This window comes from Acidocella sp., from assembly GCF_050253495.1.
Taxonomy (GTDB): domain Bacteria; phylum Pseudomonadota; class Alphaproteobacteria; order Acetobacterales; family Acetobacteraceae; genus Acidocella.
The window spans coordinates 171448-227938 of sequence record NZ_JBFWIX010000001.1; the positions used below are offsets into that span (position 1 = coordinate 171448).

Below are 56491 nucleotides of genomic sequence, written 5' to 3' on the forward strand. Positions count from 1 at the left end.
GTGGAGACGACATGGCTGACGATCCCGAAGGCCGGCAGGATCATGATGTACACTTCCGGATGCCCGAAGAACCAGAACAGATGCTGGAACAGCACCGGATCCCCGCCGCCGGAAGGCTCGAAGAAGGAGGTGGCGAAATTGCGGTCCATGATCAGCATGGTCACCGCCCCGGCCAGCACCGGAATCGCCAGCAGCAACAGGAAGGCCGTCACCAGAATCGCCCAGCAGAACAGCGGCATCTTATGCAGCGTCATGCCCGGGGCGCGCATGTTCAGGATCGTGGCGATGAAGTTGATCGCCCCCAGCAGCGAGGAGATCCCCGCCAAATGCAGCGAGAAGAGTGAGAAATCCGTCGCCACGCCCGGCGAATAGCGGGCATTGTCCAAGGGCGGGTAAAGTGTCCAACCCGCCCCCGTGCCCGTGCCCAGGAACAGCCCCAGCAGCACGAACACGAACCCCGCCACCAGGAACCAGAAGCTCATATTGTTGAGCCGCGGAAACGCCATGTCCGGCGCGCCGATCATGATGGGGATGAACCAGTTGCCCATGCCGCCGATCAGGGCGGGCATCACGAACCAGAAGATCATGATCAGCCCATGAGCGGTAATGATGGCGTTCCAGGCCGTGCCGCTGGTGACGATGTCGTTATGCGGCAGCATCAGCTGCGCGCGCATGACGATGGAGAGCACGCCGCCGAAACAGCCGCCGATAAAGGCCATCACGATATAAAGCGTGCCGATATCCTTGTGGTTGGTGCTCATCAGCCAGCGCGAGACAAACCCCTGCCGGTGATGGCCATGGGCGCGTAAAGCGGGGTCGTCGGCGGTGATGGACATTCTCCAGCTCCTCAGCGCGTGGCGGCGGCCAAAAGATTACGGGGCATCGGCGACGAGACGGGCCGGCTCACGCCATCGCTCGCATATTTAGCCAGCGCCGTCTTCGTCCAGGCGAGATAGTCTTGCAAGGGCACGGCCTTGATTTCGATGGGCATGGCGTCATGCCAAAGGCCGCAAATCTGGTTGCACTGGCCATAATAGGTGCCGGGCTTTCTGATGATCGTCCAGCTCGTCAGGCTGGTGCCCGGAATCGCGTATTTCTGCACCCCGAGCGAGGGCAGGTAGAAACCATGCAGCACATCGGCGCTGGTGATCACGAAGCGGATCTTCTCCCCCACCGGCAGCACCAGCGGATGATCGACCGAAAGCCGGCGGATCTCACCGGGGCGGATCCGCGCGTCGGGGATCATATAGCTTGAATAATCCAGCCCCGGCACGGCGTTATAGCTATATTCCCAGTACCATTGATGACCGGTGACGGTCACCGTCATATAGGGGTTGGCGTCGTCCGCCTCGTAATAGATCAGATCGACCGACGGCACGATGATCGCCACCAGGATCAGGCAGGGCACGGCGATCCAGACGATCTCGATGACGGTATTATGGGTCGTCCGGCTGGGCACGGGGTTCCGCCCGGCGCGGAAGCGGATCATCACATACCCCATCAGGATGGTCACAAACGCCACCACCCCCGCCATGATCCAGAGCACATATTTCATCAGCCAGTCGATCCTGGCCTGCATCGGGCTGCCCGCCTCGGGAAACCATATCTGCCAGTCATGCGGCGCATCCACATAACCATTGGCGGCGGCGGTCGGGTCCGGCGCCGCGCCCTGGGCAAGCGCGGCGTGTCCCAGCATCGCCATTCCCGCCGCCAGGGCCAGCATGCAAGCCAGCTCCACGGCAGCCACACCCCTCCGCCTCATCGCGCTGAGTCCCGCTTTGTTATCATGGCCGTTTCCAAGCCGTCTTTATGCCCCAGAAATATAAGCCGGGCCGGCCAAGATCAAGCGAAATACCAGTATATGCCGTTTCGCGCCGCTCAGTCCGGCGCGGAAGCGCCGTTCGGGGGCGCGCCCGCCCCGTCCGGCGCTGGGGGCGTGCCCGCCTCGGCGGCATCGCTCCGCCGCCTGCTCCAGGCCAGAAACGCCTTCAACGGCACGGCCTTGATCTCGATCGGCATGGGCGGGTGGTTATTGCCGCAAATCGAACTGCTATGGCCGAAATAGCTTCCCGGCTTCTTGATGATGGTCCAGCCGGTCAGCAACGCCCCCGGCACGGCATAAATCTCCACCCCCAGCGGCGGCACGAAAAACCCGTGCAGCACATCCCCGCTGCTGACGATAAACCGGATCTTCTTGCCCACCGGCAGCACCAGCGGATGATCGACCGCCCCGCCCGGCGCCTGGCCGGGCTGCAACTGGCTGTCCGGAATCACATGGCTGTCGAAGCCGACACCCGGCACGGACACATAATCATACTGCCAGTACCATTCATGGGCGGTGACGCTCACCGTCACATAAGGCTCCTCGTCGCTATGATAAAGCAGCTCGGCGGCGGGCACCATGATCGTGGCCAGAATCACCAGCGGCACGCCGATCCAGCCGATCGCCGTGATGGTCTCGGCGCTGAACCGCCCCGCGCCCCCGGCAAAGGAACGGCGCACCCCGCGCTGCAACAGAATATAACCCAGCGCCAGCACCGCCAGCCCGCCCGCCACGGCCACCAGCCAGCCCGCGCCTTGCAGCAACAGCCCCAGCTCCGAACGCATGAAGCTTCCGGCACCGCCAGCCCCCGCCGCCGCGGTCTGGGCAAGGGCCGCCTGACCGCGCAGCGCCAGCGCGCCGGCCAGCCCGGTCATGAAGAATATCCTCGGTTTCATCGCTCCGCGTCCCGCCTCCCGGTCAGAGCGCTGATAGCGGAGCCGCCCGGCACATGCCAGGGGCGGGGCTCATCCCCGGGGGGCGCGCTCACACGGCTCCATCCGCCCCTGCCGCAGGGCGGCGGCGCTCTCGCTGATCGCGCGCTCCATCGCCGCGCTCATCGCCTTGCGGTTGGCAAAGGTGCCGGGGGGCAAGGGGTCGCCGAACAGAATGCTCGCCCGGACCCCGCCCCGCCGCGCCAGCCCGGTGAGATGCGGCGCCAGATCCATGTCCCCATACCAGGCGATCCCCGGCCGGTCGCACCGCCGCACGGGCTGCCCCTCCAGCTCGTCATACACGATCGTCACCGGCTGCACCCAGGGCCGCGCCGGCCCAAAGGCCAGGGTGAAAAAGGCCGAGGCAAAGGGCAGCACCCGGTTGCCGTCGGAGGTCGTGCCCTCCGGGAACAGGATGATATTGTCGCGCCGCTCCAGCCGCCGTTCCAGCACATGCTGCTCGCGCGCCACCGTTGCCCTGCTGCGGGAGACGAACACCGTCCGCCCCAGCCTGGCGATGAGGCCGATGCCCGGCCACCCCGCCACCTGCGCCTTGGCGACGAAACAACCCGGCAGCACCGCCCCCAGAGCGGCAATGTCCAGCCAGGAGCAATGATTGGCGATGAACAAGGTCGGCCGGTGTTGGCTCCGCCGGCCGATCAGCCGCAGCTTCACCCCCAGAATCCGCGCCACGCCGCGCCAATAGACCCGCGCGAACCACGCCTTGCCCCAGCCCGGCAGCACCAGCAGCACCGCCTGCACGCAAGCCGCCGCCAGGGTCCAGACCGCCACGAGGGCGAGGCGGACCGCGAGCCTGATCAGGGCGCCTTGCCCTTCATCATCAGGCGCAGCTCCTGGCGGATCGGTTCCGGATCGGCCCCCATCTCCTCGCGCACGACCTGCGCCCAGTCGCCCACATCGCGCACCCCACTCGGATTGTCGCGCAGCAATTCCCGCTTGATGAACGGAAAGCCCGACAGCAGCAATTGCCGCCAGAGATCGGAGGTCGGGTTCAACGCCACGCGCTGGGCCAGCCCCTCACGGATGCGCAGCAGCTGCAATTTGCGTGTCTCCTGCACCGGGTCGCCCTTCCCCGGGCCGTTTTCCTCCTCCGCGAGCAACCGCCCCAGCTCCTCGCGGTCCGCCAGGGCGGTCAGGGCCTCATAGCTCCACAAGGCCGCGCAGCTCAGCCCGGCCTTCACCATCGCCTGGGTCACGCCGACCTCGTAGGTCTTGACGATATAGGACTTCACCGGCACCGGGCGCACCCCGGCCCAAAAGGCCCGGAACCCTTCCGCGCGCAGCGCCTTCGGCCCGAAAGCGAGAAAAAAGGACTGCAAATGGTAGCGGACCTGCCAGCTTTCCGTCAGCCCCCAAATATCGGCCTTGGCATAATCGAGCCGGCGCAGCATGTTGCCCAGCGGCAAAAGCGGGCCGAACACGCTGTCATTGGCCATGATCACCTCCTCGGTGTCCGGCCCCGGCAACCCCAGATGCTCCAGCGCATCCGCCCAGGCCCCGAAATCATAGCCGATATTGCGCCGCACCAGCACGGCGGCGCATAGCCCACGCAGCGCCTCCATCGCCTCCGGCCGCAGCCCGCCGGAATTGGTGACGAACACCACCGCCCGGCCACTCTCCTTGAACGCTTGGATATAATCGAGCACCTGCCGGCGCACCGCGCCGCGCCCGTCGAAATGCATGAACAGCACCACCCGGGGCCCCAGACCGGGCAGGCTCGAAGGCCAGGCATGCACAACCTGCCGCCGGCCGCGCACACGCCCCACCGCCACCGCCAGCGGCACCACGGTCCACCATTTGACGCGCGAGCCCGCGGCATAGAGCCAGCCCTTCAGCCGCCGGTTCATCGATCAGGCCTCATGCGCCGCATCCCGCATCTGCGCGCGCAAATCCTCAGGCGCTCCGGGATAGGCCGGCAGATAGGTCGCCAGCAGCATCCGCGCCTCCTCGCCTCGCTTCAGCTTGTGCAGCGCCAGCACCTCCCCGCGCAAGGCGGGCCAGAATAACGGATCCGGCGCCTCCCCCGGCTGTGCCTGCCCGGCCAGCGCCTCGCGCAACCGCATGAAGCTGGCGGCGGCGCGTGGCCATCTCTTCTTCTCCCGCAGGAACAAAATCCCCGCCGCGAACAACGCGTCGCGCTCCGCCGGGGCATAAGGCGCCGTCAGGGGCAGCAGCAACGGGTCCAGCTCCTTCAGCATCGCCCCGGCCGCCTCGTAGGCCTCGCCATTCACCAGCGCCGCGAAGGCCGGCAGAATACAGGCCCTGGCCTGCGCCTCATCCAGCCCGGCGCCGAGCGCGGCGGCCAGCCGGGCGGGCACCTGCGTCACCTCCCCCATGGGACTCAGCGCCAGGAACAACCCCGCGATCAACGCATCGCGCCGCAGCCCGGCGGGCAGATCCCCGCCCGGCGCTCCCCCGGGCAGCCCCGCGCGCAACGCCCCCGCCTGCTCATGGGCCCCGCTATTCACCAACGCCACGAAACCGCGCCAGCCCGCCACCTCGTCCTTCGACTCCAGCAGCGCCGCCGCCACGCCGTCCCGTCCCGCCTCGGCGTCGCACAGCAGCAATTCCAGCGCCGCCACCTCGCCAATGGAGACAGACAGCCTGTCCCGCCCCAGCGAGCGCTGGTCCAGCGCCGCCTGCAAGGCCTCGATCGCCTCCAGCGCCAGCGCCAGCAGCGGGCGCACCGCCTGCCTGTCCGTTCCCGCCGCCAGCAATTGCATCGCCCGGCTGAACAAAATCATGCCCAGCCCCAGCGGCATTTTCCGGGCCAGCCCTTCCAGGCTGTCGCGCGCCGCGCCGGGCGGCAGGCCGGTCAGCGTCTCCAGCCGCCAGCCAAACCGCGCCAGACAGGCCTGGTCCAGCAACGCCCACGCCGCCGCCGCGCCGTCCTTGTCCTGGTCGTTCACCGAATCGAACAAGGCCCGCCCGGCAAAGCCGATTCGCAAATCGCTCTCCGGCGCCGCCTGGCGCGCGCGCGTCAGCAGATAATGCCGGTAGAGCGCCCGGCGCGGCGCATACGCCTCCTCCAGCCCAAAGGCCGATGGCGAGGCATGAGCCACCAGGCTGGCCCCGTCGGCCCTCACCCGCGCATGCGTGAAGCCCGCCTCCGTCAATGCCAGCCGCAAGCTCTCCGCCGTCTGCAACACCACATGCGCGCCCGGCGCCAGCAGCGCATAAAGCTCGCCATCCGGCAGGGCGGGGGTAATCCAGTCCGCGTTCGGCGTGGTCAGCAGCAACAGCCCGTCCGGCGCCACCGCTTGGCGCATCAGCCGCAGAAACGCCGGCGGATCCTCCAGATGCTCGATCACCTCGGTCGAGATGATCACATCCCAGGGGCCGTCCTTCAGCGTCTCCTCGGTGAAATAACCCTGGCGTATATCGAGCCCCAGCTCCGCCGCGCCGATCCGCGCCAGCGGCGAAGGGTCATACCCGGTCCCGCGCCAGCCCTTGGCCCGCACGCCGAAATCCAGCCCGAACCCATAAGCCCCGCCGATTTCCAGCGCCTTCGCCCCCGCCGGTTTGCCAATCCGCGTCAGCGGATCGGAAATCGGCCAGATCCCAGCCCCCATCTGCGCGTAATAAGCGGGCCAGCCGATCTCCACTAGCTCGTCCCCGGCATAATCCATGCCCGGCGCGGCATCGGTAAAGCGCACACCGCAATGGCCGCAGCGCAGCAGGGTATAATGTCCCGCACTGCCGAGCAGATCGTAATCCAGGGCCGCCAGCCTCGCCGCCGGGCCGGCATGGCCGCAATTCGGGCAGACCATGCCATCCGCCTCTCCCGTCAGCCATGCCAGGTCGCAATGGCTGGTAAGGTGGCGTTTCTCCTCCCCGGCCATCAGACGAACAGCTCCGGCACGCGCGCCCGCAACGCCTCGTTCAATTCGGCCCGGCGCTCCCATAATCCACGGTACCATTGCGCCCGCGCCGCCACCTGATAAGCCAGCATGCGCTCCCGCGCGACATAAGCCCGCGCCCCGTCGGCCAGGCGCCGCGTCGCCTCGGGGTAGGCCAGCAGCCGCAGCAGCGCCGCGCGCAGTTCCGCCGGGCCGGTGAACAGCGCGCCGGTCTTGCCATCCTGGATGGCGCCCGCATAAACCACCCGGCTCGCCAGGGCGCACACGCGCGAGGCCCCGGCCTCGATGAATTTCAAATCCGACTTGGCGCGGTTGAAGGGAGTATCCTCCAGCGGCATGAAGCTTATATCCGCCGCCCCCAGCTCGCGCACATAGCCGGCATAATCGACCAGCGTGGGTTCGAAGCTCTTATGCGGCGTCTCTAGCGCCTCGTAAAAACCCTGGTCGTACAGCACCCGGAAGCGCAGCCTGTCGCCCACCGCGCGCGCCACCTCGTTCAGAACCGGCATCAGCGGCATCCAATCCTTCTCCCGGTTCAACGCCCCGAAAAACAGGCTCAGATGCTCCATGTCCTGGAAATTATGCACCGGCGGCAGCTCGAACACGCCGTTCGGGAATACCGCCACCTCGGGGTTCTCCGCCAGCAGCGCCTCGGCCAGGACCGGCGTGCTGGTCTGCACCGCATGCACGCCGCGGAAGGTGAGCAACTCGTCCAGATTCACCCCGCGCTCCTCCATGAACATCGGATGATCGTCGAACTCGCTGACAACGACATAATCCTTCTCCAGCAGCGCGCGGACGCGCCGCAGCCCGGCCTCGCCCAGCAGCAAGGGGCGGTGCAGAATGGCGATGCGCGGCGTGTCCTCCAGGCGCGGCTGCAACGCCGCTTCGGAGACGATATTGCCATAAAGCGAGCTATCCGTGCGCAGGGCGCGCAGCGGCTCGATCACCCGCACATCCGACACACCGCCCTGCGGCGCCAGCATGGTCGCCGTCAGCTCCAGGCGCGCCGGCGCGGCCTTGCGCGCCCGCCAGATGACCTGCAACGGCGCCGCGCGGTTGAAATAATCCTGCTGGTCCACCCCCAGCGCCTCCAGCACCGGCGCCATGACGGCGCAAAACTGCTCGGCCTGGTCGGTGGCGATCGGCCTCGGCATCGCATCGGAAAGCTCCAGCCCGGCCTCGCCCAGCGCCCGCGCCATGGTCCGCGGGGTGAACCAGCGCAGATGCGTGCGGTCGAACAGCCCCTGATCCTCATAATCGAACTTGCCGGTCAGCAGCCGCGCCACAAAGCTCCAATGCTCGATATTGGGCATGCAGACCAGCACGGTGCCCTGCGGGGAGAGATGGCGCGCATGCGCCTTCAGCACCGCCCAGGGGTCGACCAGATGCTCCAGCACATCGCCGTAGATGATGCAATCGATCCCGTCCGGCGCCTCGAAGGGCATCGGCGTCTCTTCCACATCGCCGGTGAACACCTCCGTGAGGCGCTGGCGGGCCTGGGCGGCGGCGGCCTCGTCGCGTTCGATGCCCAGCACCCGGCAGGACGGGTTGCGGCGCAGATAATCCGCCCCCAGCGCCCCTCCGGCACAGCCCACATCCAAAATGGTCCTGGCGGTCAGCGGAATTTTCTCAAGCAACTCGGGATTGGCGAAACCCGGATACTGCGCATGCACGGCGTTCAAGCGGTCAATCCTCGCGGCTTGGGGTTCAGAAGCGTCGGGGCGGCGTCACGGCGTGGCGCGGCCAATGCCGGTATAGCTGAAGCCGGCGGCGCGCAGCGGCCCCGGGTCGTACACATTGCGCAAATCGACCACGACATCGCCACGCATCAATTCCCGCAGCCGCGCGGGCGCCAGCACACGAAACTCGTTCCACTCGGTAATCAGAACAAGCGCGTCCGCCCCGGTCAAGGCCCCGTCGGCGGTCTCGGCCAGGATCACCGCCTCGGGCAGCAGCGGGCGGGCCGTTGCCATCGCCTCCGGATCGTAGGCCCGCACGGTCGCGCCGCGCGAGACCAGGCCGCGAATCAACGCCAGCGCCGGGGACTCGCGCATATCGTCGGTTTCCGGTTTGAAGGCGAGGCCGAGCACCGCGACCACCTTGCCCTGCAAATCCCCGCCGCACGCCGCCGCCACGCGGGAAGCCAACCCCTCCTTGCGGGCATCGTTCACCGCCACCACGGACTGGATCAGCCGCGAGGGCGCGCCCGCCTCCTCGGCGATCCGCATCAGCGCCAGCGTGTCCTTGGGAAAACAGGAGCCGCCAAATCCCGGCCCGGCATGCAGGAATTTCTTGCCGATCCGCCCATCCAGCCCGATGCCGCGCGCCACGTCGGTCACGTCCGCGCCCACTTTCTCGCACAGATCGGCCATCTCGTTGATGAAGGTGATCTTCATCGCCAAAAACCCGTTGGCGGCATATTTGATCAGCTCCGCCGTCTCCAGCCCGGTGAAGATGATCGGCCTTTCCAGCCGATAAAGCGGCCGGTAGAGCTGGCGCAGCACATCGCGCGCGCGCTCGCTCTCGGCCCCCACCACCACGCGGTCCGGCCGCATGAAATCCGGGATGGCGCTGCCCTCGCGCAAAAATTCAGGGTTGGAGGCCACCTCCACCGCCAGATCCGGGCGCAGCTGGCGCGCCATCTCCAGAATTTTCCGCCCCGTGCCCACCGGCACGGTGGATTTGGTGACGATCACGGCCGGATGATCCAGCGTCGCCAGCACCTGCTCCACCGCCGCGAACACATAGGTCAGATCGGCATGCCCGTCGCCACGCCGCGTGGGCGTGCCAACCGCGATGAACACCGCCTCCGCGCCGGCGATCGCCTCGCCCAGCGTGTCCGGAAATGTCAGCCGCCCGGCGGCGACATTATTCTCCACCAGCTTGTCCAACCCTGGTTCATAAATGGGAATCCGCCCCGCCAGCAGCATGTCGCGCTTGGCCGGATCCGCCTCCGCCACCGCCACCGCCACACCGAACTCCGCGAAACAGGCACCCGAGACGAGCCCGACATAACCGCCGCCGATAATCGCGATCCTCACCTCAAAGCCTCCGCCCGGTTTGACCCGCTTGCTTCTGACGCGCGCGCGAAAGCACCGCAAGCCCCGCCCAGGTGAAATCCGGGCATCTTCAAATTTGCGTGCGTTTCCGCCATGGTCCGCGCCGCATGACCCTGACCATCCTTTCCGATCTCGCATTGCCGCGCCACCTGGCCCTGATGGCCGGACTCGCCATCTTTTCGGGCATCCTTGTCCGCATCATGATCTCCATCGGCGTGCCCGACCGGCCCGATGCCCGCAAGGCCCACACGCAGGTCACGCCCAAATCCGGCGGGGTGGGGATTGTCTGCGCCTTTCTGCTCGGCGTGCTGCTGCTGTACCGCTACGGCCACGTCTCACGGCTGGCGGAGCCTTATTTCATCGGCGTCATCGCGGCGGCGGTCCTGATCGCGGCGGTCTCCATGCTGGATGACGTGGTGAACATGCCCTACACCGTGAAGCTCGGCGGCCAGTTTCTCGCCGCGGCGGCGGTGCTTGTCTCGGGGCTCTGGATTCACGTCGTTGCCCTGCCCTTCATCGGCTATGCCGATCTGGGCTGGGTCGGCCTCCCCGTGACCATGCTGTTCCTGCTCTACATCACCAACGCGATGAATTTCATCGACGGGTTGAACGGCCTGGCGGCCGGCGTCACGCTCATCGCCTGCCTGTTCCTGGCGGGCATCGCCGGGGTGCTGGGCGGTTTCTTCATCTACACCGCCTCGCTGCTGCTGGCCGGCGGGGTGCTGGGGTTCCTGCCTTTCAACTTCCCCCGGGGGCGGATCTTCATGGGCGATGTCGGCAGCCAGTTCTGCGGCTTCATGCTGGCCTTGTTCGGCGTGGCGGCCGCGCGCTTCGAGCAGGTGCAGATGTCCTTCCTGCTGGTGCCCTTCCTGCTCTCGGGCGTCTTGTACGATGTCACCTTCACCCTGGTCCGGCGCACGCTGGCGGGCGAGAATATCGCCCGCGCCCATAACGGGCATCTTTACCAGGTCGCGCACCGCGCGGGAATGGACGCCAAGCTCGTGACCATCATTCACTGGCTGTTCGCGGTGCTGGGCGGCCTCACCGCCATCGCCTTCATCAGCACCCCCTCCCTCCCGCGGCTATGGATCGGGCTGGTGCCGCTGGTGGTGCAGATCGTCTGGACCTTTTATGTCGCCGCGCGCGCCCGCCGGGCGGGCATCGGGCGCTGGTCCACATAAACACAAACAAAGGGCCGGGGAGGCTCCCCGGCCCTTCCCGCTCAAACCCGCGCCAGCGCCTGGGTCAGATCCTCGATCAGATCCCGCGCATCCTCCAGCCCCACGGACAGGCGCACACACCCATCGGTGATGCCAAGGCGCGCGCGCTCCTGCGCGCCGATCTTCATATGCGTGGTCGTGGCCGGATGCGTGGCCAGCGATTTCGTGTCGCCCAGGTTATTCGAGATCGTGATAACCCGGAACGCGTTCATCATGCGGAACGCCTCTTCCTTGCCCCCCTTCAGCTCGAAGGCCACCAGCGTGCCGCCGCCGCTCATCTGGCTCATCGCCAGTTCGCGCTGCTTGAAGGAGGCCAGCGTGGGATAGAGCGCGCGCGCGACCTTCGGATGGCCTTCCAGGAATTGCGCCACCTTCTCCGCGTTATCGCCCTGCGCCTTCACGCGCAGCTGCATGGTCTCCAGCCCCTTCAGGATCACCCAGGCATTGAACGGCGACAGCGAAGGCCCGGTATTACGGAAAAAGGGCTGAAACACCTCCTCGATCCATTGCCGGGAGGACAGCACCGCCCCGCCCAGCACGCGGCCCTGGCCGTCCATATGCTTGGTGGCGGAATACACCACCACGTCGGCGCCCAGCTCCAACGGCTTTTGCAGCAGCGGGGTGGCGAAGACATTATCCACCACCACCACCGCGCCAGCCGCGTGGGCAAGGCGGGAAACCGTCCGCAGATCCACGATCTCCAGCATCGGGTTGGAGGGGCTTTCCAGCAGCACCAGCGCGGTGGGCTGGCTCAGCGCCTGCGTCCAGGCCTCCAGATCGGCGCCATCCACGAACACACTCTCAATGCCGAATTGCGGCAGCAGGGTGGAGACGATCCAGTGGCAGGAACCAAACAAGGCACGGGCGGCGACAACGCGCTGCCCGGCCTTCAGCCCGCACATCACCGCCGCGTGCACCGCCGCCATGCCGGTGGCCGTGGCGCGGCAGGCCTCGGCCCCCTCGATCCGCGCCAGACGGTCCTGGAGCATCGTCACGGTCGGGTTGGCGAAACGGGAATATTGAAAATGCTCGATCTGATTGGCGAACACGGCCTCGGCCATATCGGCGCTTTCATAGGTGAAGCCGGAAGTCAGGAAGAGCGCCTCGCCATTTTCATCCAGATCGGTGCGGATACGCCCGGCATGGATCAAATCCGTGGCAAGGTGGGTTTTCAGCGGTTCAGACATCGGTGCGCGGCCTATCTTTGCAAACAAGATTCGTCCGGCCACGGGAAGACCAGGGCGCAACGCGCCCGGAGCCTCTTTAGCGCGCTTGTTTCACTCCTTCCCCGGCGGGGGAAGCCTCGCCGCAATCCGGCCGGACAAATCACGAGGTCAAACCGCCCTACGCCCGCCCGCTTGCGCGGTCAATGCCAAACGACTATGTACGCCCCACGGCGCGGGTATGATGTAATGGTAGCCTGCTAGCTTCCCAAGCTCGACGCGCGGGTTCGATTCCCGCTACCCGCTCCAGTTTCCCCTCAGCGCCTTTCCCCTCGCACACGCCGCCGCGCCCGCCCGCGCGCGACAGACCCGGAAACAAATTTTCGTCAAAATCAAAACATGCTGGCTCCTTCACGAAAAAAGCGTTTTGCACAAAAAAAGCGTTTTGATTTTATAATTATTTCTTAACCAGATGTAATAATGATGCCCCCATGGGGCATGCCGGATCCATAGCCCTGGGTCCAACGCTCCCCTTGGGATCCCAACCGATAATCGTCGATAAACGATGGAGGCCGAAGATGACATTCAGAGCCACCCCGCTCACCACCCCGCCACCGGCGCGGCAGCAACATCTGACGCAGCAGCGCAAGGTCGAAACGGGCAGCTACCTGGCGCAACGCACCATCCTGAGGACTTCAGACCATCCGCGCCAGCATAAATGCCGCATCACGGATTGTTCGCTCGCGGGGTACAGCGCCGTGATTCTCTCCCCCTTTCCAGACGCGGCCCGGCATTTCGAAATCGGTCAGGAGCTGCATCTGGAACATGCCGATGGCTGGGAACGTATCGTCACCGTGCATGCGACGGAGGGCAACAAGCTCGAATTGCGTATTCTCAACCCCGTCACGAAGGTCATCCTGCCCAATGGCGAGACAGGCATACCCAATTGCCATGAATGCGCCCTGCTGGGCACCCATGGGGAGCTTTACCGTGTCACCTTCGAGGAAGAGCCGGAATTGTTCGGCGCCTTCCAGCTTGAACTGCCGACCGGCGAAACCGTGAAGGTCCAGGTGCGCTGGGCCCGGCATGGGGAAATCTGCCTGCAACCCGTCACCCCTTACCGCCGGCTGTGAACCACCCGGAGGCGGATGACATAAGATGGATTTACGCGGCAAACCCATCCGCAAACCCATCTTATGTCCAATCTTATGTCCAAATCCGTCCCCCCCTGGCTCCACCGCCCCTTACTCCCAGGGCCGCTCCGGCCAGTCATGCTTGGGATAGCGCCCGCGCATGTCGCGCCGCGCATCTGCCCAGCCACCGCGCCAGAACCCGGCCAGATCCGCCGTGATGGCAATGGGGCGTTGCGCCGGGGAAAGCAGCGCCAGTTGCAGCGGAATTTTACCGCCCGCCAGGCCCGGCGTGGAATCCGTGCCATAAAACACATGGGCGCGAGCCGAGGCCACGGGCACCGGGCCTGAATAATCCACCCTCACCCGCCCGCCCTTGAGATGCAGCTCGGCGGGCAGCTCCTTATCCAGCCGCGCGGCTTGCTCGCGGGAGAGGCGCGCGCGGAGAAGCTGGCAAAGATCCAGGCTTTTCGCCTCTTTCAGGCTGGTCATTCCCGCGAGATAGGGGGCCAGCCAATCCTGCACGCTGGCGGCGAGGGCGATGCGGGAACAATCCGGATAATCCGCGTCCAGCCCCCGCATCACCGCCACGCGGGCACAGAGATTATCCGCCGCTTCGGTCCAATCGAGCTGGTCCAGGCGGGTGGAAAGCGCCTGGGCCAGGGCGGCCTGGATTTCCTCGGGCGCCGGAGCGGCGGAACGGTCCGCCAATACCAGATTGCCCAGCCGCACACGCTCGCGCACCGAGACAACCCCACTCACCGGCTCAAACCCGGTCTCGCGCGTGGTTTTGCAGCGGGCGGCCAGAAAATCCGGCAAGTCATTCACATCCAGCGCGGCGCCAAGGCGGATCCTGGCGCCGCGCCCATCCAGCGCCGCCACGGCGATGAGCTTGGAGCGCGCCAGCGGGTCCGAAGCCGGCAGATTGCCCGAACCGCCCCCCGCGAGACGGTAAGACCCCGCCTCCCCGCGCGCCTGGCCGATCCGGTCCGGGAATCCCGCCGCCACGATGGGCCCGGGCGGGCCAAAACCGGGAATTGTCCCCACCCCCAGCCGGTTGCGGTAAATCCTGGCGGCCTGGCGCACACGGGAGAGGATGGCCCTGTCCCCCTCGCCGCGCCCGGCCAGAGCCTCCAGCCGCGAGGCCAGATCCGCCGACGCGGCTTGGGGGAGACAATCGCGCTCCTCCAGAATCGCGGCGATGTCGGCGGCCAGGGCGCGGGTGGGTTTGTCCGGCGCGGCCAGCATCATCGCGGCCAGGCGCGGCTCGGCCCGCAGGCGGGCCATCTCGCGGCCCAGGGGGGTGATCCTGCCCGTCTCGTCCAACGCACCCAGGCCTTGCAGCAAGGCGTGCGCGGCTTTCAACGCCCCTTCCGGCGGCGCGTCCGGGAAGGGCAGATCGGCCGGGGCGTCCCCCCAGGCGGCGCAGGCCAAGGCGAGGCCCGACAGTTCGGCGGCGAAAATCTCCGGCCGGTCGAATGGCGCCAGGCCGCGATTCAGCGCCTCGCTCCAGAGCCGGATGGCCACGCCGGGCCCCAGGCGCCCCGCGCGCCCGGCACGCTGCGCGGCGGCGGCGCGGGAGATGCGCTGGGTGGTCAGTCTTGTCAGGCCCGAAGCCGTATCCAGCACCGGAGCACGGCGGTAACCGCCATCGATGACGATGCGCACACCCGGCACGGTGAGCGAGGTTTCCGCGATGGAGGTGGACAGCACCACCCGGCGTTCCGGATGCTCCCGCAGGGCCTTGTCCTGCGCCTCGCGCGAGAGATCGCCGTGCAAGGGCAACACCAAGGCCGGGCAGCGGGCCAGCGCCTGCTCGGCCCGGCGGATTTCGGCCATGCCGGGCAAAAAGACCAGAATATCCCCCGGATGCGCCACCAACGCCTCGCCCACCGCCTTGGCGGCGGCGTCGGGCAGATCGCGCGGGGACATGAGATCCCGCTTGGCGTGGATCACCTCCACCGGAAATAATTTACCGTCGCTGACGACGATGGGCGCATCCAGCAGGGCGGAAAATTTTTCCGCCTCGGCGGTGGCGGACATAGCGAGGATCCGCAATTCCGGGCGCAATGTGCGTTGCAGGTCACGCACCAGGGCCAAGGCCAGATCGGCCTCCAGGCTGCGCTCATGCACCTCGTCGAAGATCACCAGATTCACGCCGGAGAGTCCGGGGTCGGACAGCAGGCGGGAGGTGAGCAGCCCTTCGGTGATGACCTCGATCCGGGTTTTGGGGCCCACGGCGCTGTCCAGCCGGGTGCGGAAGCCCACCTGCTCGCCAGCGACCTCGCCCAGCAGCTCGGCCATGCGCATCGCCGCCGCGCGGGCGGCCAGGCGGCGCGGTTCCAGCAACAGGATTTTGCCCAGCCCCGCCTCAAGGGCGGCCAGCGGCACCTTGGTGGTTTTGCCCGCCCCAGGCGGCGCCACCAGCACGGCATTGCCACCCTCGGGCTTCAGGACATGCAGCAAATCCGGCAGAACTTCTGTAACGGGAAGGTAAATCATGCCGTGCCCTGGTATCAGAGCCCGCGCGTTCATGCGATATTCCCGCCCATGCGTTTTCTGCTTCCGCTTGCCTTGCTGCTGCTGCCACATCTGGCGCTGGCGGCCTCCAGCCCCTCTTATCATTCGTCCCGCGACGAGGTCCGGCTGATCTCCGCCGCCAACCAGGCGGACAACGGGCAAGTGACACTGGCGCTGGATTTCAAGCTGAAACCGGGCTGGCATATTTATTGGCGCGACCCGGGCGATGCCGGCTTCCCCCCCAGCGTGAGCGCGGACGCGCCGACGGCCCTGGGGCCGATCGCCTTTCCACCCCCGGAATTTTTTTCACAGGCCGGAATTGGGGCCTATGTGCTCTCCGGCCATGTGGTGCTGCCCTTCACCGCCAGCCATGTGAGCGGCGATCAGGTCAGCGTGCAAGCACATTGGCTGGTCTGCTCCGACCAGTGCGTGCCGGAACATGCCGATTTCACCCTGCCCCTGACGGGGGGCGCCTCGGCCGAGGCCGGGTTGTTTCCCGCCGGGCCTTCCATCGTGCCCTCGCCCTATCCGGCGCATCTGAGCGCCGATGGCACGCTCTGCCTCACGGGGGTGAGCGCGTCCCAGGTGAAAACCGCCCGATTCTTCCCCGATTCCGCCAGCGTTCTCGTGAATGACGCGCCGCAGCCCTTGTCGTTCGACACAGGCGGGCTGGCCCTGCGGCTGAAACTGGCGGGCCCGCCCCCCGCCAAACTCTCCGGCGTGGTGGAGCTTACCGACCCGAGCGGGCAGACCCAGGCGCTGAGCCTGACGGCCACGCCGGCACCGCCGGCCTCGCACGCGCCCTGGTGGCTGCTGGCGCTGGCGGGCGGGTTGATCCTGAACCTGATGCCTTGCGTGTTTCCGGTGCTAGCGATGAAGGCCGCCGCCTTCGCCAGGATGGGGGGCGCGGCGCATGGGCATATCAGGCGCGAGGCGCTGGGGTATACGGCGGGCATTTTGCTGTCCATGGCGGTACTGGGTGGGGTGCTGTTGGGCTTGCGGGCCGCCGGAATCGGCGCGTTTTGGGGGTTTCAGTTTCAATCCCCCATTTTCGTGGCGCTGGCGGCCTGGGTGATTCTGGCGGCGGGGCTGAGCCTGGCCGGGCTGTTTCATCTCTCCATGCCCGGCTTTATCGGGCGGATTCCCGCACAACATAGTTTTTTCACCGGGCTGCTGGCCGTGCTGGTGGCCACACCCTGCACCGCCCCTTTCATGGGGGCCGCCATTGCCGCCGCGCTGGCGATGGCGCCCTTGCCCGCCATGGGGCTGTTCCTGGCGCTGGGGCTGGGGCTGGCCTTGCCGATTCTGGTTCTGGCGGCGGTGCCGCATCTGGCCGCCGCCCTGCCCCGCCCCGGACGCTGGATGATGGTGGCGCAGAAAATCCTGGCGGTGCCGATGTTCGCCACCTTTTTGTGGCTGGGCTGGGTTTTGTTCCGGCAGGCGGGCCTGCCCGGTCTGGCGCTGCTGGGGCTGGGCGCGCTGGCACTGGGGCTGGCCTTGCCGCGCCGCCCGGTTTTCGCGCTGCTGGTCCTGGTGTTGCTGCCGTTTTTCCACGCGGCGCCCGCCGCAGACGCCTTGAGCCTGCCCGACGCCAAACCCTATAGCGCGGCGGCGCTGGCCGCCTTGCGGGCGGACGGCAAGCCGGTCTTCATCGACCTTACCGCCGCCTGGTGCATCACCTGTCAGGTGAATGAACGCTCCACCCTTGCATCCGCCACGGTGCAAAAACTGTTCAAGGACAAGCATGTAACCGTGCTGGTGGGCGACTGGACGGACCGGAACCCCGCCATCACCGCCTTGCTGACGGCGAATCACCGCGCCGGCGTGCCGCTTTATCTTTATTATCCACCCGGGGGCGGCCAGCCGGTGAAATTACCGCAAATTCTCACGCCGGGTATCGTCTCGGCCGCGCTTTCCGGTTAAAAACCGCGTCAGCCCATTGCGCCCGCGCCCATTACGCCGCAATGTTCAGTTACTGTTTTATGACGGGCGCCAAGGACTTACAGGATGCGAGATGTCTCCGGCGCGGCCCTTGAGGGCCCGCGCGCGAAACTGGATGCCGATACAATCCGTGCCGCCTATTCACGTTATGCCAAATCCTACGATAGCTGGTTCGGACTGATCTCCCGCCAGGCCCGGCGCGCCGCCGTGGCGGCGGTCAATGACACCCCCGGCGCCAAGGTGCTGGAAGTGGGGGTCGGCACCGGCCTGGCCCTGCCGCTTTATGCGGCCAAGAAACAGATCACGGGTATCGATCTTTCGCGGGACATGCTGGCCATCGCCCGGGAACGCGCGGCCGGGCTGGGGCTGCATCATGTCGAGGCGCTGCTGGAAATGGACGCCCAGGCCACCAGCTTCGAGGATGGCAGTTTCGACGTGGCGGTGGCGATGTTCGTGGCCTCCGTGGTGCCGGACCCACAGGCGCTGGTGCGGGAACTGCGCCGGGTGGTGAAGCCCGGCGGCAAGATCCTGTTCGTCAATCACTTCGCCCGGGAGAGCGGACCGGTCTGGTGGGTGGAACGCGCTATGGCGGGAGCTTCTGGCCTGCTCGGCTGGCATCCGGACTTCCGGCTGGGCCATATGTTCACCGGGGCGGACCTGGCCGCCGCCACGGTGAGGAACATGGCGCCCCTGGGGCTGTTCCGGTTGGTGGAACTGCCGAACGGCTAAGCGGGCGCTCCAACAGCCTCTTTAAAAAACTCGGGAATCTCAAGATCAATGCAGGGTGAGCAACTGCCCGGCGCGCCAGCGCGGCGGCGCGATGAGCCCGGCTTGCGCGACACGCACGGAGTGTAATTTGCCATCCAGGTTGGATGCCCAGAAATCCAGGAATTTATGCAGCGCCGGGAATTGCGGGGCGAGATCCAGCTCCTGCCAGACATAGCTCTGCAACAGACCGGGATGATCTGGCATGTGATAGAGGATCTCGGCGGTGGTCAGGCGGTAATCGCGCATCTGCAAGGCAAGGGACATGCTCCAATCGCTCCATCGGCTTGAATGTGGCGTGTCCCCGGGGTTTCATCAGACTGCCATACACAACCCCCTGGTTTGCAACTAAATTCTTCAATGAAACCAGAAACTTGGCACTCAGCCTTTCGGAGTGCTGCCTGTTCTTGACTTCTGATTAAAGGTCGGGCTACACCCTTGGCACTCTCACAAAGGGAGTGCTAACAGCCGCGGTGCCGCAGATTGGGCCGGACAGGCTGGAAAGCTTTTAAGACATAATGTTTAGGAGCGATCAACATGGCGAATTTCCGCCCCTTGCACGACCGCGTTGTCGTCCGCCGCATCACCGCGGAGGAAAAGACCGCGGGTGGCATCATCATCCCCGACACCGCCAAGGAAAAGCCGCAGGAAGGTGAAATCGTCTCCGCTGGCCCGGGTGCCCGCAACGAGACCGGCGCCCTGGTGGCCCTGGATGTGAAGGCCGGCGACCGCGTGCTGTTTGGCAAATGGTCCGGCACCGAAGTCAAGATCGACGGGGAAGACCTGCTGATCATGAAGGAATCCGACATTCTCGGCATCATCGCCGCCTGATTTTCTCAGCTTCCTGAGCCAGACCTCGCGGCAAGGCCGCTCCGTCGTCAGGACGCTCAACAATTCTTAAGGAGTCACACATATGGCTGCCAAAGACGTCCGTTTTGGTTCCGACGCGCGCGACCGCATGCTGCGCGGCGTCGATGTTCTCGCCAATGCCGTCAAGGTGACGCTGGGCCCCAAGGGCCGCAACGTCGTCATTGAGAAGAGCTTCGGCGCGCCGCGCATCACCAAGGATGGCGTGTCCGTCGCCAAGGAAATCGAACTGTCCGACAAGTTCGAGAATCTGGGCGCGCAGCTGATCCGCGAAGTCGCCTCCAAGACCAACGACCTGGCCGGCGACGGCACCACCACCGCGACCGTGCTGGCCCAGGCCATCGTGCGCGAGGGCGTGAAGGCCGTGGCCGCCGGGCTGAACCCGATGGATCTGCGCCGCGGCATCGACAAGGCGGTTGCCGCCGTCGTGGAAGAGCTGAAGACCCGCACCAAGAAGATCACCACCCCGGCCGAGACCGCGCAGGTCGGCACCATCTCCGCCAATGGCGAATCCGAGATCGGCGACATGATCTCCCAGGCCATGCAGAAGGTCGGCAATGAGGGCGTGATCACGGTTGAGGAAGCCAAGGGCATCCAGACCGAGCTGGACGTGGTCGAGGGCATGCAGTTCGACCGTGGCTATGTCTCTCCGTATTTCATCACCAACCCGGAGAAGATGATCGCGGATCTCGACAGCCCGTATATCTTGATCTTCGAGAAGAAGCTCTCCCAGTTGCAGCCGATGCTGCCGCTGCTGGAAGCTGTCGTGCAGTCCGGCAAGCCGCTGCTGATCATCGCCGAGGATGTCGAGGGCGAGGCCCTGGCCACCCTGGTGGTGAACAAGCTGCGCGGCGGGTTGAAGATCGCCGCCGTGAAGGCCCCTGGCTTCGGCGACCGCCGCAAGGCCATGCTGGAGGACATCGCCATCCTGACCGGTGGCCAGGTGATCTCCGAGGATCTGGGCATCAAGCTTGAGACCGTGACGCTGGCCATGCTGGGCCGCGCGAAGAAGGTGCTGATCGAGAAAGAGAACACCACCATCATCGAGGGTGTGGGCTCGAAGGAGGACATCACCGGGCGCGTCAACCAGATCCGCGCGCAGATCGAGGAGACCACCTCCGACTACGACCGCGAGAAGCTACAGGAACGCCTGGCCAAGCTGGCCGGCGGTGTTGCCGTGATCCGCGTCGGCGGCGCCTCCGAGGTTGAGGTGAAGGAGCGCAAGGACCGTGTGGACGACGCGCTGCACGCCACCCGCGCCGCGGTTGAGGAAGGCATCGTCCCCGGTGGCGGTGTGGCCCTGGCCCGCGCCGTGAAGGTGCTGGAAGGTCTGCAGGCCGAGAATAACGACCAGCATACCGGCATCGAGATCATCCGCCGCGCCATCCAGGTGCCGCTGCGCCAGATCGCCGAGAACGCTGGCGAGGACGGCGCCGTGATCGCCGGCAAGGTGCTCGACACCGCCGATTACGCCCATGGCTATGACGCGCAGAGCGGCGCGTTCAAGGACATGGTGGCCGCCGGCATCATCGACCCGACCAAGGTTGTGCGCACCGCCCTGCAGGACGCCGCCTCCGTGGCCTCGCTGATCATCACCACCGAAGCCGGTGTGACCGAGCGCCCCGAGAAGAAGGCTCCCCCCGCCCCCGACATGGGTGGCATGGGCGGCATGGGCGGCATGGATTTCTGATCCGGCCTCTCAGCCTGAAACAGGAAACCCCGGGGGCAGCCCCGGGGTTTTTTGTTGCCCGCCCGCCCCTGGCGAATGGGCGCGCGACGGACCAATATCGCGCCCATGTACAGTGAATCAGATCTCGACGAGGCCGTGCGGCATGGCGTTCTCTCCGCCGGGGATGTCGCCAGGTTCCGCGCCCATGTCGCCGCCCACCGGCAAAGCCCGGCGGTGGATGAGGAATATGTGCGGCTGCTGAGCGGGTTCAACGATATTTTCGTCAGCATCGCCATCGCGCTGGTGGCCATCGCCACCTATATACTGACCGGCTCGGCCTTGACGCGCGGCGTGGCGATGATCGCGGAGGCCTGGCTGCTGGCCGAATATTTTACTCGCCAGCGCCATATGGCGCTGCCCAGCATTCTGCTGCTGCTGCTCTATGCCAAGGGGGTGGCGGAGCTGCTGCTGCATGTGGTGGGGGTATGGGTCTCCGGCCATCTGCTCAGCTTTCTGCCCTTTGGCGCGGTCGGCACCAAGACCGGGCTTTATCTCACGGTCGGCTTCACGGCGGGGCTGGAAGCCCTGGCCATCTATGCCCATTGGCTGCGGTTTCATGTGCCCATCACCGTGGCGGCGGGCGTCGCCTCACTGGTGTTGCTGGTTATTTTCCTGATGCTGGGGCTGGCCCCATGGCTGCTGCCCTACTGGCCCTGGCTGACGATCCTGGGCGGGCTTTGCGTGTTCGCCCTGGCCCTGCGCTGGGACATGTCCGACAGGACCCGCCAAACCCGCCGGGCGGATGTGGCGTTCTGGCTGCATCTGCTGGCGGCCCCCTTGCTGGTGCATCCGGCGTTTTATCTGCTGGGGCTGCTCAAGGGCGGCCATTCCGGCGACGCCGGCGTGGCCGTGGGGCTCTATGCGGCCCTGGCCCTGGTGGCGCTGCTGGTGGACCGGCGCGCCTTGCTGGTCTCGGCGCTGGGCTATGTGATCTATGCGCTGGCGCATGTGCTGCACAGCACCGGCAATGAGGCGGGCAGCCTGGCGGTGACGGCGCTGATCGCGGGATGCGCGCTGCTGCTGCTCTCGGCCTTCTGGCACCGCACGCGGGCCGGGCTGCTGCGGTTGCTGCCCGGGAGCTTGACCGCCAGACTGCCCGCGTGAGCCGCCCCGGCCTGGAGCTTCGTCCACCGCGCGGCCAAGGCACGGGCAAAATCGCGCGGACCGCCGGATCCGGCCCTTTTTATGCAAGGGGCCAGATCTCAGAACGCGGGCAAGCCCCCGGCAAAAGGGAGATTCAACAGACGATCAAACGCGGGGGCGATCCCCGCGCCGGGTCTCTCAGAAGCCACCCTCATAGGCGATGTCCGTCACCGGCTTGCGTGGGCTGGGCGCTTCACGGGCCTGCAAGGCCTCGGGCAGCAGGTCCTTCGGCCCCTGGCGGCCGATGGCCAGGGCGGCCTCGACCCGGTAGCCCGCCGGTATCTTCAATTCCGTATAGACCCTGTCGAAGGCGATGCCGACCATGCCATGCGCCTGCCAGCCCATGAAGGCGGCCTGTAGCGCCAGATACCCCCAGGCGGCACCGGCATCGAAGGAGTGGCTGTAAGACGGCACCGGCGTGTCCTTGCCCGGCACGGACATGGTCTCCGCCGAGACCACGAACACGATCGCGGAAGCGGTCTTCGCCCAGCTTTGATTGAACTCGTTCAGCAGTCCCAGGAATTTGTCCCAATGCGCATTGTCGCGCCGCGCATAGAGAAAGCGCCAAGGCTGGGAATTATAGGAGGACGGCGCCCAGCGTGCCGCTTCGATCATGGTGCGCAGGGTATGTTCGGAAATCGCTTCGCCGGTGAAGGCGCGGGGCGACCAGCGCTCCAGGAAAACCGGTTCGATCGGATGATCGGCCGTGCGGGAATTTGCCGTGGTCATGCATCTCTCCTCAAGATTGAGCTGAGGCAGCTTAACCACGCACGGGCAAGGTGGCAAAACCCGCATGGCGGGAAGAGGATATGCCCGGCGTCTTGAAAAACGCCGCCTCAAGACCAGATAAACCGGAGGCCCGGGCAAACGCCGCGCCGGACGGGCACGGCGGGGGTGGCGTTATTGCAGGTTGCGGTTTGGCGCCTCGGCCGCCACGGGGCGGGAAATTGGCGCCTCGGCCACTTCGTTGCGGCCACCGCCGGAGGCAATGACGGTGCCGGTGGCGGGACGGTCATAGATGAAACCATAGGTCGGATAGACCGAGCCCATGGTGGTGGTGCCGCCCAGCTCGACGCGCACCTGGGTCCAGTTATTGTCCGGCGAGACATCCTGCACGGTCACGTCGTTGGTGATGGTGCCTGGCACCCAATTGGCTTGGGTCACGAGGATGGTGCGTGAATCCAGCACCGCCGTGACGACGGCGACATGGCCCAGCGGCATGCGGCCGATGGAGCGGAAATTCAGCACCGAGCCCACCACCGGCATATTGCCGCGCTCATAGCGGCCCGCCGCCTGCGCCCACCAGAGGAAGGCATCGCCGGAAAGCTGGATATGCGAGACCTCGCGCGCATAAGGCACGCATTGCAGGCGGGAATGACGGAATTCGGCCATGCGCTGGTGCTGGCGGTAATGGCTGGAATGCTTGGTCGAGGCGTAATGCGTCTTGGCGTGGCTGGTATGGCCGTTGAGACGGGCCTTGCTCTCGGAATGATGGGTGGAGGCGGTACGGGTCAGCCGGTGTTCGCTCTTGCTGCTCTTATGCGTGTTGCTGGCGAGCCTGTGCGTGGAATGACTAACGCCATGGGTGGTCCGGGAGGATTCGTGATGGGTGGTGGAAGCCTGGGCGGCGGTGGGAAGCAGAGCGGCCATGGCCGCGAAAGAGATACCCGCAAACAAAGCGCGCATGGCGCCGCGGAAAGACTTATCCGCCCTGTAACCGGTCATTTATATCTACCCGAGCCGAATGAAACGCCAAGAAACCATGTGTAACCGCTACGGGTGGATTGCGCCGCGCGCAACCCGTCACTGCGACAAAATTACAACAGATACAGATTTTCGTTGATCCGGGCGGTTCGCCCAAGCCGCGTTTAAGATAATTTTCCTAAACGCTGGGAACCGGTTTTTCCAACCACCGGACGTTGCATAAGGGCCGATTCGCGCGGAAGGGGAGCCAAAGCCTGCTCCCCAACCTTTTAATTATTAACAAAAACTGAACCGCAACAAACTCACCGGCAGGCGGTGACCATGATCTCCACCAGATAGACGGGGTCGGCCAGCTTGGCCTCGACACAAGCGCGGACGGGCGCCTGGCCCTCTGGCAGCCACTGGCTCCAGACTTCGTTCATGGCCGCGCGGTCTGAAATATTCTTAAGCCAGATATGCGCCTGAAGCAGGCGTGTATTGTCGGTGCCATGCGTTTCCAGCAGGGCATCGATCTGCGCCAGCACGTCCTTGGTCTGCGCCGCGACGTCGCCGGACGTGTCCTGCGCGACCACGCCCATGGTGTAGACGAACCCGTGATATTCGACCGCCTTGGAAAGGATCGGGCTGGCTTCGGTGCGGATGATACGGCTCATGAAAAACTCCGTTAGTTGACGATATGCGGGGTGACGACCTGCACCCCATTCACGGTTGGCGCACCGTTCTGGTTGCCGAGCGTCTCACAACGCTGGATCTGCAGGGCGCGGTCGTTCATCGCGCCCATGCGCTCGGAATCGAAAACCTGCGTCGGCGCGCCATAACGCAGGCCATTCTGCTGCGTGCGGGCTTGCAGGTTCACCGTGCTCTGCCGATAGACCGCATCGGCCTGCGCCGTGCAGGCGGCGCTGTTGGCGGCCTGGGCCTGGCTTTGCGGCTGGCTGGCGCAGCTGGCCAGAAGCAGGGCGGCGGCCGCGGCCAGGAGGCGAATTCTCATATTGCGCTATGTCCTGTTTATCTGCGCGAGCCATATTCCCTTTGCCGGAAAACTCAACCGGAAACGCGCAGCAAAATCTTGCCGATATGCGTGCTGGCCTCCATCAGCGCATGCGCCTTGGCCGCCTCTTCCAAGGGAAAGACCCGGTCGATCACCGGGTCGACCCGGCCCGTTTCCAGCAACGGCCAGATTTTATGCTTCAAGGCCTCCGCGATGGCCGCCTTTTCCGCCGATGTGCGCGGGCGCAGCGTGGAGCCGGTGATGGTCAGACGCTTGAGCATGACCGGCAGCAGGTCCAACTCCGCCTTGGCCCCTTGCTGAAAGGCCACCTGCACCAGCCGCCCGCGCGGGGCGAGGCTCTTGATGTTTTTTTGAATATAGGGACCGCCCACCATATCCAGGATCACGTCCACGCCGCGCTTGCCCGTGGCCTCGGCGACGACCTGCTGAAAATCCCGCTTGTGATAATTGATCGCGCTGGCGCCGTAGCGCTCGATGAAGGCGCATTTTTCATCCGACCCGGCGGTGGCGAACACGGCCGAGCCCTGCGCCCTGGCGAGCTGGATGGCGGTCAGGCCGATGCCGGAGGTACCGCCATGCACCAGCAGGCTGTCCTCCGGCCGCAGCCCGGCCATGTCGAAGAGGTTGGCCCAGACGGTGAAGAAATTCTCCGGCAGGGCGGCGGCCTTCAGCGCGTCGTAGCCGCTGGGCCAATGCACGCACTGGCCGCAAGGCACCGCCACATATTCCGCATAGCCGCCGCCATTGCACAGAGCCGCGACCTTGTGGCCCGGATAAAACCCGCTGGCCATGGGCCCCAGCGCCGCCACCTCGCCCGCGACCTCCAACCCCAGAATGGGGCTGGCGCCGGGCGGCGGCGGGTACAGACCCTTGCGCTGCATCACGTCCGGGCGGTTCACCCCCGCCGCCATCACGCGGATCAGCACCTCGTCATCCTTCGGCACGGGGAGAGGGCCATTGGCCAGGGTCATCGCCTCCGGGCCGCCGGGGGTTGGCAAATCGATATAGCGCATCGTGTCTGGCAGGGTCATGAGCTTATATCGCCGTCGTCCGCGCGCTTGCGTCAACCCGGAGCGGGTGCAAGTTAGGCGGCGCATGTCTTCTCTCTCCCGCCGTTCATTCCTCGGCGCCGCCACCACGTTCGGGCTTGCCGCCCGCGCGGCCGGGGCCGCCACCGCCGGTACACCGGCCGCACCCGCCGGCGCGCCGAAATTCGGCGCCGCCCTGCCGCTCACCGGCGCCTATGCGCTGGAAGGCGACGAAGCGCTGCGGGGCGTTTTGCTCGCCATCGAGCAGGTGAACGCGCAAGGCGGCATCGGCGGCAAGCCCATCGCCCTGGCCCAGGCGGACATGCCCAGCCAGAGCGCCGCCGCCGGGGCGGTCAACGGCCTGATCTCCGGCGCGCATGCCAATATCCTGTTCGGCAGCGGCACCTCCGCCCTCTCTTACCCCGCCACGGCGGCGGCGGAGCTGGCGCAGACGCCTTTCATCGAACTCACCGCCCCGGCGGACGGCATCATGACCCGGGGGTTCAAATTCCTGCTCCGCACCGGGCCAACGACGAACATGACCGGCAATCTGGCGGCGGCCACCATCCAGGCCCGGTTCGCCGGGCGCAGGCTCGGGCTGCTGTTCAATACCGGGGCCACGGGCGGCGCCATCGCCGCCGCCGCGATCGCGGCACTCGCCACCGCCAAGGTGCCGGTGACGCTCAGCGCCGGATACCCCGAGGACGCGGCGGATTTATACGAACAGACCGGACGGATGATGCGAGCCAAGGTGGATGTGCTGCTGCACGCGGCCGGGCCGGACGATGTGCTGGCGTTTTTTCAGGCCATGAAGGTTCTGAACTGGACCCCCGGCACGCTGATCGGCTGCGGACCGGGCTATGAGCTGCGCGACACCGCGCAGGCGCTCGGCAACCCGCTGGAGGGCACGCTGGTCATCGCCGCGCCGTTCTACCCGGGCGAGGCGGGGCGGATCGCCTCGGCTTATGAGGCGCGCTTCGCGGTGAAGCCGCGCTCGGCCCAGTCATGCACCGCCTATGTCGGCGCCAAGCTGGTATTCGACACGCTGAACGCCGCCGGCGCGGATCCGTCGAAATTGCTGGCCATGATGCGCAAGCTGAACCTGCCTTTCGGCGCGCTGGCCAATGGCTTCGGCGCCAGCTTCGACAATACCGGCCAGAACACGGCCAGCTTCGTGACGCTGCAACGCTGGCGGAACGGCACCCTCATCCCGGCTTAGCGGCTTGTTGCCGCCAGGCCGGACCAGGCTCTACCCCGCCTTGCGCCGCCGACGCAGCAGCCCCAGGAAATCGCGCAAATCGAAGGCGCGGATGAGCACGGCCGGGCCGAAATAAAACACGCCCCCCACCAGCACCAGCAGCAGGAACTGCGCGAGGCTCGTCACGCCTTGCGGCAGCAGCCGCTGCGTCTCCCACAAGGCCGCGGCCATGACCAGGCCGGCCAGCAGAATGCGCGGCAGCCGCCGGCGGGAGAGCGCATCGAAGCTGAAATGCCCGCGCCGATGCAGCAGCGCGAACAGCCAGGCGGCATTGAACGCCGAGGAGAGCGAGGTTGCCAGCGCCGGTCCCACCGCCTGCAACGGATGCATGAACAGCAGATTCAGCCCCAGATTCACCACCACCGCGACCACGCCGATCTTCAGCGGCGTCATCGTGTCGCCGCGCGCGTAAAAACCCGGCGTGAGGATCTTGATCAGCGCGAACACCGGAAGCCCGAGCGCGAAGGCGCTCAGCGAATGCCCCGCCAGCACCGCGTTGTGAGCGGTAAAGGCGCCGCGCACGAACGCCACATCCATGACCGGCCGCGCCGCGATTCCAAGCCCGATGGCGGCGGGCAAGGTGAGCATCAGCACGGATTCAAAGGCGCGGTTGAGCGCGGTATTCGCCTCCGCCTCCTCGCCCAGCGCGATATTCCTCGTCACCGCGGGCAGCAGGGCCGTGCCGGCGGCGGTGGCGATCACGCCCAGCGGCAACTGGTTCACCCTGTCGGCGTAATACAGAATGGAGACCGAACCGGCGGGCAGCAGCGTGCCGATGATGATGTCGATGGACACGTTGAGCTGCGTGACCCCCGCCCCCACCAAGGCGGGCGCCATGCGCTTGAACATTTTCCTGATCCAGGGGGAGAAGCGCAATTTCGGCTTGGCAAAGCGCATCCCCGCCCGGCGGATGGCCCACAGCACCAGCCCCATCTGCGCGATGCCCGAGACCATCACCCCCCAGGACAGCGCATAGCCTGGATTGAGCATGTGCGGCGCCAGCCAGAGCATCGCCGCGATCATGAAGATGTTGAACAGCATCGGCGCCGCCGCCGCCGCCGCAAACCGCCCCATCGCGTTCAGCACGCCCGAAAACAGGGCCGTGAGGCAAATGAAGAACAGATACGGAAACATGATCCGCGACATCGTCACCGCCAGATCGAAGCGCCCGCCCCGCCCGTCGAAGCCCGGTGCCAGAACATAAAGCAGCCAGGGCATGAACAATTCGCCCAGAATGGTCAGCCCGCCCAGCCAGACCGCCATCACCGCCGTCGCCTCCTCGGCGAATTCGGTGGCGGCGCGCAGCCCGTCCTTGTGCAGGATGGTGGAGATCGAGGGCACGAAGGCGGCGTTGAACGCGCCTTCGCCAAACAGCCGCCGGAACAAATTCGGCAGGCGCAGCGCCACGAAGAACGCATCCGCCACCGGCCCGGTGCCCAGCACGGCGGCGATCAGAATATCCCGCGCGAAGCCGAGCACGCGGCTCGCCATCGTCCATGCTCCGACCGTGAAGGCGCCGCGTATCATGGAGCCGCTCTTACTCAGTTCGGCAGGATGAAGCCATAGGCCGGATAACGCGTGCGCCCCAGCGCATGGGCCGGCTCGTACCAGACCCGCACCAGGGACCAGTCATTCTTCGCCGACACATCGACCACCGGCTGGTTATGCTCGATCCGGTGCGGCAGCCAGTTGGATTGCGTCACCAGAATCTCACGCGGGCCGCGCAACCCGGTCACCACCGCCAGATGCCCGACATCCATGGCGCCATGCGGCTTCAGCACCAGCACGGCCCCCACCCGCGGCTCATGCGTGCGTGGGTACACGCCCTTCGCCGCGCGCCACCATCGATAGGCGTTGCCGCTGAGCTGAATGCCCGAAACCTGCCGGGCATAGGGCACGCAGGACAAATGCGTCGGCGTGCCGAAATGCGAGGGCGATTCCAGCCTGGGCCCGCCGGCGCAGGCGGCCAGAACCAGGCACAGCGCCAAACCGGCGGCGCGGCGCGCGCCCCGCCGCCACGAAATGGCTGTGCTGTCCTGTCTCATCCGGCCGTTCATGCCAGATACAGTCTGGCGGATCGCACGCCCGCGCCGCAAGCCCGCTTGATCCTTCAGGGCGCTGCGTCTAGCCTCCGCCCCATGGCCGCACTCTCCATGCATTCACCCGCGGGCGACCTCACCTTGTTCGCCGAGGACGATGCCATCGTGGCGCTCGAATGGGGCTGGGGCAGCCTTCAGGATCCCTCCCCCTTGCTGCGCCGGGCCAAGGACGCGCTGGATGCCTATTTCGACGGCGAGGCGGCGCTGCCGGACGATCTGCCGCTGAATCCCGGCGGCACGGCTTATCGCCGCCGCGTCTGGGCGGCGCTGCGCGCCATTCCGCACGGCCAGACACGCTCCTATGCCGAGATCGCGGCGGTGGCGGGCGGCAGCCCACGCTCCGTGGGGGGCGCCAATGCCGCCAACCCCATCCCCATCCTCATTCCCTGCCACCGCGTCCTCGCCACAGCGGGGCTGGGCGGTTATTCCGGCGGGGCGGGGCTGGAAACCAAACGCTTCCTGCTCGCGCTCGAAACCCGAACCAAGGCCTTCACACATGAGTAAAGCCATCCGTATCCATGCCCATGGCGGGCCAGAGGTGCTGAAATGGGAGCAGGTTCCCACGCCGCAACCCGGCCCGAACGAGGCGCTGGTCCAGCATGAGGCCGTGGGGCTGAACTTCATCGATGTCTATTTCCGCAGCGGGCTTTATAAAACCAGCCTGCCCGCCACGCTGGGCATGGAAGGGGCCGGCGTGGTGCTGGCGGTGGGCGAGAAGGTGCATGGCATCGTGGCCGGAGACCGCGTGGCCTATGCGGGCGGGCCGCTCGGCGCCTATGCCACCGAGCGCGTGATCAATGCCGACAAGCTGGTGAAACTGCCCGAGGATATCGACTTTAAAACCGCCGCGGCGATGATGCTGCAAGGCCTGACCGCCTATTACCTCCTGCACCGGACCTTCAAGGTGCAGCCGGGCCAGACCATTCTGCTGCATGCGGCGGCGGGCGGGGTGGGGCTGATCATGTGCCAATGGGCCCGGCATCTCGGCGCCGAGACCATCGGCGTGGTCTCCTCCGAAGCCAAGGCGGCGGTCGCCAAGGCCAACGGCGCCACGCACACCATCGTCGGCCACGCCAATCTGGCCGCCGAGGTCAAACAGATCACCGGTGGGGCGATGGTGCCCGTGGTGTATGACAGCATCGGCAAGGATACGTTCAACGCCAGCCTGGACTGCCTGGCCCCGCTGGGGCTGATGGTGAGCTTCGGCAATGCGTCCGGGCCAGTGCCGCCGGTCGATCTCGGCACGCTCAACGCCAAGGGCAGCCTGTTCATCACCCGGCCCGGACTCGCCACCTACATGGCCACGCAGCACGACATCTCGACCGGCGCCGAGGCCTTGTTCGAGGTTGTGCGTTCCGGCGCCGTGAAGATCATGGTCAATCAAACCTTCCCGCTGGAACAAGCCGCCGCCGCCCAGACCGCGCTGGAGACACGGCAGACCACCGGCAGCACCGTTCTCATCCCCTGAACACCACCGCGCCGCGCCGCGCCCCGGCAACGCCCGGCCGGCTTGCTTATTGGGCCCTGGCGGGCGCCGTGGCGGCCGCCTGCGTCCCCTGTATTTTATTCATCGATCAGCCCGTGGCCGCGTTCTGGTCCAGACATCAGACAATGCGGCTGCTGTTCCAGGCCTGCGCGTCGCCCTCCCTCCTCTCCCTGCCCGCCGCGGCGCTCATTCTGCTCTGGGCCCTGTGCCAGCATCTGCGCGGGCGGCCCCGGCCTGGCCGGTTGTGGCTGAGCCTCGCCCTGGCCACCCTGGCCGCCACCGCCGCCAAGGACGAGCTGAAATGGATCTTCGGCCGCGCCTGGCCCGGCACCTGGCTGAAATATGGCATTTACGGTTTTCATCCCTTCGCGCAGAGTATCCTCTACGGGGCGTTTCCCTCCGGCCATACCAGCTATGCCGCGGCACCGCTCGGTGTGCTCTGGGTGTTGCGCCCGCGCTGGCGGCCACTCTGGGGGGCCATCCTGCTGATGGTGATGGCCGGGCTGGTCTGCGCCGACTACCATTTCGTGAGCGACGTGCTGGGCGGGCTGCTCACCGGCGGGTTTTGCGCCTGGGCGACGCTGACCCTGACGGAACCGCGACGTGGCTGAACCCAGCCTGACCAGCCGCCATTTCGTCCCGCTTTTCATCACCCAGGCCCTGGGCGCGTTGAACGACAACCTGTTCAAGAACGCCCTGGTGGTGATGGCGCTCTACAGCCTCTCTCCCGGGATGGCGGGCGCGCTTTCGGCCCTGTCCGGCGGGCTGTTCCTGCTGCCTTACATCCTGGTCTCCGCGCCGGCGGGGCAGCTGGCCGACGCCCATGGCAAGACTCGCCTCATGCTCTGGACCAAATATTGGGAGCTGGGGCTGATGGTGCTGGCCTTTTGCGGCTTTCTGACCGGGCATTTCGGGTTTCTGCTGGCGGTGCTGCTGGGGCTGGGGTTGCAGGCGGCGTTTTTCTCCCCGCTGAAATACGGAATTTTGCCGGAATTATTCTCCGGCGACAGGCTGGTGAAAAGCAATGGCGCCATCGAAGCCGGCACCTTCGCGGGGATCGTGCTCGGCACGGTGGCGGGCGGCATTCTGATCCTGCTGCCGCAAGGGCGGATCTGGGCGCCCCTGGCGGCCATCTGCCTCTCCCTGGCCGGCATCGTGAGTGCCCGGATGATCCCCGCCAGCCGCGCCGCCGCCCCCGGGCTCAAGCCGGACTGGCATTTATGGCGCGCCAATATCGAGCTGCTGCGCGCCGCTTATCATCGCGGGCCGGTCTGGTTCGCCAGCCTGGGCATTTCCTGGTTCTGGGCCATGGGGGCCACGGTGCTGGCCGCCTTTCCGGTGCTGGCCAAGACCTGGCTGCACGCGGACGGCCATGTCGTCACATTGCTTCTGGCCGTGTTCGCCATGGGGGTGGGGGTGGGCTCCCTCGCCGCCGCGCGGCTGGTTCACGCGCGCAACCTGCTGCATTTCGTTCTGCCGGCGGGGCTGGGGATGAGCCTGTTCATCGCGGATTTCGCGCATGTCTGCGCGCATCTGGCCGCGCCCGACATCCCGGCCTTGCTGCGTCATGCCCCAGGCTGGCGCGCTTTGGCCGACCTGGCACTCACCGCCTTGTGCGGCGGTGTTTTTTCCGTGCCCTTCTATGTCATGCTACAGGCCAACGCCGCCCCTTCCATGCGCGCGCGCATGGTCGGCGCCAACAATATCCTGAACGCCGTCGCCACGCTGGCGGCGGGCGGGGTGGAGGCCTTCGCCTACGCCAAGGGCACCAGCCCGGCCGCCATCCTCGATGCCGCCGCCTTGTTCAATCTGGCCGTCATGGGCTGGATCTGGCGCGCATCGCGCGCGGCACGGCACACGCCCAGCTCAGGGTGAACGCGCCCCGCCAAGGGCCGCGCCCGAGGCTTCAGGCACGAGGCTTCAGGCGCGAGGCTTCAGGCACGAGGCTTCAGGCGCGAGGCTTCAGGCGCGAGGCTTCAGGCGACGGTGAAATCCGCCTTTGTCTTCTGCCGGATCTCATCCATGCTCACATCCGGCGCATGCTCCACCAGCACCAGCCCTGGCGTTTCGCCCTTGCGCACCTCGAACACGGCGAGATCGGTGATGATCTTGGAGACAACCCCCTTGCCGGTCAGCGGCAAGGTGCAGTCCTTCAGGATCTTTGGTTCGCCCTTGGCGGTGTGTTCCATCAGAATCACCACGCGGGGCACACCCGCCACCAGATCCATCGCTCCCCCCATGCCCTTGACCATCTTGCCCGGCACCATCCAATTGGCGAGGTCGCCATTCTCCGCCACCTGCAAGGCGCCGAGAATGGAAATATCGATATGCCCGCCACGGATCATGGCGAAGCTCTGGGCGCTGTCGAAAAAGCTGGTGGTGGGCAGCGCCGTCACGGTCTGCTTGCCGGCATTGATGAGGTCGGCGTCCTCCTCGCCCTCATACGGGAACGGCCCCATGCCCAGCATGCCGTTCTCGGACTGCAACTGGATGGTCATGCCCTCGGGAATATGATTCGCCACCAGCGTGGGAATGCCGATTCCGAGATTCACGTAGAACCCGTCTTCAAGTTCGGCGGCGGCCTTGGCGGCCATTTCGTCGCGGCTCCAGGGCATGGCTCAGCCCTCCTTCTTGCGCACGGTGCGCTGTTCGATGCGTTTCTCAATGGCGGCGGGCTTGACGATCTTCTTCACGAAGATGCCCGGCGTGATGATGTGGTCCGGGTCGATCTGGCCGGGCTCGACGATCTCCTCCACCTCCGCCACGGTAAACTTCGAAGCCGTGGCCATGATCGGATTGAAATTGCGCGCCGTCTTGCGATAGACGAGATTGCCTTCCGTATCGGCCTTCCAGGCATGCACGATGGACAGATCCGCGACCAGCCCGGTTTCCATCACGTAATGGCGACCGTTGAATTCCCGCGTCTCCTTGCCTTCGGCGATCTGCGTGCCATAGCCCGTGGCGGTGAAGAAGGCCGGAACCCCCGCCCCGCCGGCGCGGATGCGCTCGGCCAGGGTGCCTTGCGGGTTGAACTCGATCTCCAACTCGCCGGAGAGGAACTGTTTGGCGAAGGTCGCGTTCTCCCCCACATAGGATGAGATCATCTTTCTGATCTGCCGCGTCTCCAGCAGCATGCCGAGCCCGACACCGTCGATCCCGGCATTGTTGGAGATCACGGTAAGATCCTTCACGCCCGAATCCCGGACCGCCTCGATCAATGTCTGCGGTATGCCGCACAGGCCGAACCCGCCGGACATGATCGTCATGCCATCGAATAATTTGCCCTTCAGGGCCTCGGTGGCGTTGGGAGAGACTTTACTGATGGCCATGTTTCCTCACTTTTCCTCCATGCCGTCCGGAATGTGGGGCGGCGCGTGCCAAAACAAAACCCCAGGCTTGCGGCCTGGGGCTCGGATGGGCTGTTGGCTTAGCGCGCCAGGCACATGGCGACACCCATGCCCCCGCCGATGCACAAGGTGGCGAGCCCCTTCTTGGCGTCGCGCCGCTTCATCTCATGCAGCAGCGTGGTGAGGATACGCGCCCCCGAAGCGCCGATGGGATGGCCGATGGCGATCGCCCCGCCATTCACGTTGACCTTGGCCGGGTCCAGCCCCAGCTCCTTGTTCACCGCGCAGGCCTGCGCGGCGAAAGCCTCGTTGGCCTCGATCAGGTCGAGATCGGCCACCTTCCAGCCGGCACGCTCCAGCGCCTTGCGCGAGGAGGGAATCGGCCCCGTGCCCATCACGGCCGGGTCCACACCGGCGGTGGCGAAGCTGACGATGCGCGCCAGCGGCGTCAGCCCGCGCCTGGCGGCTTCCTTGGCGCTCATCACCACCAGGGCGGCGGCACCGTCATTGATGCCCGAGGCATTGCCCGCGGTCACCGTGCCATCCTTGACGAAGGCGGGGCGCAGCTTCGCCATGGTCTCGGCCGAGACATCGTGACGGATATATTCGTCATTTTCCACCACGACCTCGCCCTTGCGGCTGGAGAGGGTCACGGGTGCGATTTCGTCCTTGAACTTGCCCGCTTTCTGCGCGGCGGCGGCCTTCTGCTGGGAGGCGAGCGCCAGCGCGTCCTGCTCCTCGCGGGTGATCTGGTATTGCTTGGCCACGTTCTCGGCCGTGATGCCCATGTGATAGCCGTTGAAGGCATCCCACAACCCGTCCTTGATCATCGTGTCGATGAAGGAGAGGTCGCCCATCTTGTGCCCGGCGCGCAAGGCCTGGGCGTGGGGGGAGAGGGTCATGTTCTCCTGCCCGCCGGCGATCACGATCTGGCTTTCACCCGACATCACCTGCTGCGCGGCCAGCGCCACGGCGCGCAGGCCCGAGCCGCAAACCTGATTGATGCCAAAGGCGGTCTTGCTGTCCGGAATGCCCGCGGCATGCGCCGCCTGACGGGCCGGGTTCTGCCCCTGCGCCGCGGTGAGCACCTGGCCCAAAATCACCTCGTCAACATCCTCCGGAGACAATCCGGCCTGCCCCATGGCGCCCTTCAGCGCCACCATGCCCAGCACATGGGCGGGCGTCGTGGCGAATGAGCCATTGAAACTGCCGACGGGGGTGCGCGCCGCCGAGACGATGACGATGTCTTCCATGTCCTGGTTTCCTTTTTTCAGTCTCGTAGTCGTTTCGTTCAAGATAGTCCGAGCGCCCACGCCGCGAAAGGCCGCCAAAGCGATGTTTCCGCATGTGTGCCCGCCACCATGCCAATATGCCCGGCCTTGGGTTCGATGACCTTGATATTTTTCAATCGCCGCGCCAGCCCGTGGGCCGAAGGGGCGGGGACCAGCCTGTCCTTGGCTGGAATCGCGCAGAATACGGGCATGGCGAGCTGTTCGGGCGCGACCTGCAGCCCCGCCACCCGCCACTGGCCGCGCGCGGGCGTGTTGGCGCCGTACCAGCCCGAGAGCGCCTCACGCGCCACCGGGGCGGCCAGCGGCACGCCATCGGCCAGCCAATCCTCCATCGCCACGAAGCGGCGCGCGCGGGGGCTGGCTTTGTCCTGCCCGGCGAAATCGCGGTATTTCTCACCCACGCCGTAAGGGTCGACCATGGTGAACATCGTGTTCAGCGCGTCGATGGGCAAAGTGCCGGAAAACTGCATCGCCCCTTCCATGAAGGGCACGGTTTCGGCCACGCGCTTCGCGCCATCCGGATCCTCGGCGTGAAAATCCCATGGGGTCGCGAACAAAGCCAGGGCGCGCACCCGCCCCGCGCCGCTGGTTTCGGCCCGCAAGGCGGCGGCCAGCGCCAGCAGCCCCCCCATGCAATACCCCGCCAGCACCACCGGCCCCGGCATGGCGGCCAAGGCGCGCTCCAGCCTGCCGGCAATATAGTCGGTGAGGGAAAAATGCCGTTCCACCTCGCCGGGCCAGCCCCAATCCAGCAGATAGGGATGCAGCCCCCGCCCCGCCAGAAAGCGCAGCATCGAGGCGTTTTCCATCAGGTCCAGAATATAGGCCCGGTTGATCAGGCTGGGCACGAACAGCACCGCCGGCCCCGTGCCGCCATAATCGAGCACCCGGCTTTCGCCTTCTTCCCAGATCGCGGGCGGGTCGCGCATGTCGCGCACATAGGAATCGCGCCGGTAGGCGGCGATCCCGCCGATCAGCGCCTTGTCGCGGCGCTGGATCTCCTCAAACAGCGCCCCGATCGCCCGTTGGTCCGTCTGCGTCCCGCCGGTCAAGGAGCTCGGCCAGACGCTGCTCAAGTTCAGCGACGCGGCGACTGAGCTGCTCGACCTCATCCACGCCAGGCCCAGATGCAGCAGCAGCGGGCGCGGGCCGCGGCGGCTGAGCGGCGCGGGGGCTTCCGGGCGCGGGGTCATGAGGCAACATCGCGGCGGCGGCATTCGCCGCCTGCGCCCACAGCCCCAAGGTCGCGGCCCAGCTCTCGCGCAATTCGCGGTCCGCCGCCATCGCGGTCAGCTCGCTCTGCCATACGGCCACGAAATCCTTGGCCAAATTTTCGTCCATGCGCCATAAAGCCCCTGCCAACCACCGCGCCCTTCCTAGCGCGGCCAAGGCAAAATCGCCATAAGCGTTGCATAAGGGTATGCTGTGCAACGCACAAATTTCGTGTTTTCATGGTTCCACGCGCACCATGCTCGCGCATATGCCAACGAACCGGGATGGAAGATAAATTCATGCAAGAAACGGCCCAGTCCTCGCCACAGCCCGTCATCGTCAAGAAATACGCCAATCGCCGCCTCTATAATACCGAAAGCTCCAGCTACATCACGCTGGAAAATCTCGCGGGGATGGTCCGCGACAATCGCGATTTCGTGGTTTACGACGCCAAAAGCGGCGAGGACATCACCCGCAGCGTCCTGACCCAGATCATCGTCGAGGAAGAAGGCAAGGGCAACGCCCTTCTGCCCGTTAATTTCCTGCGCCAGCTCATTGGCGTGTACGGCACCGACATGCCCAGCCTCATGCCCAAATATCTGGAGCAGGCCATGGCGAACTTCATGCGCCAGCAGGAAAATGTGCGCGAGACCATGAGCAAGACCCTCGGGCCCTTCATGCCCCCGGGCATGGAGGATATGAGCCGCAAGAACATGGCCATGATGGAGCGCGCCATGACCTTGTTCTCGCCTTTCTACGGCGCCGAGGGCAAGCCTGGCCAGAGCGTCGCCCAGGATTACCAGGAAGAGATCCTGAGCCTGCGCGCCGAGGTCGAGCGGTTGCAGGGCGAACTGGCCGCCATGCGGACAAAAGGCAAGTAAGGACCAGCAAGGGCCAGGAGCTTTCGTGCATGGACGGCCCTGCCCGCTTGCGGTAGAGCGAACTCATGAAACTCGCTTTCCCCCTGGCACTGGGCCTTGCCTTCGGTGTCGCCGTGGCGCCCGCCTGCGCGCAGCTCTCCACCAGCGGCATGGGCGGAGGCATGGGCGGGCCCGGCGGCGCGCCCCCGCCCCAGCCCAAGGAACACACGCCCGACCTGGCCCCCACCGGCTTGCCCGGCGTGGGCGGCGTGGCGCCGCTGGCCACCGGCCCCAAAATGCAAAAATCCTCCGGCGGCGACCCGACCAAGGAACTCTTCACCGCCATCAACAAAAACGATTACGCCTCCGCCCAGGACGCGATCAGCCGCGGAGCGGATCTCGGCGCCAAGGATCAGTTCGGGGAAACCCCTCTAGACCTCGCCATCGCGCTCAACCGCAACAATATCACCTTCCTGCTGCTCGGCACCCGCAACGAGCTGGCGGCGCAAGGCGGCGGGGGCGACACGATGGGCGCGCCTTGGACACTCAATGGCGCTTCCGGCACCGGCGGCAAGGGAACGGGCGGCAAAACCCCGGGCCAATCCCGGGCCGTGCTGCCCACCAAGGCCACCGCCAAACCCGCCCCGCATGCCACGATTCCGGCGGACGATACCGGCACACCCGACCCTCAGGCCGGTTTTCTGGGGTTTGGTCCGAAAAGCTGACCCCCCGGCCCACCCGTTGCGGGGTGGGCTTGGCTAGTTCTGCTGGCCCCAGAAACGCTTGATGTTTTCAAGCTGCTCCTTGAAACCGCGCGAGAAGACCGAGCGCCGCGAGCCATCCCCCGCCGCGATGAAATAGAGCGCATCGCTATCGGCGGGATGCAGGACAGCCTTGAGCGCGGCCTCGCCGGGCGAGCAGATCGGCCCTGGCGGCAAGCCCGCGTGAACATAAGTGTTATATGGCGAATCAAGCCGCAGATCCGCCTTGGTGATGCCCGTGCCGCCCGATTGCCTGCCCCCCGTGGCGGCATAGATCACTGTCGGATCGGCTTGCAGCTTCATGCCCGCCTTCAGCCGGTTTTCATACACGGCGGCGATTTTTGGCATATCCGCTTCCAGCGGCGTTTCCTGCTGCACGATGGAGGCCAGGACCACCGCCTGGCTGGGGCTGGACAAGGGAAGGCCAGGCTCCCGCCCCGCCCACAGCTTGACCAGCAGGGTCTGTTGCGCCGCCTGCATCCGCTTCAGGATCAGGGCGCGCCGCGTGCCCCAGACATAATCGTAAGTCTGCGGCAGCACACTGCCTTCCGCCGGCGGGTCGACACGACCGGTGGCCACGGGCAAGGCATTGATGATGTCCGCGATCTGCTGGCCGGTGAGCCCCTCGGGGATCGTCGCTTGATGCTGCACCTCGATACCGGCCCGCAGAATCCGCAGCACCTCCCGCAGGCTGGCATGGGCGGGAAACAGATATTCCCCGGCGCGCAGGGGGCCGCGCTCGCGGGTTAGCCAAACGGCGGCGCGAAAAATCTCCGGATGCGCGATAACGCCGGCCTTGGCCAGGCTCTCCGCCACCTGGTTGACGCTGCCCGGGGGCACCACCACCGTGGCGTTGACGGCCCCGGCGCCAGGACCGTCATAGCTCTGGCGCACCGCCATCTGCCCGGCCCTGGCAACCGCCAGCAGCACCAGCAGGACGAGAAGAAGGCGGAAGCGCCAGCGCAATGGGCGTTAAGCGGCGCGCTTGAACAGAATGGAGGCGTTGGTGCCGCCAAACCCGAAGGAGTTGGAGAGCGCCACGTTGATCTTGCGTTCCTGCGCGGTCAACGGCACCCGGTTCACAACGGAATCGCGGCTTGCCTCGTGCAGGTTCAGCGTCGGCGGGGCGATATTGTCGCGGATCGCCAGAATGGAGAAAATCGTCTCCACCGCGCCGGCGGCACCCAGCAGATGCCCGATGGCGGATTTGGTGGAGGACATGGCGACTTTCTTGCCATGCGCGCCGAACATGTTCTCGACCGCCTCCAGCTCCAGATCGTCACCCAGCGGGGTGGAGGTGCCATGGGCGTTGATGTAATCAACATCTTCCGGCGAGAGGCCGCCATTCTTGAAGGCCGCCTTCATGGCGCGGAAGGCGCCGTCGTGATGCTCGGCCGGGGCCGTGATATGATGCGCGTCGCCGGACATGCCATAACCGCCGATCTCGGCATAAATCTTGGCGCCGCGCTTCTTGGCGTGCTCATATTCCTCAAGCACCACCACGCCGGCCCCCTCGCCCATCACGAAACCGTCACGGTCCTTGTCCCAGGGGCGGGAGGATTCGACCGGCCGGTCGTTAAAGCCGGTGGAGAGCGCGCGCGAGGCGCAGAACCCGGCAATGCCAAGCGGATTCACCGCGGCTTCGGCACCGCCCGCCACCATCACATCCGCATCGCCATAGGCGATAAGACGGGAGGCGTCGCCAATCGCGTGCACCCCGGTGGCGCAGGCCGTCACAACCGAATGGTTGGGCCCCTTGAGGCCGTATTTGATAGAAACCTGACCGGAAATCAGATTGATCAGCGCGGCGGGGATGAAGAAAGGGGAGACGCGCTTGGCGCGCCCCTCATGCACCATCACCGAGGTTTCATAGATGGTCTGCAGCCCGCCAATGCCGGAGCCGATCATCACACCGGCCGCGCATTTTTCCTCTTCCGTCTCGGGCACGAAGCCGGAATCGGCCATCGCCTGCGCCGCCGCCACCAGACCGAGATGGATGAAGCGGTCCATCTTCTTGATTTCCTTGACCGGAATCCATTCCGCGAGATCCAGCCCGCCCTCGGCGGCCGCCCCCGCCGGAACCTGCCCGGCAACCTTGGCCGCAAGCTCCGTGGTGTCGAAGGATTGAATGGCGGAAATCCCGGATTCTCCGTTGATCAGCCTCTTCCAGACATGTTCGACCCCAACCCCTAGCGGGCAGGCGACCCCCATCCCTGTAACGACAACACGGCGCATGCGAACTCCTCGGACGGCTCTCTCGAAAGATTAGGCGAAGCGGCCCTTATTCGGCCTTCTGCTTCTCGATATAGTCGATCGCGTCCTTGACGGTGGTGATCTTCTCGGCGGCATCCTCGGGGATCTCCACGCCGAAGGCTTCCTCGAAGGCCATGACCAGCTCGACGGTGTCCAGCGAGTCCGCGCCAAGATCGTCGATGAAGGAAGCCTCCGGGGTCACCTTCGCTTCGTCCACGCCGAGATGCTCGACAACAATTTTTTTAACCTTGTCGGCGATTTCGCTCATCGAAATGTCACTTTCCTGCTGGGTTGGCTTTGGCCCGGCGCCGCCTTTCGGGACAACTCCGGGTCAGATTTGTTAAAAACGTCAGACGAGGCGGCGCTTAGCATGATTTTTCATGCGCCGCCAAGCGGCAGCGCGAGATGCAGGTCAAGACATCGCCATGCCGCCATTGACATGCAAGCTCGCCCCCGTCACCCAGCCCGCTTCCTCCGAGGCCAGATAGACCACAGCGGCGGCGATATCCTTGGGCGCGCCAAGGCGGCCCAGCGGGATTTTGGCGGACAGATCGGCGCGTTGCGCCTCGTTCAGGGCATCGGTCATCGGCGTCTCGATAAAGCCCGGCGCCACCAGATTCACGGTGATCCCGCGCGAGGCGACTTCCTGCGCCAGGGATTTGGTGAGACCAATGAGCCCCGCCTTGGCCGAACAATAATTGGCCTGGCCCGGATTCCCGGTGGTGCCGACGATGGAACCGATATTGATCACGCGGCCGGCCTTGCGGCGGAGCATGAATTTCAGCGCCGCCCGGGAGAGGCGGAACGGGGCGGCGAGATCGACATTGATCACCTTCTCCCAATCGGCGTCGGACATGCGCAGCACCAGCCCGTCCTTGGTCAGCCCGGCATTATTGACCAGAATATCGACCTTGCCCATCGCCGCTTCCGCATCGGCGATCAGCCGCGCGGCTTCCTCGGCCTGGGACAGATCGGCGGGGAACACATGCGCGCGCACCCCCAGCTCGGCGGCCAGGGCATCCAGCGCCTCACGCCGTGTGCCTGAAAGCGCCACGGTGGCGCCCTGGGCGTGCAAGGCGCGGGCGATGGCCGCGCCAATGCCGCCGGACGCGCCGGTAACAAGGGCATTTTTACCAGTTAGATCAAACATTTACAGAACCTTTAGCACGGCTTCGATGTCGGCGGGGCTGCCCACCGGCATGGCGGCGGCATCTGGCGTTATACGTTTCACCAGACCGGACAGCACCTTGCCGGACCCGATTTCATAAAAATTGGTGACACCCAGCTTCACCATCTCTTCCACGCTCTCGCGCCAGCGCACGGTGGCGGTCACCTGCCGCACCAGCAGATCGCGGATCTCGTTCGGGTCCGTCGCCTTGGCGGCGGTCACGTTGGCGATGATGGGCAAAACCGGTGCGTGCGGGGGCGTGTTGGCGAAGGCTTCGGCCATCGCATCCGCCGCCGGCGCCATCAGCGCGCAATGAAAGGGCGCCGAGACCGGCAGCAGCATGGCGCGCTTCACCCCCTTGCCCTTGGCGATCTCGATGGCGCGTTCCACCGCCGCCTTATGGCCGGAAATCACCACCTGCCCGCCGCCATTGTCATTCGCGGCGGAAACGGTTTCGCGCCCATCCGGGCCGTCCTCGGCCTCGGCGCAAATCTCCTTCGCCATGTCCAGATCCACGCCCAGCAGCGCCGCCATGGCGCCCAGCCCGGGTGCCACCGCCTTCTGCATGGCCAGGCCGCGCAATTTCAGCAGCTTGGCGGCATTGGCGATGGAAAACGCATCCACCGCCGCCAATGCGCTATATTCGCCCAGGCTGTGCCCTGCCGCCAGCACGATCTTCTCCTTCAGGTTCAGCTTGCCCTCCTGCTGCAACACGCGCAGCACCGCCAGGGAAACCGCCATCAGCGCCGGCTGGGCGTTCTCCGTCATGGTCAGCTCGTCGGAGGGCCCCTCGAACATCAGCTTGGAGAGTTTCTGCTTGAGAACCTCATCCACCTCCTCGAACACATGCCGGGCTGGGGCGAAGGAAGCGGCCAGATCCCGGCCCATGCCGACAGCCTGACTGCCTTGACCGGGGAAGATGAAGGCGTTCACCGCCATGAATCATGTCTCCTATGTTAGGGGCGCACCTAGCATGGGTGGAGCGGGACGCAAAATAACGGCTGTTGGAACGGCGGCGAAGGCACCTCTCACAGGTAAAGCTTCGCGGCCAGGGCCGTGCGGTTGGCGCTGCCGGTTTTGCAGAACACGTGCAGTAGATGGGACTTCACCGTATGGGTGGACAGGCCGAGCCTGGCCGCGATCTCACGGTTGGCCACCCCTTGCGCCGCCATATCCGCGATCTCCCATTCACGCCGCGTGAGCCGATAGGCCCGCATGGCGCGGCCAGGGCGCAGGCGGTTGAGAACACGCTCATGCCCCTGCAAACCGAATTCGACGAAACGCTGGATGGCCCGAGCCTGGGCCAGTTCCACCTTGCCGGCCGCCGCATCCCCCCGCATCTTGATGATGCCGATGCCCGCCACGGCATCGCCCCCGGCGCGGAACAGCAAATCGATCACATCCACCGCCCCGTAACGGTTGAGAAAACCGCCAAAGACCAGCGCATCCCGCGAAAATTCCGGGCGGGGACGGCTGAAATGCGTCACGCTCGCCCCCGTGGCCACGAGGCGATGCACATTGGAGGGGTCGGCTTGCTCCATCCGCGCCGCATATTCGGCGGCGAATTGCGGCGGCAGACCGGTCAGCGAGACATCCGCCATGCCATCGCCATCCACCCAATAAAACATGGCGGCGGATGCCCGCAGCGTGCCGAGGCAGAGCTGGACGATCTCCTGCGCGGCGGGTTCGGGTGGCTGGGCGAGCGCGATGACGTGCCTCCTGAAGGTAAACAGGGCAAAATCTAATCAAAAACTTTTCCGCCTGTCCACAAAACTCAGCCTTTCGGTGGATGCGCCGGGCATGTTCTGGCGCTTAAAAAAGCAAACTGAAGATATTCACGGAGATCATCGCATGTCTTTGCTGCATCTGCCCGCCGATACATCACCCGACACATTGTCAGCCGCCTTGCGCGAGGAAGGTTACGCGATCATCGACGAACTGGTGCCGCCCGGGCTCATGGACCGCATCGAGGCCGAGATGAATCCGCATATCGAGGTCACGCCCTATGGCGGGGATGCGTTCGTCGGCAAGGCGACACGGCGCACCGGTTCGATGATCGCGCGCTCGGCCGCCGCGCGGGAACTGGTGATGAACCCGCTCGCCATCGGCACGGCGGAAAAATTCCTGGGCCATGCCTCCACCTTCCAACTGCATCTGACGCAGATCATCAGCGTCTATCCAGGCTCCCCCGCGCAGCCATTGCACCAGGACCAGCTGGCATGGGATTTCTTCCCGTTTCCGGACGATTACCATGTCCAATGCAATATTCTGTGGGCCATGTCCGACTATACGGAGGAGATGGGCGCCACGCGCGTTGTGCCGGGCAGCCAGTATAAAGGGCGCAACCAGACCTTCACCCAGGCGGAAAGCCTGCCGGCGGAAATGAAGCGCGGCTCGGCATTGTTCTATACCGGCAAGGTGTACCATGGCGCCGGCGCCAATGTGAGCGACAGGATCCGCCAGGCCATCAACATCACCTATGCGGTGGGCTGGCTGCGGCAGGAGGAGAATCAATATCTCTCAACCCCGCTGGAACTGGCCCGCACCTTGCCGGAGGATCTGCTGCATGTGATGGGCTACCGCATGGGCTGCTTCGCCATGGGATATGTGCGCGATTTCGAGGACCCGATGGTGATCATCCGCGAGCCGGAGCGGCGCGCGGCCTTTGGAATCGAAATGACCCAGAAAAACGCCACCACCGACAGCGCGCTCAGCGGCATGGTGGATCATCTGCACAAGACATCCGCATGAAGCCCGCCCAGGGCCTTGGATCATCTTTATGAAACCGCCAAACCCTAAAAATCGATGCGATGTGAAGCCATCGCCTGGCCTTGCGGGGACGGCGGCCTCATAGCAGGGCCAAGGCCGCAAGCTCACGGCGCATCGCCTCCGGCATCTCCGCCACGCCGCCGGTCTGTTGGCCAAGGTCCGACGGGGCGTCCTTCGGGTCGAGATAGCGCCAGCCCTGAAAGGCGCGCATCGCCCGCCCTTCCACCCGCACCAGCTTGGGCTCCAGCACCAGGGCGGCGCAGGGCGTGCCGTCCGGCTCCTGGTCCTGACGCACATCCAGGATAAGCTGGCGCACCAGAATCACGCCGCCCACCACCCAATAGAGCGAGCCGCCATCGGTCAGCTCCGCCGCGCGCTTTGGAAAATTGCGGGTAAAATGACGCAAGGGCGGCATTTCTGCCGCCCTTTGTGTCTGCCAGGCCGCGAGGTGCGAAACATCTTTCGCCCCCACGGCCAGTTTGACCAGGTGAACCGGAATTAGTTCTTCGCCCCTTAGTTCTTGGCCCCTTAGTTCTTGGCCTTGTCGACCAGCGCGCCCTTGGTGATCCAGGGCATCATGCCGCGCAGCTTGGCGCCCACTTCCTCGATCGGGTGAGCGGCGTTGCGGGCGCGAATGGCCTTGAAGCTGGCCTGGTGCACCTTGTTCTCCAGCATCCAGTCGCGGGTGAAGCGGCCGGTCTGGATGTCTTCCAGCACCTTCTTCATCTCGGCCTTGGTCTCGGCGGTGATGATGCGCGGGCCGGTGACATACTCGCCATATTCGGCGGTGTTGGAGATGGAGTAGTTCATGTTGGCGATGCCGCCCTCATAGATGAGGTCGACGATCAGCTTCACCTCGTGCAGGCATTCGAAATAGGCCATCTCGGGCGCATAGCCAGCCTCGACCAGCGTCTCGAACCCGGCACGGATCAGCTCCACCAGACCGCCGCACAGCACGGCCTGCTCGCCGAACAGGTCGGTCTCGCATTCCTCCTTGAAGGTGGTCTCGATGATGCCGCCCTTGCCGCCGCCATTCGCGGACGCATAGGACAGCGCGATCTCCAGCGCGTTGCCGGAGGGATTCTGCGCCACGGCCACCAAGCTCGGCACGCCACCGCCCTTCAGATACTCACCGCGCACGGTATGGCCGGGGCCCTTGGGCGCCACCATGAACACGTCGATGTCCTTGCGCGGCTCGATCAGGCTGAAATGCACATTCAGGCCGTGGGCGAAGGCCAGGGCCGCGCCCTCGCGCAGATTCGGGGCGAGATCCTTATAATACAGGTCGGCCTGGCCCTCATCCGGGGTCAGCACCATCACCACGTCGGCCCATTTGGCGGCGTCGGCCGGGGTCATCACCTTCAGCCCGGCCCCTTCGGCCTTGGCGATGGCGGAGGAGCCGGGGCGCAGGCCGATCGCCAGTTCCTTCACGCCGGAATCCTTCAGGTTCAGCGCGTGCGCGTGGCCCTGGCTGCCATAGCCGATAATGGCGACCTTCTTGCTCTTGATGAGATTAACGTCGGCATCCCGGTCGTAATAAACGCGCATTTTCTGTGGCCCCTGATTGGTCTCTGACAAAATACTGGCGGCTCCCCTACTGCGTTTTCCGCCCGCTGTCACCCGCCTCCAGGTTGGATTCTGGCATGCCAGCCTCCCACGGCACGCAACGATATTTCTGAAAACAAGAGATCATCGTAATTTTATCTCACATCTTCTTCCTTGATCAGCTTGATTCCCCGCGCCTGAAGGGCTTTCAACAATCGCGGGGCGGGACGGCTATTCTCCAATCCGCTGATCTGCTTGAGGTTCGGCAGCAAGGCCAAATCCTCTATCGCCTTGCTTGTGACCGGAACCGGCTCGTCTCCCACCCCTGGATCCCAGAATGGAAAGAAATGCCGAATGAATTCCGGTCCCCCATCCAACCCGCTCGATTGATGGAGCCGTTCCACATGCGCCAACGCTTCATCCGAAATGGGAAGAGCCCTGAAATAACGCGCAACCTCGGGAATCACGGCGTAGCCGTCCATCTCGACCGAAATCTCCCGCTTGGTATACTCCTTCGCGAAGGCGTCCACATCGAAAACCGGCCGCAACCGTTTCTGCCGGTACATCAACTCCTCAATCACCAGCAGCTTCAAACCAAAATCCTTAAACCGGTTGCTGGCGGGAGGCGACAGCGCGAACAGCTTGGGACGCGCCGAATAGGCGGCCGCCTCATCCAGCAAGGATTGCAGCTCCAACCTGTAGGGGGCCGATAACCGCGCGCATATTATCTTCACCGCCCGGCGCCCGGCGGCGGAGACCGCAAGCGATTGCACGGCTGTTTCACGCCGGCGGCGATTCCACCCCGCGAAATCGGTTTCGACAAAGCGCAACTCCTCTTCGGATTGACGCAGATGTTTTCCGTCAAAACCCCGCTGCTCCTCAGCCGGTATTCCCATGTAATCCGACTGGGTTTTTTCATTGAGGCGGCGTCTCTGCAATGCGATCGTCCGGCGCAGATCCTCGGCTTTTTCCGATTGGGAGATCGGCCTGATATGCAGCGGCCCCAATACGGCGAAATCGATCAACAGACGGATTCTGTCCGACGGCCAGCTACGGACATCCTTCAAGACCGCTTTTAAAATCGCCGCATTCCTTGTCGTGATTTTCGAACGAAAAGTCGCTTGCCCCATCAAATCGTCGAACACAGACATCATCGGCCCTTTATCCGCCTGACCACGCTCAAGCACATAAAAGCGGATCAGCTCCGTCACCACCTCTTCCTCTTGCGGATGAGCCTCCAGGAAATGATGGATGGGGCCACCGCGTTCTTCAGGAAAGCTCCTATAGAATTGCGGCAGAAGATTCGCGGTCTCCACGATGGTTTCATCGGTCTCGGCGGCGAGGGGCCTACACCAAAAATATAGCTCGAACATCGCCGCCACGATGTCTCCCCATCTGCCGGTTTGGGTCCTGGTATGGATCGCGGTTATCGTTTCGTCGGGCCGCTCCAGCCCCGCCTTGATGAACTCGATATGCTCGGCATGGAATGCCACGAGCGCCCGCCAGGCGCGCGCAGCGGCGGCATGGTTACGAGAATACGACAAGGAACAAAAACAAAGGATGAATTTATACGCATCCAGACCCGTCAGCGCCCCAGCGCCCGCCGCCTTGCCAAACAGCCCGCGCAATGTCTCGATATAGAGAGCGTAAAGATGCTGGACCACCCTTTCATCCCGCCCGGCGAGACCCTCCCATAGCGCCCTGATCTTCGCCGCCCCTTCGTAATCGTCAGGCGACAGCGCGCGCAAACGCTCCAGGCTGGTCTCCAGATCTTGTATCACCCGCTATTTCTCAACGCCGCGGCCACGCCATTGATGGAAATATGCACCCCCCGGCGGATGCGCTCGGAAGCTTCGCCCTCGCCGCTCTGCGCGCGGTAACGGCGCAGCATTTCCACCTGCACATGGTTCAACGGATCCAGATATGGAAACCGGTTGATCACGGAACGCCGCAAAACCGGGTTGCGATCCAGCAGCGCCTCCTGCCCCATGATCTCCAGCAGATAACGATGCGTGCGGCCATATTCCGCCACGATGCGCGGGAAGATGCGCGCCCGCAACGCCTCGTCGCGCACCAGCTCCGCATAGCGCGCGGCAATGCCCATATCCGCCTTCGCCAGCACCATGTCCATATTCGACAAAAACGTGGAAAAGACGGGCCAGTCCTGGAACATGCGCCGCAGCAGCGCCATGCCCCGCTCCGGGCCGCGCGCGGCCAGAAACGCCTCCACCGCCGTGCCGAACCCGTACCAGCCCGGCAGCATGATGCGGCATTGCGCCCAGGAAAACACCCAGGGGATGGCGCGCAGATCCTCAATGGAGCGGCTCTTGCTGCGGCTGGCCGGGCGGCTGCCCAGATTCAGCGCGGCGATTTCCGAAATCACCGTGGATTGCCAGAAATAATCCTCGAACCCCTCCGTTTCATACACAAGCCCCCGGTAGGCGGCGAAGGCTTTGTCCGACAGTTCGCCCAGCGCGGCCAGAAAGGCGGGCTCGGGCGCGGCGGCGATGGTGGAATCGGCGGTGGCGACCAGGGTCGCCGCCAAAATCACCTCCAGATTGCGCCGGCCGACTTCCGCATTGCCATATTTCGCGGCGATCACCTCGCCTTGCTCGGTCAGGCGGATCTGCCCCTGCACCGCGCCGGCGGGCTGCGCCAGAATCGCCTGATAGGACGGACCGCCCCCACGCCCGACGGACCCGCCGCGCCCGTGAAACAGCCGGATGCGCACGCCATGCCGGGCGAACACCTCGACCAGCCCCAACTCGGCGCGGTAGAGTTCCCAGCCGGAGGTGACGAACCCGCCATCCTTGTTGCTGTCGGAATAGCCGAGCATCACCTCCTGCGTATCGCCACGCTGGGCCAGCAAGCGGCGGTAAACCGGCGCCGAGAACAAAGCCTCCATGACCGCCGCCGCGCCGCGCAGATCCTCGATGGTCTCGAACAGCGGCACGATGTTCACATCCAAGGCAGCTTCGGCCGGGCGCAACAGCCCTGCTTCCTTCAGCAGCACCGCCAATTCCAGCATGTCCGACAAACCGTCGGTCTTGGAAATGATCATGGTGCGGATCGCGCGCTTGCCGTAACGCAAATGCGCTGCGCGCGCGGCCGCGAAAATCGCCAGCTCCTTCGCCGTCCGCGCGCTATAGCTTACATGGGGCGAGACGAGCGGGCGCGCCGTCTCCAGTTCCCGCAGCAGCAGCGCCACCCTGCCAGCCTCATCCAGCGCCAGATAATCCGTGCCCGGCTGCGCCACCGCCAGCAGCTCCGCGACCACATATTCATGCACGGCGGAATTCTGCCGCAGATCCAAGGGGGCCAGTGTCCAGCCAAAGGCGCGGACCGCGCGCAGCAACGCGCCCAGCCGCCCCTGCGCCAACGCGCCGGCCCCATGATTCTCCAGCGAGCGGGCGACGATCATCAGCTCGGAGATGAAATCCTCCACCGCCGCATAGGGCTCGGCCATCGCCCCCCGCACCGCGGCGGAAAGCGGGCCCGTGGGCTTGCGCCCCAGCAAGGCCTCATAGGTGGCGACCAGGCGGGCCTGCATATTGGCCAAGGCCAGGCGGTAAGGCTCATCCATCCGGTGTTCGGACAAATCGGGCGAGCCTTCCGCCAGGGCGCGCAATGAGGGTGTCACCGGCGCCAGCAGCGCCGCGAAGGAGAGCTCCTTGCGCAAGGCCCGCGCCTCGGCAATGTAATGGGTCAGCGCCTTGTCCGCCTGCGTGGCCAATGCCTCGCGCAATATCGTCGCATCCACGAACGGGTTGCCGTCCCTGTCGCCGCCGATCCAGCTGCCGACTTCCAGGAACGCCGGCAATTCCGCCAGCCCAGCCCCCGCCGCCTGCTCCGCCGCCGCGTAAAGCTTCGGCACTTCCGCGAAGAAGGTGGCATCGAAGAAGGTCAGCGCGTTGGCCACCTCGTCCAGCACCTCCAGCTTGGAGGTGCGCAGCATGCGCGTCTGCCACAAGACCAGCACGCGCGCGCGCAGCTCCGTCTCGATCTCATCATACTCATCCCGCGTATCGGCCAGCCTGTCCCGGCGGGTCAGCAGGGCGGCGATGGCATCCAGACTATCGAGGATGGAGCGGCGCTGCACCTCCGTCGGGTGCGCGGTCAGCACCGGCGCGATATAGGCGCTGGAGAAAAACGCCTTCAGCCGGCTGGCATCGAACCCATGCGCGCGCGCCTGCAACAGGGCCCCGGCCAGGGAATCCTCGCGCGGGGCGGAACCGGCGACCAGATGCGCCCGCCAGCGGCGCGTATGGTGATGGTCCTCGGCGATGTTCGCCAGCACCGAAAAATAGCCAAAGGCACGGGTGATGCGGTTGATCTCATTGTCGGACAGCCCGGTGAGAATCCCCTCCAGCTCCGCCTGGGCCGATTTGTCCTGATCCCGGTGATAACGCACCGCGAGCTGGCGGATGGTCTCGATCAACCCATAAGTGGCCGGGCCGTCTATCGCGCGAATCGTATCGCCCAGGATGCGCCCCAGCAGGCGAATATCGTCACGTAAGGCGTCATCGAGCGATTCAGGGCGGTGCTTTTGCACTTCGAACGTATCCATGTTCGTATCAAACGCCGTTACGACCCGCATGCAAGCCTTTTTTGCGGCGCAACATAAGGAAGCGCCGCCGGGAGCATCGTCCCCGGCGGCGCCATGCCGTTCAAGCCGCGAGCCGGTCAGGCCGCGCGGTTTTGCGCCCGGTTCTCGACCAGATCCACCACCACGCCGGGATCCGCCAGCGTCGAGGTATCGCCCAGGCTTTCGGTCTCGTCGGCGGCGATCTTGCGCAGGATGCGGCGCATGATCTTGCCCGAGCGGGTCTTGGGCAGACCCGGCGCCCACTGGACCACATCCGGCGCCGCGATCGGCCCGATCTCCTTGCGCACCCAGCTCACCAGCTCCTTGCGCAGCGCCTCCGTGGCTTCCACATCCGCCACCAGCGTCACATAGGCATAAATGCCCTGCCCCTTGATGTCGTGCGGGTAGCCGACCACGGCGGCCTCGGCCACGGCCTCGTGCGCGACCAGGGCGGATTCGATCTCCGCCGTGCCCATGCGGTGGCCGGACACATTGATCACATCGTCCACGCGGCCGGTGATCCAGTAATAGCCATCCGCGTCGCGGCGCGCGCCGTCGCCGGTGAAATACAGCCCCTTGAAGGTCGAGAAATAGGTCTGCACGAACCGTTCATGGTCGCCGTAAACGGTGCGCATCTGCCCCGGCCAGCTATCGGCGATGCAGAGATTCCCCTCCGTGGCGCCCGTCAGCTCGTTGCCCTCTCCATCCACCAGCAGCGGCCTGACACCTGGCAACGGCTTGGCGGCGGAACCAGGCTTGAGCGCCATGGCGCCCACCAGCGGCGTCATCAGCGTGCCGCCCGTCTCGGTCTGCCACCATGTATCGACAATGGGGCAACGATCCTCGCCCACCACATGATAATACCAGCGCCAGGCCTCGGGATTGATCGGCTCGCCGACGGAGCCGAGCAGACGCAGGGATTTACGGGAAGAGGTCTTCACCGGCCCGTCGCCATCGCGCATCAGCGCGCGAATGGCGGTCGGCGCGGTATAGAAGATATTCACCTGATGCTTGTCGATCACCTCCCAGAAGCGCGAGGTGGTGGGGTAGTTCGGCACGCCCTCGAACATCAAGGTGGTGGCGCCGTTGGCCAGCGGACCATAGACGATATACGTATGCCCCGTGACCCAGCCGACATCGGCGGTGCACCAGAACACCTCGCCGGGGCGGTAATCGAACACATATTGGTGGGTATAGCTTGCCCAGACCATATAGCCGCCAGTGGTGTGCAGCACGCCCTTGGGCTTGCCGGTGGACCCGGAGGTATACAGGATGAACAGCGGATCTTCCGCGTTCATCTCCACGGCCTGGTGCGTGGCGGGCACCTTCGCGGCTTCCTCGTGATACCAGACATCGCGGCCGTCTTGCATCGCCACGTCGCCGCCGGTGATTTTCACCACCACGACGCTCTTCACGCTCGGGCAGGTTTTCAGCGCCTCGTCCGCGTTCACCTTCAGCGCCACCTTGCGCCCGCCGCGGCGGCCTTCATCGGCGGTGATCAACGCCACGGAACCGCAATCCTGAATACGGCTGGCCAGGCTGTCCGGCGAGAAGCCGCCAAACACCACGGAATGGATGGCGCCGATGCGCGCGCAGGCCAGCAGCGCCACCGCCGCCTCCACCACCATCGGCAGATAAACGGTGACGACATCGCCCTTCTTCACGCCCTGGGCGGTGAGCACGTTGGCGAGGCGGCAAACCTGCTCGTGCAGTTCGCGGTAAGTGACCTTCCTGGAGGCGTTTGGATCATCGCCCTCCCAGATGATCGCCACCTGATCCCCACGCTCGGCCAGATGCCGGTCCAGGCAATTGGCGGCGGCGTTCAGCGTGCCATCCTCGAACCATTTGATGGACACATCGCCCGTGAAACTGGTGTTTTTCATCCTGGTGGGATGCTTCATCCAGGTGATGCGCTTGCATTCCTCGCCCCAGAATCCTTCCGGGTCGGAGGCGGCCCTGGCTGTCATTTCCTCATAACGAGCCCGGTTGATGAAGGTCTTGGCTTCGACTTCCGGCTTGACCGGCACAATATCGGCATCGGACATGGTTGTGGGCCCTCCAGTTTGTTTTATGATGAAGATGATTACCCGATTTCCTTAATGGCATAAAGAGTGATCCGTTCTGGTGCATTCCGTTTTCCCATCAAAAATCACGGACAACCCCGCCATTCCGGGCCGCGCCACCTCACAGAATCGTTGACAAAACTTCACGTTTCTGTGCCTGCTGGCACCCGCAATCGAAGTTGGACTTGACTTGAGTTCACGCGCTCCTGGCGGCTGGACGCAGACAAGGCGACCAGAACACGGTTGTCCTGGCCTCAGCCGGGCCGATTATCTGCTTAAGGAGCGACAAAGCCTATGCCTACCGGTACCGTGAAATGGTTCAACACGACGAAAGGGTACGGATTCATCGTGCCGCAAGATGGCGGCAAGGATGTGTTCGTGCACATCACGGCGGTGCAGTCCGCCGGGCTGCGCGGCCTGAATGAAGGCCAGAAGGTGAGTTTCGACATCACCAAGGAACGCGGCAAGGATGCCGCCGTGAACATCAAGGCCGAGTAAGGCCCGGGCCGTCGGACGGGGCGCGCCGCCGCGCCCCGCGTAGACTACGCTTAGACTATCCCGCGTGTAGACTATTCCGCGTGGAACATCCCGCTTAGAACGGCGCGCTCAGAACGGCATGCTTGGAGCAACCTCCGTTCGGTCTGACGCGACAGCATCGGCCCGGAGGCATGCGGCCGCGCCGGGAAAATTCAGTCCCCGTTATTCGGGCGGTAGGCCGTCGCGAACTGGGCGATCGCCTCCTGAATATCCTGCTCCGACAGCAGCACCGGCCCTCCGGCTTGCAGCGACAACAGATATTGCCGCGCCAGCGTCTCCAGCTCGCTCGCCGCGGCGAGCGCCGCCGAGACATCCCGCCCCACCGCCAGCCCGCCATGATTGGCCATGAGGCAGGCCGTGCGCCCCGCCAGCGCCTTCAACACCGCCGCCGAAAGCGCCGCCGTGCCGAACAGCGCATACGCCGCACAGCGCACCGGCGCGCCGCCGAAACGGGCGATCATATAATGACAGGCGGGGATGTCCCGCCGCGCCATGGCGAGCGCCGTGCAATGCGGCGCATGGTGATGCACCACCCCACCGACCTCGGGCCGGGCCAGATAAATATCCAGATGGAAACGCCATTCCGAAGACGGCCGAAAACGCCCTTCATAGCCGCCATCCTCGCGCAGCAACGGAATCATTTCCGGCGTCAGCGCCTCGTAAGGCACGGCCGAGGGGGTGATGAGAATTCCCCCCGCCACGCGCAGCGAAACATTGCCGGAGGTTCCCGCCGCCAGGCCGCGCGCCGCCATGAGCCGCGCCGCGCCGATCAGATCCCGCCTGGCCTGCAAATCGGCGCCGCTCATTGCGCGGGAGCGAAATTCATGTCTGGCGTCATCGTCATCGAATGACCGTTCCAATGCAGCGTCAAGGTCGCCTTCTTGACCGTGGCATCGGCGAAATCATGGGCCGCGCAGGCCGTCTTGGCATCGGCGGCGCTGACATATTCGATCGCCGCCGACGCCCCGCCAGGTGCCGGGCTGACACTGTCGATGGCCAGCAGCACCGCCTCCCCCGGCGGCAGATGCGCGCAATTGGCGTTGGGGTCGATGGTGCCGCGCAGGTCGCTGGCGCTGAGAATGGCTTTTTTCTGGCCGGCGGGCGGCGGCAAGGTCACCACGGTCAGCAGGCTATCGGCCTCGCCCTGCGCCTCATACCCGTAACGGCAGACGAATTTCGCCCGGCCCTCCGGGTTCAGCGACACGCAATGATCCGCCTGCCCGCCCGGGTACCAGCCTTGCAGCTTCCAGGCGCCGGGCCCGCCGGTGAACAGGATGCCGCCGCCAAAATTCGTGGCGTGCGGCTCGAAGCTGCCCGTATAGGTGACATAGGCTTCCCGCGCCGCGCCGCCGGAGAGCTGGCCGTAGGTCACGCTTTGCAGGGTGATGCCCAGCCCCAGCCCAGCGCCGCCATAATCCTGCGAGGGATACCCCGGAAGCGAGGTGCATTGATGCGCGAAGCCCCCGCCAGGGCCGGACGCCCCCGCGCATACCAGCGGCAGAAACGCCGTCTGTTCAGCCTGCGTCAGGGGCCGGGGGTTCTGATTCACGGCTTGAGACTGCCCCGGCACGGCGGTCGGCGGCGCGCCGGAGGGCTGCATTCGCGACCGCGGCCAAAGCAGGAACAGCCCCGCGCCGATGATGACGAGCAGCGAAAACAGCATGGCGAGACGCTTCATCGAAAACTCCCGAATCATTCCAAAACACGCCTTGCCCCTTTTCGCGGCAACGGTAAACAGGATGCACGTTAAGGTTTTGGAAGAGGTTGACCATGATCCCGAGGCGTGTCCTGCTTGGCGCTCTGCCCGCCTTGCTCTCCGGCTGCGCCGCCTGGCAGGCCCCGGGTTACAATCTTCCGCCCCTGCCAGCCCCGCCGTCCGGTCCCTATGCGCTTGGCCCAGGAGACGTGCTCACCATCCGCATATACGACCAGGACCAGATGTCCGGCACCTACCATGTGGATGATAGCGGTTATATCGACATGCCGCTGCTCGGCCTCGTCAAGGCCGGCGGATCCAGCACGGATGCGCTCGGCGCCGCCATCTCCCGGTCGCTGCGAGCCAGGCAGCTTATTCTGCGTCCCTCCGTGGCGGTGGAGGTTTCCAGCTACCGGCCCTTTTATATTCTGGGCGAGGTGAACAATCCGGGCCAATACCCATACCGCCCCGGCATGACAGTCTTGAGCGCGATTTCCATCGCGGGCGGGTTCACTTACCGGGCCGAGACAGCCTATGTGGGAGTCACGCGCGATATTGGCAGCAATGCTGTCCAGTATCGCGCGCCAACCCATGCAATGGCACAGCCAGGTGATGTCATCACAGTCTTTGAGCGTCGATTCTGAGGTCAGCCCAGCAGCCATTCCGCGCACGACCTCCCTGGCGCTGATACTGGCCGGCTATGTCACCTTCGTGAACATGTGGTGCACGCAGGCCATTCTGCCGGTTCTGGCGAAAAGCCTGCATGCCTCCCCGGCGATGACGGGCTACACCGTCACCGCGCCGCTGGTGGCCACCGCCGCCATGGCGCCGCTCATCGGCGTGATCTCCGACCGGTTCGGCCGGCGCATATTCATACGCGGCGCCGCCTTGCTGCTTGTGATTCCCACCATGCTGGCGGCTTTTTCCACCAGCCTGCCCATGCTCATCGTCTGCCGCTTCATCCAGGGATTGTTGCTGCCATTCATCTTCACCGTCACCATCGCCTATATCAGCGATGAAATGAGCCCCGCCAACGCCATGAAAATGGTGGGGATCTATACCTCCGGCACCATTAGCGGCGGGTTTTCCGGGCGGCTGATCGTCGGGTTCGTCACTTCGCTGATCAACTGGCGGGCCGGGTTTCTCACCATCGGTCTCATCACGGTGGCGGCGTCGCTCACCATCGCGTTCCTGCTTCCCAAGGAAAAACGCTTCAAACCGACCTATGGCATCAGCGGAGCGCTGCTGTCCTTTCCCAACCATTTGTCCAACCGGCGCCTGCTGGGCACCTACGCGGTCGGGTTCGGGGTTCTGTTCTCCCTGGTCAGCGTCTTCACCTTCATCAATTTCCGGCTGGCGGAAGCGCCCTACAGCCTAGGCCCGGCGGCGCTGGGCGCCATCTTCGTGGTCTATCTGGGCGGGGTGGCGGCCAGCCCCGTGGCCGGGCGCCTGGGCGCCAGAATGAATCGCAGGCTGCTGATGGCCGGCTGTGTCGGGCTGATCCTGGCCGGGCTGGCGCTCACCCTCGCCTCGCAGCTCTGGCTCATCTGCCTGGGGCTGCTGCTGGTCTGCTTTGGCATCTTCCCGCAACAGACATTGGCGACCGGCTTTATCGGCGTCGCCGCGCGGGGGGCCAAATCC

At 65.4% G+C, this 56491-nt stretch carries 54 protein-coding genes and 1 tRNA gene (2 of these 55 running past the window's edge); 19 read left to right on the top strand and 36 right to left on the bottom strand.

The window, feature by feature from the left end:
• From ctaD to AB7D48_RS00830, 8 genes are all read right to left on the bottom strand, one after another.
• On the bottom strand, positions 1 to 836 hold the 5' portion of the coding sequence (gene ctaD, locus AB7D48_RS00795) for a cytochrome c oxidase subunit I (RefSeq protein ID WP_427975254.1). 763 nt of this gene lie to the left of the window's left edge; the window shows 836 of its 1599 coding nt (coding positions 1-836); it begins with the start codon at positions 834 to 836; its stop codon lies off the left edge, out of view.
• 11 nt (positions 837 to 847) lie between these two features.
• A complete protein-coding gene (coxB, locus tag AB7D48_RS00800) occupies positions 848 to 1747 on the bottom strand; it encodes a cytochrome c oxidase subunit II (protein ID WP_427975256.1) in 900 nt (299 codons plus the stop codon).
• Between the two features lie 131 nt (positions 1748 to 1878).
• The gene (locus AB7D48_RS00805; RefSeq protein WP_427975257.1) at positions 1879 to 2697 is read right to left on the bottom strand and encodes a cytochrome c oxidase subunit II; all 819 of its coding nucleotides are present in this window, start codon (positions 2695 to 2697) and stop codon (positions 1879 to 1881) included.
• Between the two features lie 90 nt (positions 2698 to 2787).
• Positions 2788 to 3546, bottom strand: coding sequence for a lysophospholipid acyltransferase family protein (locus AB7D48_RS00810; protein WP_427975259.1), 759 nt, complete (start codon positions 3544 to 3546; stop codon positions 2788 to 2790).
• Between the two features lie 26 nt (positions 3547 to 3572).
• Positions 3573 to 4622 carry a rhamnan synthesis F family protein gene (locus AB7D48_RS00815; RefSeq protein ID WP_427975260.1) on the bottom strand — a complete coding sequence of 350 codons (1050 nt, stop codon included), beginning with the start codon at positions 4620 to 4622 and terminating at the stop codon, positions 3573 to 3575.
• A 3-nt stretch (positions 4623 to 4625) separates the two neighbouring features.
• Positions 4626 to 6617 carry a methyltransferase domain-containing protein gene (locus tag AB7D48_RS00820; protein ID WP_427975262.1) on the bottom strand — a complete coding sequence of 664 codons (1992 nt, stop codon included), beginning with the start codon at positions 6615 to 6617 and terminating at the stop codon, positions 4626 to 4628.
• Positions 6617 to 8311, bottom strand: coding sequence for a methyltransferase domain-containing protein (locus tag AB7D48_RS00825; RefSeq protein ID WP_427975652.1), 1695 nt, complete (start codon positions 8309 to 8311; stop codon positions 6617 to 6619). The genes AB7D48_RS00820 and AB7D48_RS00825 overlap by 1 nt, the downstream gene beginning before the upstream one ends.
• Before the next feature lie 54 nt (positions 8312 to 8365).
• Positions 8366 to 9679 carry a UDP-glucose dehydrogenase family protein gene (locus tag AB7D48_RS00830; RefSeq protein WP_427975263.1) on the bottom strand — a complete coding sequence of 438 codons (1314 nt, stop codon included), beginning with the start codon at positions 9677 to 9679 and terminating at the stop codon, positions 8366 to 8368.
• Between the two features lie 125 nt (positions 9680 to 9804).
• Here AB7D48_RS00830 and AB7D48_RS00835 point away from each other — a divergent pair, with 125 nt between their 5' ends.
• Positions 9805 to 10878, top strand: coding sequence for a glycosyltransferase family 4 protein (locus AB7D48_RS00835; RefSeq protein ID WP_427975265.1), 1074 nt, complete (start codon positions 9805 to 9807; stop codon positions 10876 to 10878).
• A 41-nt stretch (positions 10879 to 10919) separates the two neighbouring features.
• On the opposite strand, the gene metZ is transcribed toward AB7D48_RS00835, so the two are convergent.
• Positions 10920 to 12104, bottom strand: a complete 1185-nt coding sequence (gene metZ, locus AB7D48_RS00840) for an O-succinylhomoserine sulfhydrylase (protein WP_427975266.1) — start codon at positions 12102 to 12104, stop codon at positions 10920 to 10922.
• A 211-nt stretch (positions 12105 to 12315) separates the two neighbouring features.
• On the opposite strand from metZ, the gene AB7D48_RS00845 reads away from it, so the two are divergent.
• Positions 12316 to 12389 (top strand) — tRNA-Gly (locus tag AB7D48_RS00845).
• Between the two features lie 269 nt (positions 12390 to 12658).
• Positions 12659 to 13213 (top strand): hypothetical protein, encoded by a 555-nt coding sequence (locus tag AB7D48_RS00850; protein WP_427975268.1) that lies wholly within the window; start codon positions 12659 to 12661, stop codon positions 13211 to 13213.
• A 111-nt stretch (positions 13214 to 13324) separates the two neighbouring features.
• Here the strand turns inward: AB7D48_RS00850 and hrpB are convergent, their stop codons facing one another.
• A complete protein-coding gene (gene hrpB, locus AB7D48_RS00855; RefSeq protein WP_427975269.1) occupies positions 13325 to 15745 on the bottom strand; it encodes an ATP-dependent helicase HrpB in 2421 nt (806 codons plus the stop codon).
• A 15-nt stretch (positions 15746 to 15760) separates the two neighbouring features.
• On the opposite strand from hrpB, the gene AB7D48_RS00860 reads away from it, so the two are divergent.
• On the top strand, positions 15761 to 17653 hold the full coding sequence (locus tag AB7D48_RS00860; protein WP_427975271.1) for a protein-disulfide reductase DsbD family protein: 1893 nt from the start codon (positions 15761 to 15763) through the stop codon (positions 17651 to 17653).
• Between the two features lie 84 nt (positions 17654 to 17737).
• Positions 17738 to 18400 carry a class I SAM-dependent methyltransferase gene (locus AB7D48_RS00865; RefSeq protein WP_427975273.1) on the top strand — a complete coding sequence of 221 codons (663 nt, stop codon included), beginning with the start codon at positions 17738 to 17740 and terminating at the stop codon, positions 18398 to 18400.
• 45 nt (positions 18401 to 18445) lie between these two features.
• Here AB7D48_RS00865 and AB7D48_RS00870 read toward each other — a convergent pair whose 3' ends face one another.
• Positions 18446 to 18703, bottom strand: a complete 258-nt coding sequence (locus AB7D48_RS00870) for an usg protein (RefSeq protein WP_427975275.1) — start codon at positions 18701 to 18703, stop codon at positions 18446 to 18448.
• A 270-nt stretch (positions 18704 to 18973) separates the two neighbouring features.
• Between AB7D48_RS00870 and groES the strand changes: the two genes are divergently transcribed.
• From groES to AB7D48_RS00885, 3 genes are all read left to right on the top strand, one after another.
• Positions 18974 to 19267: a co-chaperone GroES gene (gene groES, locus AB7D48_RS00875; protein ID WP_427975277.1), complete on the top strand. Its 294-nt coding sequence runs from the start codon at positions 18974 to 18976 to the stop codon at positions 19265 to 19267.
• A gap of 82 nt (positions 19268 to 19349) precedes the next feature.
• A complete protein-coding gene (gene groL / locus AB7D48_RS00880) occupies positions 19350 to 20993 on the top strand; it encodes a chaperonin GroEL (RefSeq protein WP_427975279.1) in 1644 nt (547 codons plus the stop codon).
• Between the two features lie 105 nt (positions 20994 to 21098).
• A complete protein-coding gene (locus AB7D48_RS00885) occupies positions 21099 to 22136 on the top strand; it encodes a hypothetical protein (RefSeq protein WP_427975280.1) in 1038 nt (345 codons plus the stop codon).
• 177 nt (positions 22137 to 22313) lie between these two features.
• Here AB7D48_RS00885 and AB7D48_RS00890 read toward each other — a convergent pair whose 3' ends face one another.
• The 5 genes from AB7D48_RS00890 to AB7D48_RS00910 all read right to left on the bottom strand — a co-directional run bounded on the left by AB7D48_RS00890 (position 22314) and on the right by AB7D48_RS00910 (position 25922).
• Positions 22314 to 22904: a nitroreductase family protein gene (locus tag AB7D48_RS00890; protein ID WP_427975281.1), complete on the bottom strand. Its 591-nt coding sequence runs from the start codon at positions 22902 to 22904 to the stop codon at positions 22314 to 22316.
• 171 nt (positions 22905 to 23075) lie between these two features.
• Positions 23076 to 23825 (bottom strand): CHAP domain-containing protein, encoded by a 750-nt coding sequence (locus tag AB7D48_RS00895; protein ID WP_427975282.1) that lies wholly within the window; start codon positions 23823 to 23825, stop codon positions 23076 to 23078.
• A gap of 356 nt (positions 23826 to 24181) precedes the next feature.
• Entirely contained in the window at positions 24182 to 24532 is a 351-nt protein-coding gene (locus AB7D48_RS00900) for a RidA family protein (protein WP_427975284.1), read from the bottom strand.
• Between the two features lie 11 nt (positions 24533 to 24543).
• Positions 24544 to 24870: a hypothetical protein gene (locus tag AB7D48_RS00905; RefSeq protein ID WP_427975285.1), complete on the bottom strand. Its 327-nt coding sequence runs from the start codon at positions 24868 to 24870 to the stop codon at positions 24544 to 24546.
• A 53-nt stretch (positions 24871 to 24923) separates the two neighbouring features.
• Positions 24924 to 25922, bottom strand: a complete 999-nt coding sequence (locus AB7D48_RS00910) for an NAD(P)H-quinone oxidoreductase (protein WP_427975286.1) — start codon at positions 25920 to 25922, stop codon at positions 24924 to 24926.
• Positions 25923 to 25986: 64 nt separating this feature from the next.
• Between AB7D48_RS00910 and AB7D48_RS00915 the strand changes: the two genes are divergently transcribed.
• Positions 25987 to 27138: an ABC transporter substrate-binding protein gene (locus AB7D48_RS00915; RefSeq protein ID WP_427975288.1), complete on the top strand. Its 1152-nt coding sequence runs from the start codon at positions 25987 to 25989 to the stop codon at positions 27136 to 27138.
• Between the two features lie 30 nt (positions 27139 to 27168).
• Here AB7D48_RS00915 and murJ read toward each other — a convergent pair whose 3' ends face one another.
• Both murJ and AB7D48_RS00925 read right to left on the bottom strand, forming a co-directional pair.
• Positions 27169 to 28704, bottom strand: a complete 1536-nt coding sequence (murJ, locus tag AB7D48_RS00920; RefSeq protein ID WP_427975289.1) for a murein biosynthesis integral membrane protein MurJ — start codon at positions 28702 to 28704, stop codon at positions 27169 to 27171.
• Positions 28705 to 28718: 14 nt separating this feature from the next.
• Positions 28719 to 29222 carry a CHAP domain-containing protein gene (locus AB7D48_RS00925; RefSeq protein WP_427975291.1) on the bottom strand — a complete coding sequence of 168 codons (504 nt, stop codon included), beginning with the start codon at positions 29220 to 29222 and terminating at the stop codon, positions 28719 to 28721.
• A gap of 93 nt (positions 29223 to 29315) precedes the next feature.
• Here AB7D48_RS00925 and AB7D48_RS00930 point away from each other — a divergent pair, with 93 nt between their 5' ends.
• The 4 genes from AB7D48_RS00930 (at position 29316) to AB7D48_RS00945 (ending at position 32637) form a co-directional block, all read left to right on the top strand.
• On the top strand, positions 29316 to 29780 hold the full coding sequence (locus tag AB7D48_RS00930; RefSeq protein WP_427975292.1) for a methylated-DNA--[protein]-cysteine S-methyltransferase: 465 nt from the start codon (positions 29316 to 29318) through the stop codon (positions 29778 to 29780).
• Positions 29773 to 30744 (top strand): quinone oxidoreductase family protein, encoded by a 972-nt coding sequence (locus AB7D48_RS00935; protein ID WP_427975294.1) that lies wholly within the window; start codon positions 29773 to 29775, stop codon positions 30742 to 30744. Before AB7D48_RS00930 ends, AB7D48_RS00935 begins: the two co-directional genes overlap by 8 nt.
• 143 nt (positions 30745 to 30887) lie before the next feature.
• On the top strand, positions 30888 to 31373 hold the full coding sequence (locus AB7D48_RS00940; RefSeq protein ID WP_427975295.1) for a phosphatase PAP2 family protein: 486 nt from the start codon (positions 30888 to 30890) through the stop codon (positions 31371 to 31373).
• The gene (locus AB7D48_RS00945; RefSeq protein ID WP_427975296.1) at positions 31366 to 32637 is read left to right on the top strand and encodes an MFS transporter; all 1272 of its coding nucleotides are present in this window, start codon (positions 31366 to 31368) and stop codon (positions 32635 to 32637) included. The genes AB7D48_RS00940 and AB7D48_RS00945 overlap by 8 nt, the downstream gene beginning before the upstream one ends.
• 101 nt (positions 32638 to 32738) lie before the next feature.
• Here AB7D48_RS00945 and AB7D48_RS00950 read toward each other — a convergent pair whose 3' ends face one another.
• The 5 genes from AB7D48_RS00950 to AB7D48_RS00970 all read right to left on the bottom strand — a co-directional run bounded on the left by AB7D48_RS00950 (position 32739) and on the right by AB7D48_RS00970 (position 36742).
• On the bottom strand, positions 32739 to 33377 hold the full coding sequence (locus tag AB7D48_RS00950) for a CoA transferase subunit B (protein WP_427975298.1): 639 nt from the start codon (positions 33375 to 33377) through the stop codon (positions 32739 to 32741).
• A 3-nt stretch (positions 33378 to 33380) separates the two neighbouring features.
• Positions 33381 to 34091, bottom strand: a complete 711-nt coding sequence (locus tag AB7D48_RS00955; protein ID WP_427975300.1) for a CoA transferase subunit A — start codon at positions 34089 to 34091, stop codon at positions 33381 to 33383.
• Positions 34092 to 34189: 98 nt separating this feature from the next.
• A complete protein-coding gene (locus AB7D48_RS00960; RefSeq protein ID WP_427975301.1) occupies positions 34190 to 35362 on the bottom strand; it encodes an acetyl-CoA C-acetyltransferase in 1173 nt (390 codons plus the stop codon).
• 38 nt (positions 35363 to 35400) lie between these two features.
• Complete coding sequence (locus AB7D48_RS00965) at positions 35401 to 36453, bottom strand: alpha/beta fold hydrolase (RefSeq protein ID WP_427975302.1); 1053 nt, start codon at positions 36451 to 36453, stop codon at positions 35401 to 35403.
• The gene (locus tag AB7D48_RS00970) at positions 36404 to 36742 is read right to left on the bottom strand and encodes a hypothetical protein (RefSeq protein WP_427975303.1); all 339 of its coding nucleotides are present in this window, start codon (positions 36740 to 36742) and stop codon (positions 36404 to 36406) included. The genes AB7D48_RS00965 and AB7D48_RS00970 overlap by 50 nt, the downstream gene beginning before the upstream one ends.
• Before the next feature lie 170 nt (positions 36743 to 36912).
• Here AB7D48_RS00970 and phaR point away from each other — a divergent pair, with 170 nt between their 5' ends.
• Both phaR and AB7D48_RS00980 read left to right on the top strand, forming a co-directional pair.
• Positions 36913 to 37494: a polyhydroxyalkanoate synthesis repressor PhaR gene (phaR, locus tag AB7D48_RS00975; RefSeq protein ID WP_427975305.1), complete on the top strand. Its 582-nt coding sequence runs from the start codon at positions 36913 to 36915 to the stop codon at positions 37492 to 37494.
• Positions 37495 to 37559: 65 nt separating this feature from the next.
• On the top strand, positions 37560 to 38198 hold the full coding sequence (locus AB7D48_RS00980) for an ankyrin repeat domain-containing protein (protein ID WP_427975306.1): 639 nt from the start codon (positions 37560 to 37562) through the stop codon (positions 38196 to 38198).
• Positions 38199 to 38231: 33 nt separating this feature from the next.
• Here AB7D48_RS00980 and mltG read toward each other — a convergent pair whose 3' ends face one another.
• The 6 genes from mltG to AB7D48_RS01010 form a co-directional block, all read right to left on the bottom strand.
• A complete protein-coding gene (mltG, locus tag AB7D48_RS00985) occupies positions 38232 to 39200 on the bottom strand; it encodes an endolytic transglycosylase MltG (RefSeq protein ID WP_427975308.1) in 969 nt (322 codons plus the stop codon).
• A gap of 6 nt (positions 39201 to 39206) precedes the next feature.
• The gene (fabF, locus tag AB7D48_RS00990; protein ID WP_427975309.1) at positions 39207 to 40469 is read right to left on the bottom strand and encodes a beta-ketoacyl-ACP synthase II; all 1263 of its coding nucleotides are present in this window, start codon (positions 40467 to 40469) and stop codon (positions 39207 to 39209) included.
• Positions 40470 to 40515: 46 nt separating this feature from the next.
• Entirely contained in the window at positions 40516 to 40755 is a 240-nt protein-coding gene (locus AB7D48_RS00995) for an acyl carrier protein (RefSeq protein ID WP_008494968.1), read from the bottom strand.
• Between the two features lie 144 nt (positions 40756 to 40899).
• A complete protein-coding gene (fabG, locus tag AB7D48_RS01000; RefSeq protein WP_427975310.1) occupies positions 40900 to 41637 on the bottom strand; it encodes a 3-oxoacyl-[acyl-carrier-protein] reductase in 738 nt (245 codons plus the stop codon).
• Positions 41638 to 42594 carry an ACP S-malonyltransferase gene (gene fabD / locus AB7D48_RS01005; protein WP_427975312.1) on the bottom strand — a complete coding sequence of 319 codons (957 nt, stop codon included), beginning with the start codon at positions 42592 to 42594 and terminating at the stop codon, positions 41638 to 41640.
• Positions 42595 to 42683: 89 nt separating this feature from the next.
• Entirely contained in the window at positions 42684 to 43283 is a 600-nt protein-coding gene (locus AB7D48_RS01010) for a helix-turn-helix transcriptional regulator (protein ID WP_427975313.1), read from the bottom strand.
• 223 nt (positions 43284 to 43506) lie between these two features.
• Between AB7D48_RS01010 and AB7D48_RS01015 the strand changes: the two genes are divergently transcribed.
• Positions 43507 to 44406 carry a phytanoyl-CoA dioxygenase family protein gene (locus AB7D48_RS01015; RefSeq protein WP_427975315.1) on the top strand — a complete coding sequence of 300 codons (900 nt, stop codon included), beginning with the start codon at positions 43507 to 43509 and terminating at the stop codon, positions 44404 to 44406.
• A gap of 97 nt (positions 44407 to 44503) precedes the next feature.
• Here the strand turns inward: AB7D48_RS01015 and AB7D48_RS01020 are convergent, their stop codons facing one another.
• The 5 genes from AB7D48_RS01020 to acs form a co-directional block, all read right to left on the bottom strand.
• Positions 44504 to 44923, bottom strand: coding sequence for a DUF1489 family protein (locus AB7D48_RS01020; RefSeq protein ID WP_427975653.1), 420 nt, complete (start codon positions 44921 to 44923; stop codon positions 44504 to 44506).
• Positions 44924 to 44952: 29 nt separating this feature from the next.
• On the bottom strand, positions 44953 to 45972 hold the full coding sequence (gene ilvC / locus AB7D48_RS01025; protein ID WP_427975316.1) for a ketol-acid reductoisomerase: 1020 nt from the start codon (positions 45970 to 45972) through the stop codon (positions 44953 to 44955).
• Between the two features lie 152 nt (positions 45973 to 46124).
• Entirely contained in the window at positions 46125 to 47750 is a 1626-nt protein-coding gene (locus AB7D48_RS01030; RefSeq protein WP_427975317.1) for a DUF6892 domain-containing protein, read from the bottom strand.
• On the bottom strand, positions 47747 to 50536 hold the full coding sequence (gene ppc, locus AB7D48_RS01035) for a phosphoenolpyruvate carboxylase (protein WP_427975318.1): 2790 nt from the start codon (positions 50534 to 50536) through the stop codon (positions 47747 to 47749). The genes AB7D48_RS01030 and ppc overlap by 4 nt, the downstream gene beginning before the upstream one ends.
• Before the next feature lie 116 nt (positions 50537 to 50652).
• A complete protein-coding gene (acs, locus tag AB7D48_RS01040) occupies positions 50653 to 52599 on the bottom strand; it encodes an acetate--CoA ligase (RefSeq protein WP_427975320.1) in 1947 nt (648 codons plus the stop codon).
• 312 nt (positions 52600 to 52911) lie between these two features.
• Between acs and AB7D48_RS01045 the strand changes: the two genes are divergently transcribed.
• Complete coding sequence (locus AB7D48_RS01045; RefSeq protein WP_427975321.1) at positions 52912 to 53115, top strand: cold-shock protein; 204 nt, start codon at positions 52912 to 52914, stop codon at positions 53113 to 53115.
• 191 nt (positions 53116 to 53306) lie between these two features.
• On the opposite strand, the gene AB7D48_RS01050 is transcribed toward AB7D48_RS01045, so the two are convergent.
• Positions 53307 to 53960 carry a class II aldolase/adducin family protein gene (locus AB7D48_RS01050; RefSeq protein WP_427975322.1) on the bottom strand — a complete coding sequence of 218 codons (654 nt, stop codon included), beginning with the start codon at positions 53958 to 53960 and terminating at the stop codon, positions 53307 to 53309.
• Positions 53957 to 54832 carry a hypothetical protein gene (locus tag AB7D48_RS01055; protein WP_427975324.1) on the bottom strand — a complete coding sequence of 292 codons (876 nt, stop codon included), beginning with the start codon at positions 54830 to 54832 and terminating at the stop codon, positions 53957 to 53959. The genes AB7D48_RS01050 and AB7D48_RS01055 overlap by 4 nt, the downstream gene beginning before the upstream one ends.
• Positions 54833 to 54924: 92 nt before the next feature.
• On the opposite strand from AB7D48_RS01055, the gene AB7D48_RS01060 reads away from it, so the two are divergent.
• Entirely contained in the window at positions 54925 to 55494 is a 570-nt protein-coding gene (locus tag AB7D48_RS01060; RefSeq protein WP_427975326.1) for a polysaccharide biosynthesis/export family protein, read from the top strand.
• Positions 55478 to 56491: the 5' portion of an MFS transporter gene (locus AB7D48_RS01065; protein WP_427975327.1), read on the top strand. 168 nt of this gene lie beyond the right edge of the window; 1014 of the gene's 1182 nt are visible here — the first part of the coding sequence; it begins with the start codon at positions 55478 to 55480; its stop codon lies off the right edge, out of view. The genes AB7D48_RS01060 and AB7D48_RS01065 overlap by 17 nt, the downstream gene beginning before the upstream one ends.

Bases quoted from the DNA above. Each gene is read 5' to 3' on its own strand.
- fabF (WP_427975309.1), bottom strand. From the start codon at position 40,469: ATGCGCCGTGTTGTCGTTACAGGGATGGGGGTCGCCTGCCCGCTAGGG.
- ppc (WP_427975318.1), bottom strand. From the start codon at position 50,536: ATGGATACGTTCGAAGTGCAAAAGCACCGCCCTGAATCGCTCGATGAC.
- AB7D48_RS00885 (WP_427975280.1), top strand. From the start codon at position 21,099: ATGTACAGTGAATCAGATCTCGACGAGGCCGTGCGGCATGGCGTTCTC.
- AB7D48_RS00955 (WP_427975300.1), bottom strand. From the start codon at position 34,091: ATGGCCATCAGTAAAGTCTCTCCCAACGCCACCGAGGCCCTGAAGGGC.
- AB7D48_RS00805 (WP_427975257.1), bottom strand. From the start codon at position 2,697: ATGACCGGGCTGGCCGGCGCGCTGGCGCTGCGCGGTCAGGCGGCCCTT.
- AB7D48_RS00915 (WP_427975288.1), top strand. From the start codon at position 25,987: ATGTCTTCTCTCTCCCGCCGTTCATTCCTCGGCGCCGCCACCACGTTC.
- AB7D48_RS00850 (WP_427975268.1), top strand. From the start codon at position 12,659: ATGACATTCAGAGCCACCCCGCTCACCACCCCGCCACCGGCGCGGCAG.
- AB7D48_RS00890 (WP_427975281.1), bottom strand. From the start codon at position 22,904: ATGACCACGGCAAATTCCCGCACGGCCGATCATCCGATCGAACCGGTT.
- AB7D48_RS00940 (WP_427975295.1), top strand. From the start codon at position 30,888: ATGCGGCTGCTGTTCCAGGCCTGCGCGTCGCCCTCCCTCCTCTCCCTG.
- AB7D48_RS00895 (WP_427975282.1), bottom strand. From the start codon at position 23,825: ATGGCCGCTCTGCTTCCCACCGCCGCCCAGGCTTCCACCACCCATCAC.
- AB7D48_RS00865 (WP_427975273.1), top strand. From the start codon at position 17,738: ATGCGAGATGTCTCCGGCGCGGCCCTTGAGGGCCCGCGCGCGAAACTG.
- AB7D48_RS00970 (WP_427975303.1), bottom strand. From the start codon at position 36,742: ATGGACGAAAATTTGGCCAAGGATTTCGTGGCCGTATGGCAGAGCGAG.
- AB7D48_RS00905 (WP_427975285.1), bottom strand. From the start codon at position 24,870: ATGAGAATTCGCCTCCTGGCCGCGGCCGCCGCCCTGCTTCTGGCCAGC.
- AB7D48_RS00910 (WP_427975286.1), bottom strand. From the start codon at position 25,922: ATGACCCTGCCAGACACGATGCGCTATATCGATTTGCCAACCCCCGGC.
- acs (WP_427975320.1), bottom strand. From the start codon at position 52,599: ATGTCCGATGCCGATATTGTGCCGGTCAAGCCGGAAGTCGAAGCCAAG.
- murJ (WP_427975289.1), bottom strand. From the start codon at position 28,704: ATGATACGCGGCGCCTTCACGGTCGGAGCATGGACGATGGCGAGCCGC.
- AB7D48_RS00835 (WP_427975265.1), top strand. From the start codon at position 9,805: ATGACCCTGACCATCCTTTCCGATCTCGCATTGCCGCGCCACCTGGCC.
- metZ (WP_427975266.1), bottom strand. From the start codon at position 12,104: ATGTCTGAACCGCTGAAAACCCACCTTGCCACGGATTTGATCCATGCC.
- fabG (WP_427975310.1), bottom strand. From the start codon at position 41,637: ATGTTTGATCTAACTGGTAAAAATGCCCTTGTTACCGGCGCGTCCGGC.
- AB7D48_RS01055 (WP_427975324.1), bottom strand. From the start codon at position 54,832: ATGAAGCGTCTCGCCATGCTGTTTTCGCTGCTCGTCATCATCGGCGCG.
- AB7D48_RS00930 (WP_427975292.1), top strand. From the start codon at position 29,316: ATGGCCGCACTCTCCATGCATTCACCCGCGGGCGACCTCACCTTGTTC.
- groL (WP_427975279.1), top strand. From the start codon at position 19,350: ATGGCTGCCAAAGACGTCCGTTTTGGTTCCGACGCGCGCGACCGCATG.
- AB7D48_RS00820 (WP_427975262.1), bottom strand. From the start codon at position 6,617: ATGGCCGGGGAGGAGAAACGCCACCTTACCAGCCATTGCGACCTGGCA.
- AB7D48_RS00980 (WP_427975306.1), top strand. From the start codon at position 37,560: ATGAAACTCGCTTTCCCCCTGGCACTGGGCCTTGCCTTCGGTGTCGCC.
- AB7D48_RS01015 (WP_427975315.1), top strand. From the start codon at position 43,507: ATGTCTTTGCTGCATCTGCCCGCCGATACATCACCCGACACATTGTCA.
- AB7D48_RS00870 (WP_427975275.1), bottom strand. From the start codon at position 18,703: ATGTCCCTTGCCTTGCAGATGCGCGATTACCGCCTGACCACCGCCGAG.
- AB7D48_RS01045 (WP_427975321.1), top strand. From the start codon at position 52,912: ATGCCTACCGGTACCGTGAAATGGTTCAACACGACGAAAGGGTACGGA.
- AB7D48_RS01010 (WP_427975313.1), bottom strand. From the start codon at position 43,283: ATGTTTTATTGGGTGGATGGCGATGGCATGGCGGATGTCTCGCTGACC.
- AB7D48_RS00860 (WP_427975271.1), top strand. From the start codon at position 15,761: ATGCGTTTTCTGCTTCCGCTTGCCTTGCTGCTGCTGCCACATCTGGCG.
- AB7D48_RS00815 (WP_427975260.1), bottom strand. From the start codon at position 4,622: ATGAACCGGCGGCTGAAGGGCTGGCTCTATGCCGCGGGCTCGCGCGTC.
- AB7D48_RS00950 (WP_427975298.1), bottom strand. From the start codon at position 33,377: ATGCCCTGGAGCCGCGACGAAATGGCCGCCAAGGCCGCCGCCGAACTT.
- AB7D48_RS00935 (WP_427975294.1), top strand. From the start codon at position 29,773: ATGAGTAAAGCCATCCGTATCCATGCCCATGGCGGGCCAGAGGTGCTG.
- AB7D48_RS00925 (WP_427975291.1), bottom strand. From the start codon at position 29,222: ATGAGACAGGACAGCACAGCCATTTCGTGGCGGCGGGGCGCGCGCCGC.
- hrpB (WP_427975269.1), bottom strand. From the start codon at position 15,745: ATGAACGCGCGGGCTCTGATACCAGGGCACGGCATGATTTACCTTCCC.
- AB7D48_RS00900 (WP_427975284.1), bottom strand. From the start codon at position 24,532: ATGAGCCGTATCATCCGCACCGAAGCCAGCCCGATCCTTTCCAAGGCG.
- phaR (WP_427975305.1), top strand. From the start codon at position 36,913: ATGCAAGAAACGGCCCAGTCCTCGCCACAGCCCGTCATCGTCAAGAAA.
- AB7D48_RS01050 (WP_427975322.1), bottom strand. From the start codon at position 53,960: ATGAGCGGCGCCGATTTGCAGGCCAGGCGGGATCTGATCGGCGCGGCG.
- AB7D48_RS01060 (WP_427975326.1), top strand. From the start codon at position 54,925: ATGATCCCGAGGCGTGTCCTGCTTGGCGCTCTGCCCGCCTTGCTCTCC.
- fabD (WP_427975312.1), bottom strand. From the start codon at position 42,594: ATGGCGGTGAACGCCTTCATCTTCCCCGGTCAAGGCAGTCAGGCTGTC.
- AB7D48_RS00995 (WP_008494968.1), bottom strand. From the start codon at position 40,755: ATGAGCGAAATCGCCGACAAGGTTAAAAAAATTGTTGTCGAGCATCTC.
- groES (WP_427975277.1), top strand. From the start codon at position 18,974: ATGGCGAATTTCCGCCCCTTGCACGACCGCGTTGTCGTCCGCCGCATC.
- ilvC (WP_427975316.1), bottom strand. From the start codon at position 45,972: ATGCGCGTTTATTACGACCGGGATGCCGACGTTAATCTCATCAAGAGC.
- AB7D48_RS00960 (WP_427975301.1), bottom strand. From the start codon at position 35,362: ATGGAAGACATCGTCATCGTCTCGGCGGCGCGCACCCCCGTCGGCAGT.